This window comes from Cupriavidus sp. 09_S30, from assembly GCF_056930435.1.
The window spans coordinates 2,293,675-2,351,345 of sequence record NZ_JBXOWI010000001.1; the positions used below are offsets into that span (position 1 = coordinate 2,293,675).

General features: G+C 64.1%; 44 protein-coding genes and 3 pseudogenes (2 of these 47 only partly in view). 32 read left to right on the top strand and 15 right to left on the bottom strand.

All coding sequences use genetic code 11. From position 1 onward, the window contains the following. The 3 genes from AC1Z3O_RS10880 to AC1Z3O_RS10890 all read left to right on the top strand — a co-directional run. Nucleotides 1-1,997, top strand: the 3' portion of a protein-coding gene (locus AC1Z3O_RS10880) for a xanthine dehydrogenase family protein molybdopterin-binding subunit (RefSeq protein WP_483515732.1). The gene continues 283 nt to the left of window position 1, outside the view; only the last 1,997 of its 2,280 coding nucleotides appear in the window; the start codon falls outside the window, past its left edge; it ends in the stop codon at nucleotides 1,995-1,997. A gap of 28 nt (nucleotides 1,998-2,025) precedes the next feature. Then, nucleotides 2,026-2,484 carry a (2Fe-2S)-binding protein gene (locus AC1Z3O_RS10885; protein WP_483515733.1) on the top strand — a complete coding sequence of 153 codons (459 nt, stop codon included), beginning with the start codon at nucleotides 2,026-2,028 and terminating at the stop codon, nucleotides 2,482-2,484. A 148-nt stretch (nucleotides 2,485-2,632) separates the two neighbouring features. Then, nucleotides 2,633-2,824 (top strand): YjfB family protein, encoded by a 192-nt coding sequence (locus AC1Z3O_RS10890; protein ID WP_483515734.1) that lies wholly within the window; start codon nucleotides 2,633-2,635, stop codon nucleotides 2,822-2,824. Nucleotides 2,825-2,897: 73 nt separating this feature from the next. On the opposite strand, the gene AC1Z3O_RS10895 is transcribed toward AC1Z3O_RS10890, so the two are convergent. Further along, entirely contained in the window at nucleotides 2,898-4,064 is a 1,167-nt protein-coding gene (locus AC1Z3O_RS10895) for an acyl-CoA dehydrogenase family protein (RefSeq protein ID WP_483517580.1), read from the bottom strand. A 416-nt stretch (nucleotides 4,065-4,480) separates the two neighbouring features. Between AC1Z3O_RS10895 and AC1Z3O_RS10900 the strand changes: the two genes are divergently transcribed. The 4 genes from AC1Z3O_RS10900 to AC1Z3O_RS10915 all read left to right on the top strand — a co-directional run bounded on the left by AC1Z3O_RS10900 (nucleotide 4,481) and on the right by AC1Z3O_RS10915 (nucleotide 7,907). Next, nucleotides 4,481-4,966: a RidA family protein gene (locus tag AC1Z3O_RS10900; RefSeq protein WP_483515735.1), complete on the top strand. Its 486-nt coding sequence runs from the start codon at nucleotides 4,481-4,483 to the stop codon at nucleotides 4,964-4,966. A 163-nt stretch (nucleotides 4,967-5,129) separates the two neighbouring features. Next, nucleotides 5,130-6,332, top strand: coding sequence for a DUF6136 family protein (locus AC1Z3O_RS10905; RefSeq protein ID WP_483515736.1), 1,203 nt, complete (start codon nucleotides 5,130-5,132; stop codon nucleotides 6,330-6,332). A gap of 11 nt (nucleotides 6,333-6,343) precedes the next feature. Next, the gene (locus tag AC1Z3O_RS10910) at nucleotides 6,344-6,982 is read left to right on the top strand and encodes an ABC transporter ATP-binding protein (protein ID WP_483515737.1); all 639 of its coding nucleotides are present in this window, start codon (nucleotides 6,344-6,346) and stop codon (nucleotides 6,980-6,982) included. A 358-nt stretch (nucleotides 6,983-7,340) separates the two neighbouring features. Next, complete coding sequence (locus AC1Z3O_RS10915; protein ID WP_483515738.1) at nucleotides 7,341-7,907, top strand: antibiotic biosynthesis monooxygenase; 567 nt, start codon at nucleotides 7,341-7,343, stop codon at nucleotides 7,905-7,907. A 244-nt stretch (nucleotides 7,908-8,151) separates the two neighbouring features. Here the strand turns inward: AC1Z3O_RS10915 and AC1Z3O_RS10920 are convergent. From AC1Z3O_RS10920 to AC1Z3O_RS10930, 3 genes and pseudogenes are all read right to left on the bottom strand, one after another. Beyond that, a pseudogene (locus tag AC1Z3O_RS10920) lies at nucleotides 8,152-8,238 on the bottom strand (alpha/beta fold hydrolase); the annotation flags it as partial. A 40-nt stretch (nucleotides 8,239-8,278) separates the two neighbouring features. Next, complete coding sequence (locus AC1Z3O_RS10925; protein ID WP_483515739.1) at nucleotides 8,279-8,965, bottom strand: hydrolase; 687 nt, start codon at nucleotides 8,963-8,965, stop codon at nucleotides 8,279-8,281. A gap of 322 nt (nucleotides 8,966-9,287) precedes the next feature. After that, nucleotides 9,288-9,665 (bottom strand): hypothetical protein, encoded by a 378-nt coding sequence (locus AC1Z3O_RS10930; protein ID WP_483515740.1) that lies wholly within the window; start codon nucleotides 9,663-9,665, stop codon nucleotides 9,288-9,290. A gap of 812 nt (nucleotides 9,666-10,477) precedes the next feature. Between AC1Z3O_RS10930 and AC1Z3O_RS10935 the strand changes: the two genes are divergently transcribed. From AC1Z3O_RS10935 to AC1Z3O_RS10970, 8 genes and pseudogenes are all read left to right on the top strand, one after another. Further along, on the top strand, nucleotides 10,478-11,680 hold the full coding sequence (locus AC1Z3O_RS10935; RefSeq protein ID WP_483515741.1) for an MFS transporter: 1,203 nt from the start codon (nucleotides 10,478-10,480) through the stop codon (nucleotides 11,678-11,680). A gap of 44 nt (nucleotides 11,681-11,724) precedes the next feature. Next, nucleotides 11,725-12,858: an alkene reductase gene (locus tag AC1Z3O_RS10940; protein ID WP_483515742.1), complete on the top strand. Its 1,134-nt coding sequence runs from the start codon at nucleotides 11,725-11,727 to the stop codon at nucleotides 12,856-12,858. A gap of 303 nt (nucleotides 12,859-13,161) precedes the next feature. Further along, a pseudogene (locus AC1Z3O_RS10945) lies at nucleotides 13,162-13,476 on the top strand (TetR/AcrR family transcriptional regulator); the annotation flags it as partial. Between the two features lie 7 nt (nucleotides 13,477-13,483). Then, the gene (locus AC1Z3O_RS10950; RefSeq protein ID WP_483515743.1) at nucleotides 13,484-14,398 is read left to right on the top strand and encodes a LysR family transcriptional regulator; all 915 of its coding nucleotides are present in this window, start codon (nucleotides 13,484-13,486) and stop codon (nucleotides 14,396-14,398) included. Nucleotides 14,399-14,908: 510 nt separating this feature from the next. Beyond that, nucleotides 14,909-16,222 carry an acetyl-CoA hydrolase/transferase family protein gene (locus AC1Z3O_RS10955; protein ID WP_483515744.1) on the top strand — a complete coding sequence of 438 codons (1,314 nt, stop codon included), beginning with the start codon at nucleotides 14,909-14,911 and terminating at the stop codon, nucleotides 16,220-16,222. A gap of 38 nt (nucleotides 16,223-16,260) precedes the next feature. Then, the gene (locus AC1Z3O_RS10960) at nucleotides 16,261-17,172 is read left to right on the top strand and encodes an SDR family NAD(P)-dependent oxidoreductase (RefSeq protein WP_483515745.1); all 912 of its coding nucleotides are present in this window, start codon (nucleotides 16,261-16,263) and stop codon (nucleotides 17,170-17,172) included. Nucleotides 17,173-17,304: 132 nt separating this feature from the next. Further along, nucleotides 17,305-18,867 carry an acyl-CoA synthetase gene (locus AC1Z3O_RS10965; RefSeq protein ID WP_483515746.1) on the top strand — a complete coding sequence of 521 codons (1,563 nt, stop codon included), beginning with the start codon at nucleotides 17,305-17,307 and terminating at the stop codon, nucleotides 18,865-18,867. Nucleotides 18,868-18,972: 105 nt separating this feature from the next. Beyond that, the gene (locus tag AC1Z3O_RS10970; RefSeq protein WP_483515747.1) at nucleotides 18,973-19,947 is read left to right on the top strand and encodes a Bug family tripartite tricarboxylate transporter substrate binding protein; all 975 of its coding nucleotides are present in this window, start codon (nucleotides 18,973-18,975) and stop codon (nucleotides 19,945-19,947) included. Between the two features lie 61 nt (nucleotides 19,948-20,008). Here AC1Z3O_RS10970 and AC1Z3O_RS10975 read toward each other — a convergent pair whose 3' ends face one another. Then, complete coding sequence (locus AC1Z3O_RS10975) at nucleotides 20,009-20,473, bottom strand: MaoC family dehydratase (protein WP_483515748.1); 465 nt, start codon at nucleotides 20,471-20,473, stop codon at nucleotides 20,009-20,011. A gap of 206 nt (nucleotides 20,474-20,679) precedes the next feature. Here AC1Z3O_RS10975 and AC1Z3O_RS10980 point away from each other — a divergent pair, with 206 nt between their 5' ends. From AC1Z3O_RS10980 to AC1Z3O_RS11035, 12 genes and pseudogenes are all read left to right on the top strand, one after another. Further along, nucleotides 20,680-22,137, top strand: a complete 1,458-nt coding sequence (locus tag AC1Z3O_RS10980; RefSeq protein ID WP_483515749.1) for a 3-oxoacyl-[acyl-carrier-protein] synthase III C-terminal domain-containing protein — start codon at nucleotides 20,680-20,682, stop codon at nucleotides 22,135-22,137. A gap of 27 nt (nucleotides 22,138-22,164) precedes the next feature. Beyond that, nucleotides 22,165-23,364, top strand: a complete 1,200-nt coding sequence (locus tag AC1Z3O_RS10985) for an acetyl-CoA acetyltransferase (protein ID WP_483515750.1) — start codon at nucleotides 22,165-22,167, stop codon at nucleotides 23,362-23,364. A 28-nt stretch (nucleotides 23,365-23,392) separates the two neighbouring features. Continuing rightward, nucleotides 23,393-24,292 carry an SDR family oxidoreductase gene (locus AC1Z3O_RS10990; protein ID WP_483515751.1) on the top strand — a complete coding sequence of 300 codons (900 nt, stop codon included), beginning with the start codon at nucleotides 23,393-23,395 and terminating at the stop codon, nucleotides 24,290-24,292. A 114-nt stretch (nucleotides 24,293-24,406) separates the two neighbouring features. Continuing rightward, nucleotides 24,407-25,372: a Bug family tripartite tricarboxylate transporter substrate binding protein gene (locus AC1Z3O_RS10995; protein WP_483515752.1), complete on the top strand. Its 966-nt coding sequence runs from the start codon at nucleotides 24,407-24,409 to the stop codon at nucleotides 25,370-25,372. Between the two features lie 33 nt (nucleotides 25,373-25,405). Then, nucleotides 25,406-26,965: a fatty acid--CoA ligase gene (locus AC1Z3O_RS11000; RefSeq protein WP_483517581.1), complete on the top strand. Its 1,560-nt coding sequence runs from the start codon at nucleotides 25,406-25,408 to the stop codon at nucleotides 26,963-26,965. Nucleotides 26,966-27,062: 97 nt separating this feature from the next. Continuing rightward, nucleotides 27,063-28,220: an acyl-CoA dehydrogenase family protein gene (locus tag AC1Z3O_RS11005; protein ID WP_483515753.1), complete on the top strand. Its 1,158-nt coding sequence runs from the start codon at nucleotides 27,063-27,065 to the stop codon at nucleotides 28,218-28,220. 33 nt (nucleotides 28,221-28,253) lie between these two features. Then, nucleotides 28,254-29,306 (top strand): NADP-dependent oxidoreductase, encoded by a 1,053-nt coding sequence (locus tag AC1Z3O_RS11010; RefSeq protein WP_483515754.1) that lies wholly within the window; start codon nucleotides 28,254-28,256, stop codon nucleotides 29,304-29,306. Between the two features lie 11 nt (nucleotides 29,307-29,317). Then, a complete protein-coding gene (locus AC1Z3O_RS11015) occupies nucleotides 29,318-30,175 on the top strand; it encodes a MaoC family dehydratase (RefSeq protein WP_483515755.1) in 858 nt (285 codons plus the stop codon). A 122-nt stretch (nucleotides 30,176-30,297) separates the two neighbouring features. Then, nucleotides 30,298-31,465: pseudogene (locus AC1Z3O_RS11020) on the top strand (acyl-CoA dehydrogenase family protein). 67 nt (nucleotides 31,466-31,532) lie between these two features. Further along, the gene (gene kce / locus AC1Z3O_RS11025; protein ID WP_483515756.1) at nucleotides 31,533-32,465 is read left to right on the top strand and encodes a 3,5-dioxohexanoate:acetyl-CoA acetone transferase; all 933 of its coding nucleotides are present in this window, start codon (nucleotides 31,533-31,535) and stop codon (nucleotides 32,463-32,465) included. 186 nt (nucleotides 32,466-32,651) lie between these two features. After that, nucleotides 32,652-33,290, top strand: coding sequence for a MarR family winged helix-turn-helix transcriptional regulator (locus AC1Z3O_RS11030; protein WP_483515757.1), 639 nt, complete (start codon nucleotides 32,652-32,654; stop codon nucleotides 33,288-33,290). Nucleotides 33,291-33,469: 179 nt separating this feature from the next. Then, nucleotides 33,470-34,690: a CaiB/BaiF CoA transferase family protein gene (locus AC1Z3O_RS11035; RefSeq protein WP_483517582.1), complete on the top strand. Its 1,221-nt coding sequence runs from the start codon at nucleotides 33,470-33,472 to the stop codon at nucleotides 34,688-34,690. 81 nt (nucleotides 34,691-34,771) lie between these two features. Here the strand turns inward: AC1Z3O_RS11035 and AC1Z3O_RS11040 are convergent, their stop codons facing one another. From AC1Z3O_RS11040 to AC1Z3O_RS11080, 9 genes are all read right to left on the bottom strand, one after another. Beyond that, complete coding sequence (locus AC1Z3O_RS11040) at nucleotides 34,772-36,334, bottom strand: AMP-binding protein (protein WP_483515758.1); 1,563 nt, start codon at nucleotides 36,332-36,334, stop codon at nucleotides 34,772-34,774. Next, on the bottom strand, nucleotides 36,334-37,260 hold the full coding sequence (locus tag AC1Z3O_RS11045; RefSeq protein ID WP_483515759.1) for an HpcH/HpaI aldolase/citrate lyase family protein: 927 nt from the start codon (nucleotides 37,258-37,260) through the stop codon (nucleotides 36,334-36,336). The genes AC1Z3O_RS11040 and AC1Z3O_RS11045 overlap by 1 nt, the downstream gene beginning before the upstream one ends. A gap of 117 nt (nucleotides 37,261-37,377) precedes the next feature. Then, nucleotides 37,378-38,361, bottom strand: coding sequence for a Bug family tripartite tricarboxylate transporter substrate binding protein (locus AC1Z3O_RS11050; RefSeq protein ID WP_483515760.1), 984 nt, complete (start codon nucleotides 38,359-38,361; stop codon nucleotides 37,378-37,380). Nucleotides 38,362-39,327: 966 nt separating this feature from the next. Beyond that, nucleotides 39,328-39,729 carry a hypothetical protein gene (locus AC1Z3O_RS11055; protein WP_483515761.1) on the bottom strand — a complete coding sequence of 134 codons (402 nt, stop codon included), beginning with the start codon at nucleotides 39,727-39,729 and terminating at the stop codon, nucleotides 39,328-39,330. Nucleotides 39,730-39,753: 24 nt separating this feature from the next. Then, nucleotides 39,754-40,152, bottom strand: a complete 399-nt coding sequence (locus AC1Z3O_RS11060) for a hypothetical protein (protein WP_483515762.1) — start codon at nucleotides 40,150-40,152, stop codon at nucleotides 39,754-39,756. A gap of 446 nt (nucleotides 40,153-40,598) precedes the next feature. Beyond that, entirely contained in the window at nucleotides 40,599-44,651 is a 4,053-nt protein-coding gene (locus AC1Z3O_RS11065) for a CheR family methyltransferase (protein WP_483515763.1), read from the bottom strand. Nucleotides 44,652-44,725: 74 nt separating this feature from the next. Then, nucleotides 44,726-45,388: a recombinase family protein gene (locus tag AC1Z3O_RS11070; RefSeq protein ID WP_483515764.1), complete on the bottom strand. Its 663-nt coding sequence runs from the start codon at nucleotides 45,386-45,388 to the stop codon at nucleotides 44,726-44,728. 1,320 nt (nucleotides 45,389-46,708) lie between these two features. Further along, entirely contained in the window at nucleotides 46,709-47,041 is a 333-nt protein-coding gene (locus AC1Z3O_RS11075) for an ElaB/YgaM/YqjD family protein (protein ID WP_483515765.1), read from the bottom strand. A gap of 343 nt (nucleotides 47,042-47,384) precedes the next feature. Next, the gene (locus tag AC1Z3O_RS11080; RefSeq protein WP_483515766.1) at nucleotides 47,385-48,398 is read right to left on the bottom strand and encodes an SGNH/GDSL hydrolase family protein; all 1,014 of its coding nucleotides are present in this window, start codon (nucleotides 48,396-48,398) and stop codon (nucleotides 47,385-47,387) included. A gap of 544 nt (nucleotides 48,399-48,942) precedes the next feature. Between AC1Z3O_RS11080 and AC1Z3O_RS11085 the strand changes: the two genes are divergently transcribed. Beyond that, nucleotides 48,943-49,089: a DUF3096 domain-containing protein gene (locus tag AC1Z3O_RS11085; RefSeq protein WP_483515767.1), complete on the top strand. Its 147-nt coding sequence runs from the start codon at nucleotides 48,943-48,945 to the stop codon at nucleotides 49,087-49,089. 252 nt (nucleotides 49,090-49,341) lie between these two features. Here AC1Z3O_RS11085 and AC1Z3O_RS11090 read toward each other — a convergent pair whose 3' ends face one another. Further along, entirely contained in the window at nucleotides 49,342-49,809 is a 468-nt protein-coding gene (locus tag AC1Z3O_RS11090; protein WP_483515768.1) for a BON domain-containing protein, read from the bottom strand. 367 nt (nucleotides 49,810-50,176) lie between these two features. Here AC1Z3O_RS11090 and AC1Z3O_RS11095 point away from each other — a divergent pair, with 367 nt between their 5' ends. The 4 genes from AC1Z3O_RS11095 to glgB all read left to right on the top strand — a co-directional run. Continuing rightward, nucleotides 50,177-50,497 (top strand): hypothetical protein, encoded by a 321-nt coding sequence (locus AC1Z3O_RS11095; protein WP_483515769.1) that lies wholly within the window; start codon nucleotides 50,177-50,179, stop codon nucleotides 50,495-50,497. A 210-nt stretch (nucleotides 50,498-50,707) separates the two neighbouring features. Beyond that, on the top strand, nucleotides 50,708-54,052 hold the full coding sequence (locus AC1Z3O_RS11100; RefSeq protein WP_483515770.1) for an alpha-1,4-glucan--maltose-1-phosphate maltosyltransferase: 3,345 nt from the start codon (nucleotides 50,708-50,710) through the stop codon (nucleotides 54,050-54,052). Nucleotides 54,053-54,109: 57 nt separating this feature from the next. After that, nucleotides 54,110-57,481 (top strand): maltose alpha-D-glucosyltransferase, encoded by a 3,372-nt coding sequence (gene treS, locus AC1Z3O_RS11105; protein WP_483515771.1) that lies wholly within the window; start codon nucleotides 54,110-54,112, stop codon nucleotides 57,479-57,481. Between the two features lie 24 nt (nucleotides 57,482-57,505). Then, a protein-coding gene (gene glgB, locus AC1Z3O_RS11110; RefSeq protein ID WP_483515772.1) for a 1,4-alpha-glucan branching protein GlgB crosses the window boundary here: on the top strand, nucleotides 57,506-57,671 show its beginning. 2,090 nt of this gene lie beyond the right edge of the window; the window shows 166 of its 2,256 coding nt (coding positions 1-166); it begins with the start codon at nucleotides 57,506-57,508; its stop codon lies off the right edge, out of view.

Here is a 57,671-nt window from a genome sequence, read left to right on the forward strand (position 1 = left end):
TCGAGCAGTCGCCGATCGACAAGATCTACAACAACCTCGCGGCGACAGTCGACGGCCTGCCCTTCCACCCCGACAACGACGGCACCCTCAAGCACGTGGCGGGCTGGATGACCGGCAAGCTGATGCGCGAGATCGGCACCATGATGACGGGCGGCTCGTCCAGCATCAAGGACCTGTGGCTGCCCATGCGCGAGGCAGGTGCCTCGGCGCGCGCCATGCTGGTCAGCGCCGCCGCCGCGCAATGGCAGGTGCCCGCGAGCGAGTGCCGCGCCGAGGCGGGCAAGGTGCTGCACGCCTCGGGCCGCAGCGCCAGCTTCGGCGAGCTGGCCGCGCTCGCCGCGCAGCAGCCGCGGCCCGACAAGGTGACGCTCAAGGATCCGTCCCGCTTCAAGCTGATCGGCCAGCCGGTGCACCGCATCGAGGCCGCCGCCAAGCTCGACGGCTCGGCGCGCTTCGGCATCGATGTCACGCCTGACGGCCTGCTCTACGCCAGCGTCGCCATGTGCCCGACGCTGGGCGGCAAGGCAGCCCGCGTGGACAGCGCGGCTGCCGCCGGCCTGCCGGGCGTCGTCAAGGTAGTCGTGTTCGATGCGCACAACGGCGGCAGCGGTGGCGTGGCGGTCATCGCCGACACGCCCTACCATGCCATGCGCGCGCTCAAGCAGGTCAGCGTGCAGTGGGACCATGGCGCGGCCGCCGGCATCTCCAGCGACGCCATCTACCGCCAGCTATCTGAAACCCTGGACAAGGCCCACGGCCACGCCTATTTCAGCCAGGGCGACGTCGACTCTGCGCTCTCCTCCGCCGCGAAGACGGTCAGCGCGGAATACCGCGCGCCCTACCTGGCACATGCCGCGCTCGAGCCCGCCAACTGCACGGTATGGCTCCAGGACGGCGCGGCCACGGTGTGGGCATCCACGCAGGTGCCCCGCATCGCGCGCGACCAGGCCGCCAAGGTGCTGGGCCTTCCGGCGGAAAAGGTCGACCTCAAGGTGCAGTTGCTCGGCGGCGGCTTCGGCCGGCGCCTGGAGGCTGACTACATCGCACAGGCCGCTGCGATCGCACGAGAAGTGCCGGGCCGGCCGGTGCAGACGATCTGGTCGCGCGAGGAAGACATCCGCCACGACTTCTACCGACCCGCCTGCGTTTCCCGCTTCCAGGCCGGGCTGGACAGCGCCGGCGCGCTGGTCGCCTGGCGCAACACCTCGGCCGGCCAGGCCATCATGCCCAATGTGCTGGCGCGCAGCTTCGGCCTGCCAGGCGCCGGGCCCGACAAAACCACGTCCGAGGGCGCCTTCGACCAACCCTATGAATGGCCGAATGCGCGCATCGCCCACGAGATCGTCGACCTGCCCGTGCCGGTCGGCTTCTGGCGCTCGGTCGGCCACTCGCACCAGGCCTTCTTCAAGGAGAGCTTCGTCGACGAAGTGGCGGCGGCCGCCGGCAAGGACCCGGTCGCCTTCCGCGCGAGCCTGCTGGCACACCATCCGCGGCAGCTGGCCGTGCTGCAAAGGGCGGCGGCGCTGGCGGACTGGGGCAAGCCACTCGCGCCCGCGGCCGACGGTGCCAAGCGCGCGCGTGGCGTGGCGCTGCACCAGTCCTTTGGCTCGACCGTCGCCCAGGTGGCCGAGGTATCGATGGCACCGGACAAGCGCATCCGCGTGCATCGCGTGATCTGCGTGATCGACTGCGGTACGCCGGTCAACCCCAACCTGATCCGCCAGCAGATGGAAAGCGCCGTGATCTTCGGCCTGTCGGCGGCACTGTATAGCGAGATCCACGTCGTCAATGGCCAGGTGCAGCAGAGCAACTTCCACGATTACCCCGTGCTGCGCATCCCTGAGTGCCCGCTCATCGAAACCGAGATCATGCCCAGCCAGGCCCACCCCGAAGGCGTGGGCGAGCCGGGCACGCCGCCCATCGCCCCCGCCGTCGCCAACGCCCTGTTCGCCCTCACCGGCCAACGCCTGCGCGCGCTGCCGCTGCGGCTGGCCTGAGCCGCGCCCAACCTGTCCGGAGACTGACATGCCCACACTCAAGATCAACGGCAAGGCCGTGCAAGTGCAGGCCGAGCCCGATACCCCGCTGCTCTGGGTCCTGCGCGGCGAACTCAAGATGACCGGCACCAAGTTCGGCTGCGGCATGGCGCTGTGCGGCGCCTGCACCGTCCACCTGAACGGCAAGCCGGTGCGCTCCTGCGTCACACCGCTCGCCGCCGCCGGCGAGCAGGAGATCACCACCATCGAAGGACTGCGAGGCCCCGAGGCGCAGGCCCTGAGGGCGGCCTGGACCGAACTGGATGTGGTGCAGTGCGGCTATTGCCAGAGCGGACAGCTCATGTCGGCCTGCGCCCTGCTGAAGCAGACGCCCAAGCCCACCGACGCCGATATCGACGCGGCCATGTCAGGCAATCTGTGCCGCTGCGGTACCTATCCGCGCATCCGGGCGGCGATCCATCGGGCGGCTGGCGAGCGGGAGGGTTGAGCGGCCGCGCGGTCCCCCGGCGCTCAAGTTGTGGCGGTCGCGGCCGAAAACACAGAGGCGGGATGCCTGATCGACAGCCCGCTTTCCCGTTCCCCCGTTTAGGCGGGTAAAAGGGCATGCCGCGTCTCTCAACCCTCATGGAAGACTCATGAACACCGCTCTGATCAATTCGCTCAGCGCCACCTCGCCGGGCGACGACCCTGCCGCGCTCCTGATGCTGCGCAAGTCACTCGACCTGCGGGCACAAGGTGTCGCCCAGTTGCTGCAATCCATGCCCGCAGTCGGCGTGAGCGGCAGCAACCCGCCGCATCTCGGCCAGAACATCGACATCAAGGTCTGAGCCAGTCGTACCGCGCGGGCCGCTCCTGCCTGGCCGGAAGCGGCCCGCGCCGTCGATCGTGCAGCAACTGCGCTCAGAACGAGCGCGGCAGGCCCAGGATGTGCTCGGCCACGTACGAGTAGATCAGGTTGGTGGAGATCGGCGCCACCTGGTACAGACGCGTCTCGCGGAACTTGCGCTCGATGTCGTATTCGCACGCGAAGCCGAAGCCGCCGTGGAACTGCAGGCAGGCATTGCCCGCTTCCCAGCTCGCCTTGGCCGCCAGATACTTGGCCATATTGGCCTGGGCGCCCATCGGCTCGTGCGCATCGAACAGTTCGCAGGCCTTCCAGCGCATGAGGTTGGCTGCCTCCAGTTCGATGAAGGACTCCGCGATCGGGAACTGCACCCCCTGGTTCTGCCCGATGGGACGGCCGAAGACCTGGCGTTCCTTGACGTACTTGGTCACGCGGTCCATGAACCAGTAGCCGTCGCCGATGCATTCCGCCGCGATCAGCGTGCGCTCGGCGTTCAGGCCGTCGAGGATGTACTTGAAGCCCTTGCCTTCCTCGCCGATCAGGTTCTCTTCCGGAATCTCCAGGTCCTCGAAGAACAGCTCGTTGGTCTCGTGGTTGACCATATTGGGGATGGGCCGCACGACGAGCCCCTTCTTCTGTGCCTCGTGCAGGTCCACCATGAAAATGGACATCCCCTCGCTCTTCTTCTTCACCTCGGCCAGCGGCGTGGTGCGCGCCAGCAGGATCATGAAGTCGCTATGCTGGATGCGGCTGATCCACACCTTCTGGCCGTTGACGACGTAGCGCCCGTCCTTCTTCTCCGCCTTGGTCTTGATCTTGGTGGTGTCGGTACCCGTGGTCGGCTCGGTCACGCCCATGGATTGCAGGCGCCATTCCCCCGAGGCGATCTTCGGCAGGTACTTCTCCTTCTGCGCCTGGGAGCCATGGCGCAGCAGCGTGCCCATGTTGTACATCTGGCCGTGGCAGGCGCCGGAATTGCCGCCGGAGCGGTTGATCTCTTCCATGATGACCGAGGCCTCGGTCAGCCCCAGGCCCGAGCCGCCGTACTCCTGCGGGATCAGCGCCGCCAGCCAGCCGGCCTTGGTGAGCGCGTTGACGAAGGCCTCGGGATAGGCCCGCTGTTCGTCCACCTTGCGGAAGTACTCGTCGGGGAACTCGGCGCACAGCGCGCGCACGGCGTCGCGGATTTCCTGGTAGTTGTTGGATTGGGTCTGTTCGATCATGGAGGCGTACGACGTATTGGCGATTCGAGACATCGGGGGCTCGCGGTGCAAGCCCTCGCGGTTCAGTTCCTGGGAGATTGCGGCGATCCCGGTTGCACGGAAGCGGATCCGTTCAACCGCGGGCTCAAGCCAGCGAGGCCATGGCCTGCATGGTCACGCCTGGCGGCCCGCAGCACAATCAGCCATTGCGGAAGCGCGTCTTCACGTGTGCTTAAGCCCCCAGCCGAGCCCGCGCCGCGAATGCATGTGGCGCATTCCTGCGTGCGGCCGGCGCCACCGGCCCGACATCCTGCCGCCGGGCCAGCGATTGATTCCCTGGTGTATGCATTGATGTTCCCTGTCGTGGCTTTATCCACCAAGGACGGGCAACTAGAGTGCTCTCCATGAACCACGACCATCGGAACCGAGGAGCCAATATGTCAGTCCAGGAAAGACTTGCAGCGCGTGGCCTGGTGCTGCCCAATCCCCCGCAGCCTCTGGGCAGCTACACCGCGGTGAGCCAGGCAGGCGACCTGTTGTTCGTGTCAGGGCAATTGCCGCTGGCGGACGGGAAAGTGGTCTGGCAGGGCCAGGTCGGCAAGGAGCTGACACTGGAGCAAGGCAAGCGCGCGGCGGAGCTGGCCGCGCTCAACGTGCTGGCGCAGATTCATGCGCATCTGAACGGCTTCGAGCGACTGGATCATATCGTCCGCGTCGAGGGCCACATTACCAGTGCCCCGGGCTGGCTGCAGCAAGCCGCCGTGCTCGACGGCGCGTCCGATTTCTTCGCCGATGTGCTGGGCGAAAAGGCAGGCCATGCCCGCGCGGCCTACTCGCAGTCGCAGCAGCCGGGTAACGCAGCCGTGATCCTCGTCGTGATCGCCCAGGTCAAGCCGCCAGAGCCGATTGCCGCCCAGCGCTGATTCGATCGAAGTGGCTGTCAGTTTCGCACGGAGGTCCTAGTGGCAATGAGTTGGAGAAGCAAGCCGGCTGCTGCTCCACCGCGCCTGAGGCGTGCGGTTGTGAGCGACAGGTGGCGGTGGCAATATAGCGAATTCCCCCGTCAACGTTTGTGAGAATCCGGGAATGCTGCTGTCCTGTCGACTGCGCTGGTACGTCCTGGAGACGTCCCGCGCCCTGCGCAGACACTGGCAGGCGCTGTGCCTGTCCGTCTTCCTGCTGCTGCCGGCCATGCCGGTGTTCGCGCAATCGCGGATACTGGGCGCGCCGGTGCTCGCGGCGTTGGCGCCCACGCACAGTGTCGAGTGGCGCTTTGTCTGGGTCCACCTGCTCGAAGCCGCGGCCGTGCTCTGGGTCTTGATGCAGCGTAGCGCGATTACCGGCGGACCATTCGGCGGCTACCTCAAGTCCTTGCCGACATCCGAGGGACGCCGCCGCGCCGTGGACGTGGCCGTTGTCTCACTCGCAAACACGCCGCTGCTGCTCACGGTTCTGGCCGCGGCGGTTGCCGTCGCCTTCCTGCCGAACAGGAGCGCCAACTACCTCTTCATTCTCGCCCTGACGTTCATTACGCTGGGCTTGCAGCTTGCCGCGCTCGCCCGCAACGCCCGCCACGTCGGGATGTTGTTCCTGGCCAATGGCGTGCTCGTCGGTGCGGCGCAATTCGACCATCCGCTAAAACCGGTGCTGCTGGCGGTGCCCTTGCTGCTGGCGCTATTTGTTCTCGCACGCCCGCCTGCCACCATGCCACCGGCGCATGCGCGCCGGCACCTGCGGCCGCATGTCCCGGCCGGCGTCGCGCGCACGGCCGCTCAGCTCGCACCGCCGCCGCTTGCCTTGCTCGAAGCCGGCATCCTCCGCTATCGCAGTGCGAAAGTGTTAGCGCGTGTCGTGATGATGAGCGCGCTCACGGCGTGCACCGACGCCCTCTTCCACCTGTGGGACTTCGACGTCCGTGCAGTGCCGCTGACGCTGATCTCGCACGCCGCACTGGCCCTGATCGTCGCCACGACCTTCCGCGATTTGCGTGCCGCCCATCTGCGGGCGGCTCACTTCATGCGCTCGCTGCCGCTGTCCCGCGCCACATTGACGGTCGCCGACCTGCTGACCGTTGGCGTCCTGTGGCTGCCGTTTGCCGCCGTCGCACCGTGGCTGCTGAGCGCGCATGGCATCATCTCGGCCTGGACCGCCGTGGCGATCGTGGCTTCCGGTGCGCCGCTGCTGGTACTGCTCTACGCGCCGCAGCGCTTCGCGCCGCGGCAATCGGTGCTGCTGGGCACGATCCTGGCCACGCTCTGGGTCGTCGGCACCTGGCAACTCTTTGTTTGACGGATATCGCAATGCTTCGTTTTGAAAACCTCGGAAAACGCTTCGGCGACCACGTCCTGTTCAGCGATCTGCACCATCAGTTCGAGACGGGATGCGTTGCGCTGTGCGACGAGAACGGAAGCGGCAAGTCCACCCTGCTTGGCATCCTCGCCGGCACGATCGACAGCTTTGACGGGGACGTCTGGCTCGACGGACATTCACTGCGCACGGCGCCACAACAGGCCAAGACCGCACTCGCCTATGTCCCCGACGATTGCATGGCCTACCCGTTCATGACGGGACGCGGCTTGCTCGAACTTGTCGCATCGACGCGCGGGATCAAGGTCGATGCCGCCTCACTCGATCTCGCACACCGCTTCGGGCTTGATCCGTTCATCGACAAGCGCTTTGAAGAAATGTCGCTGGGCACGCGCAGGAAGGTATTTCTGACGGCGACGGCGCTGGGCAGGCCTTCCGTGATCCTTGCCGACGAGCCGGGCAACGGACTCGACTCCTCCGCGCGCGGCGAACTCATCGCGTTGTTCAAGCGGCTCGGTCGCGATCGTCTGGTCCTGTTCTCGACCCATGACCCGGCATTGGCCCGCGCCTGCGAGGCGAAAATCGTCGGCTTCAAGGACCTGGGCGCCGCGCGGGAATCGTTGCCCGCTTGACGGCGCAGGCCGAGTAGAAGCAACGTGTAGGGCGCAAAGGGCAGCATCAAGCAACTCCATCGACAGCACTGACATTACGAGACCGTAACGCGGTCGACCTGGTTTTGTTCACCACGGTCCATGCCGCCGAGGCGCGGTTCCGCACGGCCAAGAACTGCCCCTCGTGGCCGGCGTGGCCATCCGGGACGCGGGAAGACGCACGCGCCGAACGCAGACATCGCGCCCCCACCACGAATTTGCTGTCGCGCGACTGCATCCCGCGTAGCATCGTGATGTCCAGCCACCGTGCCTCCGCCATGCATGCCAAAGCCATTCGCGTGCGCATCGTCGGCGGTCGCCGCCATCAACCGGAAGCGCGATGAACCCGACCACCCTCAACCCGCAGGAAATCGTCACAAGCATCATTGTCCACGAGGTCGAGCCCGACGCCGTCGCGCAGTACGAAGCGTGGCTCGCCGACATCCGCGCCGCATGCTCCAGGTTTCCCGGCTACCTGAGCACCGACGTGATCCGTCCCGTCGGCATGAGCCGCGAATATGCGACCATCATTCGCTTCGACGGCTTCAGCAGTCTCAACGCATGGATGCAATCCGATGTGCGCCGCCAACATATCGAGAAAATGCGGCCGTGGCTGCGGCAAGGCGACCGCTACGAGATCAAGACTGGCCTCGATTTCTGGTTCACGCCGAAGAGCGCGCCGGTCAAGGTGCCGACCGCGTGGAAGCAGTGGCTCATCACATGGAGCGCCATTTTTCCCCTCAGCATCGTCGTCCCATGGGCCGTCGTGCCGACGCTCACGCACCTCGGTCTCGCCCATGATTCATTCATGGCCAAAGCGGTCGTAGCGGCGGCAATCGTGTTTCTGATGGTCTATGTGGTGATGCCGCGCTATACACGGCTCGTTGCACACTGGCTGTTCAAGTGACAATCGCGCGCCACAGACTCCCGCATGGCATGCCCTTCCCCTCCGATTGCCAGGATTCAGCGGACTAGAAGTTGTGCCGCATGCCGAACCAGCCCGAGGTGCTCGAAGAAGGCGTTGGGCAGCATGAACTGCTCGGCGGGCGGGGCCGCCCAGAAGCGGTTGGCCAGGAAAGTGGCGCACCGGCGACCAGTCCGGCATGGCAGGCCGTCCCGGCCCGCCTTGGAGCCATAGGACGGCATGCCGGTCAAGTATTCAGGAACGCCAGCAGGTCGGCATTCACCTTGTCGGCCTCGACCACGCACATGCCGTGCGATCCGCCCGGATAGACCCTTGTCTTCCGGCTGAGAGTGATGGGGTTGGACGAGTGCCGTTCAGCGCGCAGGCACCGGCGCGATGGACTCGTGCGGGGTGGCGGTGCGCTGGGCAGCCTTGTGGACCATGGTGTAGGCGTAGTCGACACCCATGCCGTAGGCGCCCGAATGCTCCTTGACCAGCTTCATCACCGCGTCATACGTGTCACGATGAGCCCAGTCGCGCTGCCATTCGAGCAGCACCTGCTGCCAGGTCACGGGCACGACGCCCGCCTGGATCATGCGCTGCATGGCGTAGTCATGGGCTTCCTTGCTGGTGCCGCCGGAGGCGTCGGCCACCATGTAGATCTCGTAGTCGGTATCGTGCATGGCCGACAGGGCAAAGGTGAGGTTGCAGACCTCGGTCCACAGGCCGGAGACGACAATCTTCTTGCGCCCGTTGGCGGCCAGAGAGTCGCGCACCTTCTGGTCATCCCAGGAATTCATGGAGCTGCGCTCCAGGGTCTTCTGGTTGGGGAAGACGTCGAGCAGCTCGGGGTAGGTGAAGCCCGAGAAGGACTCGCTCTCCACCGTGGTGATGGTGGTCGGGATATTAAAGATCTTGGCCGCCTTGGCCAGTCCAACGACATTGTTCTTCAATGTCTGGCGATCGATCGACTGCACGCCGAAGGCCATTTGCGGCTGCTGGTCGATGAAGATCAGCTGGCTGTTCTGCGGGGTCAACACTTCGAGCTTGGCTTTGGTCATGACGTCTTCCTGAATCACTGAAGTTAGGGGGTGGAACCCGCGCCGCCTTGGCGCCGGACGGCACCTGACGGCCGGCGCGGGCCGGTTGCTGCATGGTCCGGCCGCTGCCGCCATGCGGCGCGCGGCGCGGTGATGCACGTTAGACGCTTGCTCGAGCAACCCGACTGAAGGCTAAACCCGCGGGTCGCTGCGGCCATCGTCCGTTCGTACTACTTGCTTGCCGCCGAAGTGTGGGCGGCGGGTGCCACGCTCGCCGACGCGCCCAGCCGGCGTGGTGCGGCGCGGCAAGCGGCCAGGTGGCGCGCCGCCTGCCAGCATCGGCTCAAGCGTTGGCGCCTTCGCTGAAGGGGTCCAGCTTGCCGCTGCGGGCGCCGTCGCTGTGCGGGTCGAAGCTGCGGGCGGGCGCGGCAGAGACGCCGCTGCGATCCAGGCCTGCGACGCGGGCGCCTTCGGTGAACAGATCGACCTTGCCACGGGTGCCCTCGGTAAAGGTGTCCAACCTGCCGCTGCGGGTGCCCTCGGTGAAGGTATCCAGCTTGCCGCTGCGGGCGCCGTCGGCATAAACGTTGTAGCTGCGGAACGTGTAGCCGTACTTGTCGGCAGCTGTCAGTTCACCGGCGCCGGCGGTTTGCGCCGCGCCGAAGGCGGCCAGCGACAGCAGCAGGGTGGAAGCGATCTTGAAGGTGGTGGCCTTGGTCATGACTCTCTCCAGTTTCTATATTCGTTGAGTTTTGCAGAACATCGCGTTTTCGTTGCGCGCCGTTCATGTGCAGAACTATAGAAGCTGACTCAGTGACGCAATGAAGGCCGTTCAGGATAACTTATTCAATTTTTTTGAATGAAGATTGTGCGCTTTTGGGCAGCGGCCGGGCCAATGGCGGCTATGGCAGGAGCACGCAATTTCCTCGTACGCGATAAAAAAACGTACTAACAGGCAAAGCGCAGCACAAATAGACACAAATAGAGAGAAGGACCGCCGCCGCCGCGAGACCAGCCGCCGCGCGCACGCGCTGCGCAGGCGCTTCGAGACGCTGACGCCGCGCGAGACGGAGGTGATGTCACTGGCGTGCCTGGACAAAGTCGCACGAGATGACTGACCAGCAAGCCTGCCGGGACGGAGGTTGCCCCAGCCTGTCGCTCGCTGCGGATTGCCCCGGCATGCTGACTGACGTACGCGCCAGCCTAGCGCGGCAAGATCCAGCGCGTTGGCAGCCGCCTTCGACGTGCCTGTCGCTGTGTGGGGGCAAGGTATCGACGCGGCATCGCCCAGGATCACGACTCGGCCGGACATCATCTACCCGGACACAGGGTCCCGGATGGCCTGAACCGCTTGCCCGCACCGTGGCGGCCCGTTAATTATCGAAAGACTAGGAAACGCCGACCTTCAGGGCAAGCCGGCAGGACCGAGCCAGCATTGCCGTGCGCGCAATGCTGAGTTGCACTGCGTTGTGATTCAAATGGCGCCTGACGGCTCCTAAGCTTCGGCACATCCCAACCCAACGTCCTGAAGCCATGGAAACCACAACGTCTCCCGTCCTCAACGACTCCCGACATCCAGCTGCGCCGATGTCCGCGGCACTGGTTGCACTGTTTTCCCTGTGCGCCGGCGTGCTGGTGGCCAATCTCTACTACGCGCAGCCGATCATCGAACTGATCGCGCCGGAGGTCGGTCTCTCCGCCCAAGGTGCCAGCGTCATCGTGTCGCTGACGCAGATCGGCTATGCGATCGGCCTGTTCTTCCTGGTGCCGCTGGCCGATCTCCATGAGAACCGCCGGCTACTGATGATCAGCGGCGGTGCCGCCGCGATCAGCCTGGTCGGCGCCGCGCTCGCCTCGCAACCGGGCCCGTTCCTGCTCGTTTCACTGCTGCTCGGGCTGAGCTCCGTCAGCGTACAGATCCTGATTCCGCTGGCTGCGCATCTCGCCCCCGAAGCGATGCGCGGACGCACGGTCGGCACGATCATGGGCGGCCTGCTCTCGGGCATCCTGCTGTCGCGACCGCTGTCGAGCATGCTGGCCCAGTTCCTCGGCTGGCGCACCGTGTTCTTCGTCGCCGCCGGGATGACGCTGGCCACCATGGCCATCATCGCCATGACCCTTCCCCGCCGCGTGCCGCAGCATCGCGCCAGCTACGCGAGCCTGATCGCATCGCTCTGGCATCTGTTCACTCGCTACCCCGTCCTGCGCCAGCGTGCGCTCTTCCAGGGCCTGCTGTTTGCCGCCTTCAGCCTGTTCTGGACCGCCGCCCCGCTGGAACTGGCGGGCCGCCAGGGCCTGTCGCAATCGCAGATCGGCATCTTTGCGCTGGTCGGCGCGCTTGGCGCCGTCGCCGCACCGATCGCCGGCCGGCTGGCAGATGCCGGACACACGCGCATTGCCTCGTACGCAGCGATGGCCGCCGCGGCTGCCAGCTTCCTGCCCGGACTGGTCGAAGGCCGTGCGGCGCTCTATGGACTGGCACTGACCGGCATCGTGCTCGACTTCGCCGTGCAGATGAATATGGTGCTGGGCCAGCGCGCGATCTATGCGCTCGACGCTGCCAGCCGCGCGCGGCTCAACGCGCTCTACATGACGTCGATCTTCGCAGGCGGCGCGCTGGGCTCGGCGATTGCCAGCACGCTGTACACGCAGGTCGGCTGGCATGGTGTCGTCGCTACCGGCAGCGGCCTCGCGCTGCTCTCGCTTGCGGCTCTGGCGCTGGCATCGCGTCGGTGAATTCCCTCCCCTTGGACAGACTCAATCCTGAAGGCATCGCTATCATGGAACCCCGGCTCTTTTCCCCGATTTCGGTCGGCTCGCTCCGGCTTGACCATCGCGTCGTCATGGCCCCGCTGACCCGCTCCCGCGCCGGCCAGCCGGGCAATGTCCCCACCTCGCTGAACGTCGAGTACTACCGCCAACGCGCATCCGCGGCGCTGATCATCTCAGAGGCCACGCAGATCTCCCAGCAGGGCCAGGGCTATGCCTGGACGCCCGGCATTCACACTGACGAACAGGTAGAGGGCTGGCGCGCCGTGGCGGAGTCGGTACACACCGCCGGCGGCAGGATGTTCCTGCAGCTCTGGCACGTGGGGCGCGTTTCCCATCCGCTGTTCCAGCCCGGCGGCGCCCTACCCGTGGCACCGAGCGCACTGCCCGTGCCAGGAAAGACATTCATCGTCGACGAGAACGGCAATGGCATCTGGGGCGAGATTCCGGTGCCGCAGGCGCTCACGGTCGAAGGCATCGCGGCGATTGTCGAGGACTACCGGAAAGCGGCGCGCAATGCCATCTCGGCCGGCATGGACGGCGTCGAGATCCACGCGGGCAATGGCTATCTGCTCGACCAGTTCATCAATTCGGTGAGCAATCGCCGCACCGACGCCTATGGCGGCAGCATCGAGAACCGTGCCCGATTTCTGCTTGAAGTGGTCGCTGCGGTGGCCGCCGAGATCGGCGCGGCGAGAGTGGGCGTGCGGCTGACGCCGATGGGCCGTTTCATGGGCATGGGAGACGCGACGCCCGAGGAGACATTCAACACCATCGCCAGGCACCTGAACCGATGGCCCCTGGCGTATCTGCACCTTGTCGAGCCGGCCATGGTGGGAACGGTCAAGGACGAGGACGTGGATCCACGCTGGAACGTGATGATCCGCTCGATGCGCGAGGCCTACGAAGGGGTGCTGATGCTCGCCGGTGGCTACGATGCCGCCTCTGCCGAGAAGGCGCTATCCGAAAGCCGCGCCGACATCATCGCCTTCGGACGGCCCTTCATCGCCAACCCGGACCTTCCCGTGCGCCTGCGGACGTCCGCGCCGCTCAATGCGCCGGATCCGGCCTCATTCTTCGGCGGCAACGAAGTCGGCTATACCGACTACCCGCCCCTGGAACGATTGCCTTTCGATGGAAGCTGAGCCGTGGAGCGGGCTCCGCGGCAAGCCCGACTCGCCGCGTGCTGGGCAGTTCATGCCCGCAGCGGCGGCAAAGCACCGATCGCGCGCATGCGGCTATCAAGCAGTCGGCGCCGAGGGGGCGAGCCTGACCGTGTTGCACGCTCGCCCCTGGCGGGAGGGCGGGCGTGCTCTGCCCTGCGACGCAATTTATCGCCCGATCAGCAACTTGATAGAATCCCTGGACATCACCCGCACCGCGATAGTCGATAGTCAGGGGGAACCTCATGGGGTCAAGCAGCACACCGGCCAGCGATGATGGCAGTCATCTTCGCCGGGCTGACCCACGAGGGCATCAACAAAAAGTACCTGAGCAAGCTGCGCAGCAAGGTCTTCATGCCCGTGCTGGCCGAGGTGCGCGAGGCTTTCGGCATCGATGCTCCGCGCAATGCCCCCCAAACCGAAGCTGAGATCGAGATGATCTGGGGCCTGCACGCGGCCATCTTTTATCTGGGCGTGCGCAAATGGGTCTACGGGCTGAAGGTGCCGACCGACATGGAAGCGGTGATCCGCCAGAAGGTCGAAATCTTCCTGCAAGGCGCACCCGCAGCTATGCGCAAGATGCGCAGCAACAGGAAATAGCACGACGATGGACAAGCTGCTGGCGTTGAAGATGTTCGTTGAAACCGTGGATGCAAAGGGCTTCTCCGCGGCAGCACGGCGCATGAACCTGGCCACCTCGTCGGTCACGCGGGCACTCGACGCACTCGAGGACTCCCTTGGCGCCGTTCTGCTGAACCGGTCCACGCGGCTCGTCACCGTCACCGAAACCGGCGCGGCCTACTACCAGCAGGTCCGCAAGATCCTCGATGCGATCGAAGAAGCCGATGCACTCGTCGCGGACAGGGGCGAAGTACCCACCGGGCAACTGCGCGTCTCGCTGCCCGCGGCCTTCGGCCGGCGCTGCATCGCGCCATACCTGGGTAACTGGATCGCCAGGTATCCCCAGTTGGAAGTCGAAATCACGCTGACGGATGAAATCGTCGATCTGCTCAGTGAGCGCGTCGACCTTGCCGTGCGGCTCGGTAGTCCCGCAGCCTATGACAATATCGTGGGCCGCGAGATCGGCCGCTTCCGCCGCCACGTGGTTGCCAGCCCTGCCTATCTGGACAGCCAAGGCACGCCAAGCGAGCCGTTCGACCTGGTCAATCACCGTTGCCTGCGTTTCAGCTACGGGGCCCGGGATCAGGTCTGGAACTTCCGCAAGGGAGACAGCGAGATCAGAGTCCCCGTGAACGGCCACTTCCGCAGCAACAACGTCGAAGTGCTGCATGACATCGCGTTGACCGGTGGCGGCATCGGTTTGTTGCCGGACTGGCTGGTCGACGCGGATGTCGCCAGCGGCCGCCTGACGGCGTTGTTCGGCGAGTGGTCGGTCAATCCCGATCAGGCCAGCTCGGCAATCTTTGCGCTGTACCTGCCTAACCAGCGCGGGTCGCGTCGGATTGCCGCATTTCTGGATTTCCTGGCCAGCCTGCCGGGACCGACGCGCCAGAAGGGCTGATTCCGCCCTGATGCCGCCCTGATCCCGCCGGTCATGGTCTAGGCTTTCATACGAAAGGGCAGCCTCGGGAAGCCCCATGCGCGAGCGGTCGTGTCTGCAAGTCCGGATTGTCGGGCTGTATCGTGCGGACGGCGATATCGGCTGCGGCGTTTGATAGTCCCCTGAATCGCTGAAATCGGTCGGTGCCTGCCACGCCATGCGGGCTGATGGCTTCGTTGCAAATGCTCGCAATAGCCGTGCTATTACCGCGCTTTGCCCTTGCTGCGCGCGCACGCGCTGGTCTGGCGTGCCGCGACCTTCGGTATGCCGGAGGTCGCATCGATACCCATTTGGCATTGCTCTCCCCTACGCCGAGGCTTGTGGATCCGCTTTGCTAGCCAGTCGTAGTGCGGCTTGACCTAACTAGAATCCATGTATATCGTATGCGTACATACGTTTTAGCGCGCAGCGAACTTTAGCTGGTCATCGCAGCGCGCTACATCCGCAGACTTCACCATTGAGAAGAGTGCCGTGGATTCCAATGCCGGTCTGATTGAGGACAAGCACGACGTCGGCGTCGCCCCGGCGATCCATTGCGATCGCCAACGCAAGCTCGCCCCGGCTGCGCTTTCCCGCCTTGTTCGGCCAGGCGAAGTGGTCTATCTGCCCGGATCGAGCGGCGAGCCCACCGCATTCATGGAGCAACTTTTCCTCGCGCCAGACGCCACGCGCGACGCCCGCATCTTGACTACTTATGTGCCGGGCATCAACGAACTGTCGGTCGCCAAGCTACATCCGTCGATCGAGATCACGGGATTGTTCAGCCAGCCAGGCCTGACCGAGGCGCAAAGCGACCGGCGCTTCCGAGCACTGCCGATCACCTATGCCGGCTTTGTCCGGCACCTGCAGGATCAGGTCGATATCGATCTGGCCGTCGTGCAGGTCTCGGAACCGGATGCCAGAGGTCTCTGCTCACTTGGGCCGGCCGTCGAGTTCACACCAATCGCGCTGCGCAAGAGTCGGCGGCGCCTCGCGCTGATCAATCGGCAAACCCCTCGGATACCAGGATCCATATCGGTTCCATTAAACGACTTCGACTACTTCTGTGAAGTCGATATGCCGTTGCCCGTCTATCACCCCGGCACAGACGCCGAAACTGAAGCGATCGCCCGGTACATCGCTCCCCTCGTCGAAGACGGTTGCGTGCTTCAGGCGGGGCTGGGCAAAGTGCCGACCGCCCTCATGCACCGATTGCGAGACCGCCGCAAGCTGCGGTTGCATTCCGGCATGCTGTCAGACGGCGCGCTGGCCCTGAGCGACGCCGGGGCTCTGGACATGGATTTCGCGCACACCACCTGTGTGCTCGTTGGCAGCGAAGACTTCTACGACAGGATGCCTGCGTTCGCCCCGCTACGGATTGTGGGCTGCGAGGTGACGCACGACACGCGCACATTGGCCGGGCTGGACCGATTCGTCGCGGTGAACTCGGCCCTGGAAGTCGATCTGTTCGGTCAATGCAACCTCGAACATAGCAATGGCCGCGTGGTCAGCGGCGCCGGCGGCGCACCGGACTTCGCGCGCGCCAGCCGACTCTCCCGTGGAGGCCACAGCATCGTGGCCTTGCACGCGACCCACAGGCATGGGTCGCGCATCGTTCCATTCCTGGAACAAACCGCCGTCACCCTGCCCCGCTTCGACGTGGACTACGTCGTCACTGAGTTCGGCGTGGCCACGCTTCGCGGCGCCAGCGTCCACGAGCGCGCGCATGCATTGATCGAGGTGGCGGCACCCGAGTTCCGCGACGCATTGTCCGAAGCCTGGCGGGCAATCGCCTCTCGCCTCTGAACGGCGTTTCCACACTGACATTTACTGGAGTTTCAAACATGCGACTGCTTGAAGGGAAAGTCATGATTGTGACCGGCGCCGGTGCCGGTGTTGGCAAGGCCATCGCCCTGGAGGCCGCTCGCCAGGGGGCCAAGGTGATCGTCAACGATCTCGGCGTGAATATCGACGGCTCGGGCGGCAGCGTCGGCCCGGCGCAGCAGACAGTTGACGAAATCAAGGCTGCGGGCGGCGAGGCTGCTGCCAATACCGAGAGCGTGGCGGACTGGAATTCCGCGCAGAAGATCGCCCAGCAAGCGCTCGATCTGCATGGACGTATCGACGGCGTGGTCAACAACGCGGGAAATCTGCGCGATATCATCTTCCACAAGATGAGCGAGGAAGAATTCGATGCCGTGGTCCGCGTTCATCTCAAGGGCAGCTGGAATGTTTCGCGGGCGGTCGCACCGCACTTCAAATCCCAGGAAAGCGGTGCCTATGTGCACATGACGTCGACATCCGGCCTGATCGGCAATTTCGGCCAGGCCAACTACTGTGCCGCCAAGATGGGCATCGTCGGCATGTCCAAGGCCATTGCACTCGACATGGAGCGCTTCAAGGTGCGCTCGAACTGCATCGCGCCCTTCGCCTTCACGCGCATGGTAGGCACCATCCCCACGGACACCCCTGAGGGCGCCGAGCGGATGAAGATCAATATGCGCCTGGAGGCCGCGAAGATCGCACCGTTTGCGCTAGCACTGCTCAGCGACGGTAGCCGCCATGTGAGCGGCCAGATCTTCGGTGTGCGCAACAATGAGATTTATCTATTCTCGCAGCCGCGGCCGATTCGTACCGCGCACGCCGGTGACGGATGGACCGTGGAATCGTGCATCGAACGCGCTATCCCGATGCTCCAGGGCTCCTTCTTCCCGCTCGATCGCTCGCGCGACGTCTTTACCTGGGATCCCGTCTGAAGTCTCAGGCGTCGGCCGGCCCTCTTGCCTTATGCCTTGCGGCGGGCCGCCGATGCAGAGCACGGCTTCCCCATCGCGCGCCGCGCGCGCCGCGCGGGCCACGCGGCCAGTCCAGTCCAGAAGGAAACACCAATGAACGCATACTCCTATGTCGGTGCTCAGGCGCGCCGCGCGCCTGACAAGGCGGCGATCATTCACGCGGCCAGCGGCGCCACGCTGAGCTACCGCGATCTGGACGAACGCTCCAACCGCTTCGCGCATTACCTGTACGCGCTCGGCCTGCGCCGCGGTGACCACATCGCGGTGGTGCTGGAAAACAATATCCGCTACTTCGAGATCGTCTGGGCTGCGCTGCGCTCCGGCCTCGTCCTCACCCCGGTCAACCGCTTCCTCACGCCGGACGAGGCCGCGTACATCATTGCTGACTGCGGCGCCCAGGTGGCGATCAGCTCCCACGCCATGCGCGATCTCGCAGGGGGACTGACCCCGCGCACGCCGGGATGCAGGCAGCGTCTCATGATCGATGGCGTGATCGATGGCTGGGACAGCTATGAGGCGGCCTGCGCGGACCTGCCTGGCACGCCGCTAGGCCAGGAAAGCCTTGGCGTGCTGATGATGTACAGCTCCGGCACCACTGGCCGTCCCAAGGGCATCCTGCGCGCCCCATGGACGGAGAATGTCGCAGAGGTGGTCGACCCGAATCGCCGCGAATTGCTTGGCCACTACCAGTTCGGTCAGGATATGGTCTACCTCGCCACTGCGCCGCTGTACCACTCCGCACCACTGACATATGGTGTACAGACCCAGTGCGCCGGCGGCACGCTGGTACTGATGGACAAGTTCGATGCAGCGCAGGCGCTTGCACTGATCGAGCGCTACCGCATCACCCACAGTCAGTGGGTGCCGACCATGTTCGTGCGCATGCTCAAGCTGCCGACTGAACAGCGCCGCACACATGATCTCTCCAGCCTGCGCGTGGCCATCCATGCGGCAGCGCCCTGCCCGATCGACGTCAAGCGGAAGATGATCGATTGGTGGGGACCGATCCTGTATGAATACTACGGCACGACCGAAGGCAATGGGCTGACCACAATCGACAGCCAGGAATGGCTCTCGCACCCCGGCTCGGTGGGCCGCCCGTTCCACGGCATCCTCCACATCTGCGATGACGATGGACGGGAGTTGCCGCCGATGGAGAGCGGGCTGGTCTACTTTGAGCAGAGCCGGCTGCCATTCCACTATCACAACGATCCCGAGAAGACGCGCAGCGCCCAACACCCACATCATCCGAACTGGACGGCCGTGGGCGATGTCGGCTACGTGGACGAAGCAGGCTACCTCTACCTGACCGACCGCAAGAGCTTCATGATCATCTCCGGCGGCGTCAATATCTATCCGCAGGCAATCGAAGACGCTTTGGCCATGCACCCGCACGTGGGCGACGCCGCGGTGATCGGCGTGCCCAACGAGGAGATGGGCGAGGAGGTCAAGGCCATCATCGAACCCGCGGCAGGCGTGGCACCGTCCGAAGCTCTTGCCCGGGAACTGATCGAATACCTACGCGAAAAGGTCGCCAGGTACATGGTGCCCCGCTCAGTGGACTTCATCGACCACATGCCGCGCCTGCCCACCGGGAAGCTCTACAAGCAGGCCCTGCGCGAAAAGTACCGCGCTCCTGCACGGCAGCGGACCTGACACCACGTCCGCCAGGGATTTCGCCTCGCTTGCCGCCGGTTTGGTTGCCTAGCGTACCGTATGTATCTATATTACATCGACACTACAAATACTCAGGAGACACGTATGCACCATCGATTCATCAAGTGGGCTGGCATCGGCCTGATTGCCATCGCCTTAGCGCCATCGGCGGCGGTGGCGCAAACCTGGCCAGCCAAGCCGGTGCGCCTCGTGACGGCGTTCGGAGCAGGCAGCGCCAGCGACATCGTGGCGCGGCTGATCGCGGCGGATCTCCAGAGCGAATTCGGACAGCCGTTCATCGTCGAGAACAAGCCTGGCGCCTCTGGCATACTGGCCGCGGAGACAGTAGCGAAGTCCGCGCCTGACGGCTACACCCTCTTCCTGTCCACCAACACGGCCCATTCTGCCAATCCCTACCTGTTCAAGAAGCTGCCTTACGATCCGATCAAGGACTTTACCGCGATCGCCCGCGTCTGCTATTTCCCCTTTGTGCTGGCGGTCAACGCGGATCTCCCCGTGAAATCGGTCAGCGAGTTCCTGGCCTACACGCACGACAAGGGCCGGATGGTCAATTACGGCTATGGGAACAGCACCGGACAAGTCGCAGGGGCCGCCTTCAATTCGCTGGCAAGACTCAATGCGACAGCGGTCCCCTACAAGAGTTCGCCGCAAGCACTGGTGGATCTCGTCGGTGGGCAAATCACGTACACCTTCAGCGATCTCGCTTCCAGCCAAGCTCAGCTGAAGGCCGGGCGGTTACGCGCGCTGGCAGTCTCCACGGAGCAGCCAAGCGCGCTCGCGCCACAACTACCGACAATTGCCAGTTCCGCCTCACTACCGGGATTCGACCTGGCAGCCTGGGTCGGCGTGCTCGCCCCCGCAGGCCTGCCGGACAGCATCCGTGACAAGCTGAGCAGCCGGATAGGCCAGTTCCTTGCGCGCAAGGAAACCATCGAAAAGCTGGCGAAGATGGGCGCGGAAGCGGCGCCAGCAAATGCGGCGGAGTTCGCGGCATACATGAAACGGCAGTTGGACGTCTGGGGCCGCAAGGTCCACGAGTCAGGGATCCAGCCCGAATAAGGTTGCGCCCCTTCGCCGCCGGCAGAGTGCGGCGGCGCGCCCTGTTGGAGAGAGCGTGCGGTCAGGCTTTCCTGGCCGCCGCCAAACGGTACATCAATCCGCTCCGCTTGCAGCTGGCGACGATCTCACCACGCTGGTTGAACGCCGTATGCTGAAAGACGACGATGCCGTTGTCCGGCCTCGACTTGCTTTCGCGCTTCTCCAGGACCGTTGTCTCGACGTGCAGCGTGTCCCCTGCGAACACCGGTCGCGGAAAGCGCACCTCATCCCAGCCCAGGTTGCCGACCGTGGTGCCCAGAGTGGTATCGGCGACCGAGATCCCCACCATCAGTCCCAGGGTGAACGCGCTGTTCATCAATGGCTTGCCGAACTCCGTTCCCTTCGAGTATTCGGCATCGATATGAATCGCGGCAGGATTGTGCGTCATCGTGCTGAACAGCAGGTTGTCTGTTTCCGTCACGGTGCGCCGAATCTCATGTCGGAACATCTGCCCCACCTGGAACTCCTCAAAATATAAGCCGGCCATCTTTCACCTCCCAATATGGTATGCAACCATACTATATAAACTTTGCGCTCACGACAACTAAAGCCACGTAGGTAGCCCTTTCCGAGCAAACCTGCTGGGCGAGCGGGCATTCAATAGGTCGGAACCCGCTTGACGTCGCTCGCTCCTCCGTATAATGTACGCATGCATACCATATGCATGCACTATTTCAATAAGAGGCGGAGAACGTGTCCAGAACGACTACCTACGGCATCACGGCTTTTGGCGGCTATGTCCCAAGGCTGCGCATGGAGCGGTCCGCCATTGCGGCGGCCCACAAGTGGATGGCTCCCGCCCTCTCTGGCATCGCCAGAGGACAGCGCGCATTCTGCGGTTGGGACGAAGACAGCATCACGATGGGTGTGGAAGCGGCACGCGATGCGCTGTCGCGGCGCTCCCGCGGCGACCTGGCAAGGGTGCTGTTTGCTTCGACCACGATGCCGTTCGCCGACCTGCAGAACGCCACCGTGGTCGCCAACGCCTTAGGACTGCCGGCCCACGCCCGCACGCTGGACATCGGCCACTCGCAGCGCGCCGGCACCAGTGGCCTGCTGACAGCGTTGTCAGATACATCCGGGCCTGCCCTGCTGGTGGCCAGTGACCGGCCGCGCGGCAAGCCTGCCAGCACCCAGGAGATTACCTACGGTGCGGGGGCAGCGGCATTCGCGCTGGGCGGTGAAGACGTTCTCGCCGTGCTCCTGGGGTCCGCCAGCAGTACTGTTCCATTTGTCGACCATTTCCGCCCGGCCGATGGCAAGTACGACTACTTCTGGGAGGAACGCTGGATCCGCGACGAGGGCTACCTGAAACTGGTGCTGCCGGCCATCGAGGCCGCTCTGTCGCAGGCTGGAATCGGCGCGGCGCAGGTACGGCACTTCGTGCTGCCATCCAGCTTCAAGGGCATTGCCGGGTCCGTGGCTGCGCGGGCGGGCATCCCGGCACGGGCTGAGGCCGATGGCCTGTTCGATCGCTGCGGCTACGCGGGCGCCGCGCACGGGCTGTCGATGCTCGCCCATGTCCTGGAAAAGGCGGCTCCCGGCGACCATGTGCTGGTAGTCGGTTTCGGCCAGGGCTGCGACGCGCTGGTGCTGCGCGTCACCGATGCGATCACCGGCTTCCGGCCGCGCCGCGGCGTCAGCGGCGCACTGGACGACGCCCTGTGCGACGACTCCTACCTGCGCATGCTGTCCTATGACGACGGGATAGAACTCGAATGGGGCATGCGGGCCGAGAAAGCAGTGAAGACTGCTTTCTCCGAGCAATACCGCTCCAACGCCCAACTTGGCAGCTTCATGGCCGGAAGATGCCGCGCCTGCGGCACCCTGCAGTTCCCGCAGTTGCCCTTCTGCGTCAGCCCCGGCTGCAATGCCCCGGCTGAGCAGTTCGAGCAGCACTCATTGGTCGACCAGCCAGCGCAGGTGATGACCCACACTGCCGACTGGCTGTCCTACCACCCTTCCCCGCCGCTGTACGTCGGCTTCGTCCAGTTCGAGAACGGCGCGCGTGTGCTGATGGAGACGGTGGACGTCGGCCCGGCCGGCCTCGAGGTGGGAACGCCGCTGAGGGTGGTGTTCCGCATCAAGGACGCGGACAAGGCGCGCCAGTATCCGCGCTATTTCTGGAAGACCACGCCAGTTCAGGCGTGACCAGCACACCCGTTCAGGAAACACATCATGGCAACAGGCATCAAGGACAAGGTCGCCATCCTCGGCATGGGCTGTTCCCGCTTTGGCGAACGCTGGGAAGCTGGAACGCCCCAGTTGCTGGCGGAAGCCTTCGAAGAGGCATTGGCCGACGCGGGCATCGAGCGCAAGCAGATCGAGGCGGCGTGGTATGGCTCCTGCATGGACGCCGTCAATGTCGGCAATTCCGCTATCCCGGCATCGACTGCGCTGCGCCTGGACGGCATCCCCTTCAGCCGCGTGGAAAACATGTGCGCGACAGGCACCGAAGCCTTGCGCGGTGCGGTCTATGCCGTGGCGGCGGGCGCGGTGGACATCGCGCTGGCCATTGGCGCGGAGAAGCTCAAGGACACCGGCTACGGCGGCCTGCCGCCCGGCTTCAAGGGCACCTTCAATGATCTTTGGATGCCGCTGGGGTCGGCTCCCGCCGGCTTTGCCCAGCTCGCCGCCGGCTATCGCACCAAGCACGGCATTTCCAAGGACAGGCTCAAGAAGGCGCTGGCACATGTGTCCTGGAAGAGCCACGAGAACGGCGTGCTGAGCCCCAAGGCGCATCTGCGCAAGCGGCTGAGCATGGACCAGATCCTCAACGCACCGATGATCGCGGAGCCGCTTGGTCTGTTCGACTGCTGCGGGGTGAGCGACGGTGCGGCCGCCGCCATCGTGACCACACCGGAGATCGCCCGTGCCCTGGGAAAGAAAGACAGGGTAACGATCAAGGCAATCCAGCTTTCCATCGGCTCCGGCGTCGAGTCGTCCACTACGCAGTGGGACGGTGCCAGCGTGCGCACCACACGTGCCGCGGCCACACGCGCATACGCCGAGGCCGGCATCACCAACCCGCGGGAACAGCTCGACCTGATGGAAGTGCATGACTGCTTTTCCATCACCGAGCTGGTCACCATGGAGGACCTCTTCGTTTCCCCGGAAGGCCGGGCCGTCAATGACGTGCTCGACGGCTTCTACGACCGCAGCGGCCGCGTCCCATGTCAGGTCGATGGTGGCCTGAAGTGCTTCGGCCATCCGATCGGCGCGTCCGGCCTGCGGATGGCTTACGAAGTCTACAACCAGTTGCTGGGGCGGGCCGGTGAACGGCAATTGCCGAATCCGTCGATCGGACTCACCCACAACCTTGGCGGCGTGCCCTATCTGGGCATCGCGGCGATCTCGATCTTCGGCCTGCAAGGCTGAGCCATTTCTCATTCAAGAAGGATGAAGCATGAAACTCTGCGAAGGCCGCATTGCAGTGGTGACCGGCGCCGGACGCGGGCTTGGCCGCGCCCATGCTCTGATGCTCGCAAGGCACGGCGCCAAGGTCGTGGTCAATGACCTGGGCTCATCGGCGGACGGCATTGGCCGCGATGCCACGCCAGCCGAGGAGGTCGTGTCAGCCATCCGGGCCGCCGGCGGAGAAGCCGTGATGGATGCCTCGAACGTCGCCACCTGGGAAGGGGCGAAGGCGGTCATCGACAAGGCCGTCGAGACCTTTGGCGGGCTGGATATCCTGATCAACAACGCGGGCATCCTGCGCGACCGCATGCTGGTCAACATGACAGAGCAGGAATGGGATTCCGTAATCAACGTGCACTTGAAGGGCACGTTCGCGCCCACTCACCACGCCGCCAACTACTGGCGCCAACTGAACAAGATTGGCAAGGAAGTCGACGCGCGGGTCATCAATACCACCTCGCATTCCGGCTTGTTCTGCAACGTCGGGCAGGCCAACTATGCGGCTGCCAAGGCCGGCATTGCCAGCTTCTCGCTGGTGGCAGCCCGCGAGCTGCAGCGCTACGGTGTCACTGTGAACGCCATCGCGCCCCGCGCCACCACCCGCATGACCGACGGCTTGAGGGATTGGACGCCGGAGGAACTCGAGCGGCGCGATCCCGAGTGGATCGCGGCACTGGTGACCTGGCTGGCAAGCCCGCAATCGCGGCACATCAGCGGGCGCGTCTTCGAGGCCTGGGGCTTCGGCTATACGGTCGCGGAAAGTTGGCAGCACGGCGCCATGGCGCCGGCGTCGAAGGACCCGACCGGACTCGCCGGGCCGATCACGGAGATCGCGCAGGCGTCGAAGAAGAACGCCGGCATCGATCGCGATACCTGGCTCGACGTATAGGAAGGAGAGCCTTCGCAGAAGGATCTGCCCGCCCCTTCCCCGCGGCGGGCCGACGACACGTCCAGGCGCGGCAGCCGCTCCAGTGCCAGCGCTTACGAAAGAAAGGAGACAGCCATGTGGAAGTGCCGCTCTCACTTCCTGCTCCTGTGCGCGCTAGCTATTGCGACGGGCAGCGCGCCCGCGCAGGATTTCCCCACGAAGCCGATACGGATCATCGCCCCTTACCCGCCGGGCGGGTCCTCCGACATCACGCTGCGCACGCTCGCCGACAGGATGCGCACCGAGCTCGGCCAGCCGATCATCATCGAGAACAAGCCTGGCGCCGGCACCGGGATCGCCTCGGACTATGTGTCGAAGACGCCTGCGGATGGCTATACGCTGCTGTTCGCTGGCTCCTCCTTCACCATGCTGCCCGCGATCGCAAAGGTCAACTACGACCCGGTCAAGGACTTTGCGCCGATCTCGCAGGTGCTGGACCTGGCCATCTTCCTGGTGGTCCGTGCCGACCTGCCGGTGCACTCCGTAGCAGAGCTGGTTGCCTACCTGAAGGCAAAGCCGGGCAAGATCAACTACGGCTCGGTGGGAACCGGCAGCATCACCCATTTCCAGATGGAGCAGTTCAAGGCGATGACGCACACCGAGCCGGTCCACGTTCCTTACAAGGGCTCCGCGCAAGCGCTCACCGATATGGTCGGCGGCCGCCTGCAGATCAACTTCGATGGTTATCCCACCGCGGGGCCTTACATCAGAAACGGCACTTTCCGCGCGCTCGCGGTCGCCATGCCGCGACGGGCATCGATCCTCCCGGACGTGCCGACGATGGCCGAAGCGGGCCTGCCCGGCTATGACGCCATCGCGTGGAGCGGACTGATGGCACCCGCCGGCACGCCCAGAACCGTCATCAACCGCCTAAACAGTGCGGTGGCGGCTGCGCTGCGCGACCCCATAGTGCTGGCCAAGCTGCGCGGGATCGGCGCAGAGCCTGCCAGTTCCACGCCCGAGGAGCTGGCGGCGCGGGTGCGGCGTGAAACCACGAAGTGGGCCGAGACGGCGCGCGCCCTTGGCATACAACCGGAATAAGCGAAGGCGGCAACCATGACAGACACGGAGCACATGTTGACGCTTGCGGATGCCGTCGCGCACCACGCCCGCACGCGACCTGAGGCGAGCGCCTTCGTTTGCGGCGCCTCGACGCTCACATTTGCCGAACTGGACGAGCGCGCCCGCCGCGTAGCGGCCGGCCTTACTGCAATAGGCATCACACCTGGCGCCCGGGTGGCCTATCTCGGCAAGAACAGCAACACGGTCTTGGAGGCCGCCGTCGGCACCATACGGGCTGGCGCGATCTTCACGCCGCTCAACTGGCGCCTGGCCCCGCCCGAGATCGCGTTCATGCTGCGGGATTGCGCCACGACCATCATCCTTGCCGACGCGGAATACATCGGTCTGGTCCAGTCCTTCGCGGATCAGGTGCCGTCCCTGCACGCACGCTTGTGCCTGGACGGCGATGCACCCGCCGGTTGGGTGGACTACGTCGCATGGCGCAACGGCCAGCCGGCGGACGCTCCGCCGCGCGCGGCCCGTGCCTCGGACGTTGCACTGCAGATCTACACGTCGGGCACCACCGGCCGCCCCAAAGGCGTCATGCTGACGCACCGCAATCTGCGCAGCCTTCCCGGGCTGGAGGCAGCCGACTGGCCAGCGTGGAACCGCTGGTCGCGAGACGACGTCTCCCTGATCACCACCCCGCTTTTCCATATCGGCGGCATGGGGCAGGCCGTGCGCGGACTGTTCCCGGGGTGCAAGCAGGTCGTGCTGCGGGAGTTCTCCCCGGCCGAGGCGATCGAAGCCATCCAGGCGCACGGCGTTTCGCGCACCGCGCTGGTGCCGTCGGCTCTGCGGATGATGCTGCAAGACCCGTTCGCCACCAGCGCGGATTTCAGCACACTTGCCTACGTCTACTATGGCGCCTCGCCGATCCCATCCGATCTGCTGCGCCAAGCCATGCAGACGCTGCGCTGCGGCTTCATCCAGTCCTACGGCCAGACCGAGACGACCAGCGCGATCGTCGCCCTGCCGCCGCATGACCACGTGCTCGATGAGGTACCGCACATGAAATCAGCCGGCAAGCCCCTGCCGGGCGTGGAACTCATCATTCTCGACGCAAGCGGCCAGCGTGCTCCGGCTGGCGTGGTAGGCGAGATCGTCACGCGCTCAAGCTCCAACATGGCCGGTTACGCGAACCTGCCCGATGAGACCGCCGCGGTGCTGGACACCGACGGCTGGCTGCGCACGGGCGACGCCGGCCATCTGGACGAGAACGGCTATCTCTATGTGCACGACCGGCTCAAGGAAATGATCATCACCGGAGGCGAGAACGTCTATCCAGCCGAGGTAGAAAACGCCCTCTACGGCCATCCCGCCGTCTCCGATGTGGCGGTGATCGGCGTTCCCTCAGAGAAGTGGGGTCAGGCCGTCAAGGCCATTGTCGAACTTCGCCCGGGGCAGCAAGCCACCGAGGTCGAGCTGATCGGCTGGGCCCGCCAGCGCATCGGTGGCTACAAGCTACCCAAATCGATCGACTTCGTCGATGCCTTACCGCGCAACTCCACCGGCAAGGTCGTCAAGGGCGAGCTGCGGCGTCGCTACGCAAACCCGGGTCGGCGGGAATGAGCGACACGGTAGCAAAAGATGGATGCGCGCGCCGCGCACATCCATCCCTTCCAACACTAATTGAGTTGCGGCCGCGCTGGCCGCACCAGGAGACAAGATGGCCATTCCACGCACCCTCTTTTCGGCAGAACATGCGCTGTTTCGCGATTCAGTCCGGCGCTTCGTCGAAACCGAACTCAAGCCCCACCACGCCGAGTGGGAAGAAACCGGCCTGGTCCCACGGAACGTGTGGCGCAAGGCCGGGGACGCCGGCCTACTGTGCTGCAACGTCGCCGAAGCCTACGGCGGGTCCGGGTCCGACTTCCTGTTCAACTGCGTGGTGATCGAGGAGATGGCGCGCGCCGGCATCACCGGCCCTGGCTTCAACATCCACTCGGATATGGTTGCAACCTACATCGAGCGCTTCGCCAGCGAGGAATTGAAGCGCAAGTGGTTGCCGAAGATGATCACCGGGGAGGTGATCGGCTCGCTGGGTATCACGGAACCCGGCGCCGGCAGCGACGTGCGCGGCATCCGCACGAGCGCTCGGCGCGAGAACGACGAATACGTCATCAATGGCCAGAAGACTTACATCTCAAACGGCCAGACCAGCGACATCGTCGTGTTGGCGGTGAAAAGCGATCCGCAGCGCCCGCGCGAGGCGCTGAGCTTGATCCTGGTCGAGACCGACCGCCCCGGCTTCAAGCGCGGACGCAATCTGAAGAAGCTGGGACTGCACGCGCAGGATACCTCCGAGCTCTTCCTCGATGACGTACGGGTGCCGGTGTCCAACCGGATCGGCGAAGAACATGCCGCGTTCCAGTACCTCACCGCCAACCTGGCGCATGAGCGCCTGGTGCAGGCGGTGCGCAGCTGCGTGGTGGCGGAAGTCACCATCGCGCAAACCGTCGAGTACACCGCCGGCCGCCGGGCCTTCGGCAAGACGCTTGCTGACTTTCAGAACACGCAGTTCAAGCTGGCGGAACTGCACGCGGCCACTCTCGCCGCACGCGTCTTCGTCGACCGCTGCATCGAACTGCAGGTGCGTGGTGAACTGGATCCTGTAACCGCGGCGGCGGCCAAGATGCAGCTCTCCGAACTGCACTGCCGCGTTGTCGACGAATGCCTGCAACTTTACGGTGGCTGGGGCTATATGTGGGAGTTCCCGGTATGCCGCGCCTACGCGGATGCCCGCATCGTCAAGATTGCGGGCGGCGCCATGGAGATCATGAAGCAGATCATCGCGCGCGACCTGTTCAGGAACACACGCGCCTGAAGCCGACATGCAGCGAAGCGGAGCCCACACACCATGTTCCAATCCCCTCTCGTCAATCGGCAGGTCTTGCTGAAATCCCGGCCGCACGGCATCCCACAGGCCGAGCATTTCGAAATCGTCGAGTGCCCCGTACCCGAATTGGCACCTGGCGATCTCCTGGTACGGAATGCGTACCTCTCAGTGGAACCCGCCATGCGCGGCTGGGCCAATGCCGCAGCCAATTATTCCGACGCCGTGAAGATCGGCGAGGTCATGCGTGCCTTTGCCGCCGGCGAGGTTGTCGTGTCGCGCCACCCCGGCTACGCCGTCGGCGACAAGGTGATGGGGATGCTGGGATGGCAGGAATACAGCGTGACCACTGCCGCCGCCATCCGCCGCAAGGTGGTGGAGAAGGACCTGCCGCTCTCCCTTTCGCTCGGCGTCCTCGGCATCAATGGCGTCACCGCCTACTTCGCCCTGACCGAGATCGGCCGGCCCCGCCCCGGCGACACCGTGGTGGTGTCCACCGCCGCCGGCGCGGTCGGCTCGGCTGTGGGGCAAATCGCAAGACTTGCCGGATGCAGGACCGTCGGCATTGCCGGCGGTGCCGGGAAGGTCAGGACCTGCCTGGATACATTCGGCTTCGATGCCGCCGTCGACTACAAGGCGCCGGACTTTACGGCGCAACTGGCTGCGGCGTGCCCGCGCGGGGTCGATATCTACCATGACAACACGGCCGGCCCCATCACCGATGCAGTGCTTGCGCTCGTCAACAAGGGAGCGCGCATCGTGGTGTGCGGCACCGCCTCGGTCAGCAGCTGGGACCCCTGGCCCGTCGGCCCCAGGGCGGAGCGGCACCTGCTTAACAAGGCGGCGAGCATGCAGGGCTTCCTGGTATGGGACTACGAACATCGCTATGAGGAGGCGGTGGCGCGCCTTGCCGGCTGGGTGCGCGACGGCAGCCTGCGCTACCGCGAGGAAATCATCGACGGTATCGAGCATGCGCCCGGCTCCATTGCGGACCTCTATCGCGGACAGAACAGCGGCAAGCGCCTGATCCGCTTGCCTGGCGCATCGTCCACCGAATCGACACCCACCACTGCTTGAAGGGCAATACCGTGAACCTAGAAAAATTGCTGGCGCACAAGTTCGCGCCGATCGAGCACACGCTTACCCCGCGCGACTGCATCCTCTACGCGCTCGGCATCGGTGCGGGCAGCCGGCCCCAGGACCCGCGCGAGCTGCAGTACCTCTATGAACAGGGCCTCAAGGTCTTTCCCGCCTTCGCCAATGTCATCGCCCATCCGGGCGGCTGGATCCAGGACCGCGAGCTGGAGGTGGACTGGGTCAGGTTGCTGCACGGCGAGCAGTGCTTCGAGATGCATGCGCAACTCGAAGCGAACAAGACCTACATCGGCACGTTCCAGATCATCGATGTGGTCGACAAGGGACCGGGCAAGGGCGCGCTGCTGTTCCTGCGCAAAGAGTTGCGCGAGCGAGGCAAAGCCGAGCTCGTCAGCGTGGTCACGTCCACCTATTTCCTAAGGGGCGATGGCGGCTGCGGCGGCACCACCACTGCAGCACCTGTGCCGCATGCGCTGCCGGAGCGCGCACCGGACGGTCAATGCGTGCTGCCCACGCTGCCCCAGGCGGCCCTGATCTACCGGCTGTCAGGCGACTACAACCCCATTCACGCAGACCCTGCCATGGCGCGCAAGGCCGGCTTCGAGGGACCGATCCTGCATGGCTTGTGCTCGCTGGGCGTCGCCACGCGCGCCGTACTGCAGGCCGCCTGCGATGACCAGCCGGAGCGGCTGAAATCCCTGCGCCTGCGCTTTTCCTCACCGGTCTACCCCGGCGAGACCATCGCGACCGACTACTGGCGCGACGGCAATGTCGTGAGCTTCCGCGCCCGGGTGGTCGAACGGGATGTGATCGTCCTGAACAACGGCTGCGCCGAGATCACTGCTTCCTGAAACTCCGTACGGCGCAGTGCGCGGCGCGCGACTGTACCGCGGCTCGCGGCTCGCGCCAGCTGACGGCCGGAACCGCTTCCATCGGTGCGTAGCGCGCATCGAGCTCCCATGCAAGGCGAACCATGAACTTTTCTCTCACCGATGATCAAGCTGGCCATCCGCTCGGCAGTCGAAGAAATCTGCAGACCGTACGACGATGAATACTGGCTAAGGAAGGACCGCGAAGGCGGCTTCCCGGAGGACTTCTATTCCGCCATGGCAAAGGCCGGATGGCTGGGCGTGGCTATGCCGCCCGAGTACGGCGGTGCCGGCCTGGGCATCAGCGAAGCCGCACTGATGATGGAGACGGTTTCCGCATGCGGAGCTGGCCTGTCCGGCGCCTCGGCCATCCATATGAATGTCTTCGGGCTGCACCCGGTAGTCGTGCACGGCACCGATGAACAGAGGAAGCGCTGGCTGCCGCCCATCATCGAAGGCCGGACCAAGGCCTGTTTCGGCGTGACCGAGCCCAATACGGGGCTGAACACGCTCAAGCTCAAGACCATGGCCGTGCGCAAGGGCGACCGCTATGTGGTGAACGGCCAGAAGGTATGGATATCCACCGCCCAGGTGGCGCACAAGATCATGCTGCTGGCGCGGACCACCCCCATTGAGGAGGTCAAATCACCCTCCCAGGGACTCAGCCTCTTTTACACCGATCTCGATCGCAGCAAGGTCGAAGTGCGCGAAATCGAGAAGCTGGGGCGCAAGGCAGTGGACTCCAACCAATTGTTCATCGATGGCCTCGAGATTCCGGTGGAGGACCGCATTGGCGAGGAAGGGCGCGGATTCGAATACATCCTGCATGGACTCAACCCCGAACGGGTACTGCTGGCGGCGGAAGCCACCGGCCTGGGACGGGCTGCCTTGCGGCGAGCAACTACCTATGCCTCCGAGCGAGTGGTATTCGACCGGGCGATCGGCCAGAACCAGGGGGTGCAGCATCCGCTCGCACAGCGCTGGGTCGAACTGGAGGCGGGCACCCTGCTCTACCAGCGCGCAGCCTGGCTCTACGACGAGGGCAAATCCTGCGGGGCCGAGGCCAATGCCGCCAAATTCTTCTGCGCGGAAGCCGGCTTCCGCGCCTGCGAGACGGCCGTGCTGACCCACGGCGGCATGGGCTATGCAAAGGAATATCACGTTGAGCGCTATCTGCGCGAGGCAATGCTGCCGCGCATTGCGCCGATCTCGCCGCAGCTGATCCTGTGCTTCATCGCCGAAAAAGTGCTTGGCTTGCCCAAGTCCTATTGAGGATCGAGCGAAATGCCGCCGGACGCTTGACAGACGCAACCCTTCCCGACTCATCCAGGAGACCAGCATGCCGCATCAACAGAAGGTCATCATCAGTTGCGCCGTGACCGGCGCCATCCACACGCCGTCGATGTCGCCCCATCTGCCGATCACGCCGGAGGAGATCGCGCAGTCCTCGATTGCCGCCGCGAACGCTGGCGCCGCCATCATCCACCTGCATGCACGGGACCCGGCAACGGGCAAGCCGGACCAGCGCCCGGAGGCCTTCCAGCCCTTCCTGTCACGCATCAAGCAAGGCTGCGACGCCGTGATCAACCTGACCACCGGTGGATCGCCCTACATGCCCGTGCAGGAGCGCATCCAGCCTGCGCTCGTGTTCCAGCCGGAGGTGGCGTCCATGAACATGGGCTCGATGAACTTCGGCCTGTTCCCGATGCTTGAACGCTACCAGTCATTCAAGCACGATTGGGAGCGCCCCTATCTGGAAGGCAGCAAGGACCTGATCTTCCGCAACACCTACGGCGACATCGAGACCGCGTTGCATGACCTGTCGGCCAGTGGCACGCGATACGAGTTCGAGTGCTACGACACTTCGCACCTGTACAACCTGGCGCACTTCATCGACCGCGGCCTGGTGAAGCCACCGTTCTTCGTACAGACAGTATTCGGCATCCTGGGGGGAATCGGGGCGCATCCGGAAGACGTGATGCACATGAAGCGGACCGCCGACCGCCTCTTCGGCAAAGACTACCGATGGTCCGTCCTGGGCGCAGGGCGCAATCAGATGAAGGTCGCGGCAATGGCTGCATCGATGGGTGGCCACGTCCGCGTGGGCCTGGAGGACAGCCTCTGGATCGCTGCCGGACAGTTGGCGAAGACCAATGCCGAGCAGGTGCAGAAAGTGCGGGAGATCCTCGAAGGACTCGGGCTGCAGATCGCGACCCCCAATGAAGCGCGGGAAATCCTGGCGTTGAAGGGGGCTCGCGAAGTCGCCTTCTAAATGCCTGTGGTCTCTTGTCGACAGCCAACAGGGGGCCACGACCGGGATCCCAGTTCCAAGATGGTGAGGGCCGCCATGCGCCCGAATACATATGATATGCTTGCACATCATATCAACGCTCGCAAAGCGTCAACGAACGGCTTGCCACCGACCGGGCGCGGGGCGACGCCAGATTGGAGCATCGCTGTGAAGACGACACCGGGCAAGACCGCCCTCCAAACCGCCACCAGGCCTGCCAGCCGTGCGCGCAAGACCGCCCCCGCAGCCTCCTCGCCGCACGGCAGCGAGGACCATGCCAAAGAGGCAGCAGTCGTCAGGAACGACACTGCGCGGACAGCCCGATCCAAGGAAGCCAACAACTGGGACCAGCGCCTAGGCTTCCTGATGCACGATGTCTCGCGGCTGCGGCGCCACGTCTTCGATGAGTTCATGAAGCCGCTTGGCGTGACGCGGTCCCAGTGGTGGGTGCTGGCCCACCTTTCCCGCCATGACGGCATGATCCAGAGCGACCTGGCCAATGTCCTGGAACTTGGCAAGGCTGCCCTTGGCGGCCTGGTGGACCGTCTCGAGAACTCGGGCCTCATCGAGCGGCGGCCTGATGAGATCGACCGGCGGGCCAAGCGCGTCTATCTTTCCGCGAAGGGCACTCGGCTCATCACGGAAATGCGCGTAAAGAGCAATGAAATGAGCGAGCGCATGCTCGACGGCCTCAGCCACAAGGAGCGGCATGCGCTGGCGGACATGCTCATGCTGGTCAAGCGCAATCTTCTGACGATCAAGAGGGAAGAGGGATTCGACGGCGACGGACCGTCCGAATCCGTCTAGTAGACCGCAGCGGATCTAGTAGACCGCTGCGGAACCAGCACCTGCGGACTCCGCACGCATGACCATTTGGTATTGATACATATTTTATACTTCATTATCGAACACAAGAATAGCGGTTGCGGGCGGTAGCAGCTTTGCGGCACGCCTCGGCAACCATAGCGAAAACGGAGACGGCCCCAATGAGTGTGACACCCCTGCAAGGATTGAAGGTCTTGGACTTGTCCAAGGTATTGGCAGGCCCATTGTGTGCCCAATACCTGGGCGATATGGGCGCGGATGTCATCAAGGTGGAGACGCACGACGGCGACGAGACGCGGGGCTGGCCGCCATTCCGCTGCAGCAGTGACGGCGACGACGCCACTGGCACCGTCTTTCTCAGTGCGAACCGTAACAAGCGCAGCATCTCGCTGGACCTGCGCCGCCCCGAGGGCCGAGCCATCGTGTACAAGCTCGCCAGCGACGCGGACGTGGCCATCTGCAGCTTCGGCCCCGGCGTGGCGGAGCGCCTGGGTGTCGATGCCGCCGCCCTGCGCGCGATCAATCCGCGCCTCATCTACTGCAATATTTCCGGATATGGCACCGTCGGCCCGATGCGCGAAGGCAAGGGTTATGACGTCATCCTGCAGGCCTTCTGCGGCATGCTGTCGCTGACAGGCGAGCCCGGCGGCCCGCCGGTACGCAGCCCCTTTTCACCCGTCGACCAAGCCACCGGGCTGCATGCGCTCATCGGCATCCAGGCGGCGTTGCTGGAGCGGGTGCGCACTGGCGCGGGCATGGTCGTAGAGGCCTCGCTGTTCGACTCCGCCACGGCCTTTCTGGGCTACTTCCTGCAGGGGTACTGGGAACGCGGAACCGAGCCGCAAAAGCCCGGCTCCGGGCATGAGTCGCTCTGCCCCTACGAGGCATTCGACACCGCGGACCGCCCCTTGATCCTCGGCGTCGCCAACGATGCGCTGTGGCAAGCATTCTGCCGGGTGACGGGCCTAGGCGCGCTGGCTGATGACCCGCGCTTCCGAACCAACGCGGACCGTGTGGCACATCGTGCCGAAACCGTCGCTGTGGTCAGGGAAGTCCTCGCCAGACGCGGCCGCGATGCCTGGCTGCACGACCTGGGCGCAGAGGGCATTCCCTGCTCTGCGCTGCATACGCTGGGGGAATTGTCGGAACATCCGCATACGATGGCCAGCCAGATGGTGTACCAATATCGCCATCCGCAACTCGGAGAGCTGAAGGCCGTGGCGCAGCCGCTGCGCTTCGCCGGCGAGCGTGCGACGCTGCGCCGCCCGCCGCCGCTGCAAGGCCAGCACGGAAGGGAAATCCTGCAGGAGGCCGGTTACAGTGCGCTGGAGATCGACACGATGGCTGCGTCGGGAACCGTCAAGTTCCGGGATGCCGGATAGGCTCCGCGGAAGGACCGCCGTCCCGGCGTGGACCGGGACGGTGGCGATGTCCGGCCGGAAGTTGCCGGCCGCCCTCAGCCTTCAGCCACCAGACGGCTGCGCATTCATGGCCGCGTAGCCGTCGCGAAGCACGCGTTTAAGCAGCTTCCCATTCTCATTGCGCGGCAGCGCCACGACGAAGTCGACGCTGCGCGGGCACTTGATGTGGGACAAGTGCCTGCGGCACAGCTTGATCAGTTCATCGGCCAGCGCGGGCCCGGCGCGCTCTGGCTGCCTCAACTGGATCACGGCCCTGACCTCCTGTCCGAACTCCGCATGGGGAACGCCGACAACGGCCGATTCGGCAACCGCCGGATGGGTCGCCAGCACGTCCTCGACCTCGCGTGGATAGATGTTGACGCCGCCCGATATGATCAGGTCCGTACGCCGATCGCTGATGTACAGATAGCCGTCCTGATCGACGTGACCAAGATCGCCGTAAGTACCCCAGCCTTGCCCATTGAAGGCCGAGCGGGTCTTGCCGTCATCATTGTGGTACGCGAAGCCGACGCCGCCCTCGAAGAAGATCAGCCCGATCTCGCCCGGCGGCAACTCGGCGTCCGGATCCGCCTCCGACATGATGTGCACCTCCCCGCAGATCGGACGGCCCACCGAGCCGGGATGGGTCAGCCAATCCCGGGTGCCGATATGCGTGACGCCGACGTTCTCGGATCCGCCGTAGTACTCCTCGATGACCGGCCCCCACCAGTCGATCATCGCGCGCTTGACGTGTGCCGGGCATGGCGCCGCGGCGTGGATTGCGCACTCCATGGTCGACACATCGTAGCGTTGCCGGACCGCCTCCGGCAGTGCCAGCATGCGTACCAGCATGGTCGGTACCCAGTGCGAGTGCGTGACGCCGTAGCGCTCGATGGCCGCCAGTACCTGCTCCGGATCGAACTTGCCGACGATGACACAGGTGCCGCCACATTCCAGCGCACGGATGTTGAAGCGCCCCACCGCATGGTAGAGCGGCGACACCGAGAGGTAGACCGAGCGCTGGTCGAAGTGAAAGATGGTGCGCAGTTGCACTTCCAGCGGCGGCAGGTCGAAGCGCTTGTCGAACGGCGTCAGCGGTCGGCGGATACCCTTGGGAAAGCCCGTGGTGCCCGACGAGTACATGAACTCCCTGCCGCAGGGGCGCTGCGGGAGCGACGACACGCATTGAGGGGCATCGAGCCCTTGCTCGTATGAGGCAAAGCCCGCGCCCTCCCCGTCCACCAGCAAGCGGTGCGGCACCTCGGTTGCCGATAGCATTCCGGCAGCCTGAAGCGCGAGCCAATGCGTCTGCATGCTGGCCACCAGGACCTTGGCGCCGCTGTCGCGCAGGATATAGGCGACCTCCGGCGCGGTAAGATGGACGCTGATCGGGACGTAGTAGAGTCCGGTGCGCCGGACCGCCCACCAAAGTTCGAAACTGCGGACATGGTTCTCCAGCAGCAGCGCCACCGTGTCGCCAGGCTCCAGCCCCAGGGATAGCAGCCACTGTGCAGCGCGATCGGCCCGTTCGTCGAGTTCGCGGTAGCTCACGGCGGCACTGCCGTCGGCCATCTGGATCGCCGTCTTCCCGGGCTGGCGCTGCGCCCATTCGTGCAGTCTTGGCATCACCGGCTCCCAAGGCGCGCGGCCAATTCCAGTACGCGCTGGGCTTGTTTCAAGTGCGGCATGTCCAGCATCTTTCCGTCGAGCCCGACCGTGCCCAGTCCCGGGTTCGATGCAAACAGCTCCACCACGCGACGGGACCAGGCAAGCTCCTGCTCGCTCGGGAAGAAGGCACGGTTGATGGTCTCCACCTGTCCGGGATGGATCGCGATCTTTCCGGTGAAGCCGGCCCTGCGCGATTGCCGGGCTTCGGCCTCGAGGCCGCTATCGTCGGCATAGTTCGCCCAGATGGTGTCAACAGGCTGGACATTGGCCGCTGCGGCCCCCGCGAGGCACAGCGTCTTGGCCAGCGCGTAAGCCGTGTCGTACTCACCGTGCTCGCCGCGATTGGCACTGGCACCCAGTGCCGCGGCAAGGTCCTCTGCGCCCCACGTCAGGCCGTGGAGCCTGGCACTACAGCCGGCATAGCCCCCCAGAGCAAACAGCGACTGCGGCGTCTCGGTGGCCACCGGCATGATCCTGATCGAACCGGGTTCCAGCCCTTCGCGCGCCTCCAGCGCATCCAGGCAGTACGACAGCCGCGCGACATCGGCCGGGCCCACGACCTTGGGCAGCAGGATGCCGTCAGGCGCACCGCCAACCACCTTTAGATCCGCCATCGCAGCGGCGCTTTCAAGCGGGTTGATCCGCACCCACAACTTCTGGCGCGAACGGTCACGGCGGCTCTTCAGGTATTCCAGTACCATGCCGCGCGCCACCTCCGTACGAGAGGGCGCCACCGCGTCCTCGAGGTCCAGGATCAGTGCATCAGCGGGGGAATCGGCAGCCTTGGCCAGCTTGCGCTCGCTGTCTCCAGGCACGAAGAGCAGCGAGCGCAGCGGCGCATTGATCGGGGACGGTTGGGCAGAGGAAGGATGCGAATGGGACATGGGCTTGGCTTGCTCTTGGCGAAGGGAGGAAATGGAAGGCGCGCATGGCTTGGCCCGCGCACCAGCATGGATGCCCGCAGCCCTGGCAGGACAGCGGTACGAATGTGAGCCCACCGTTCAGTCGAACTTGATGTCCGGCAGGTCAGCGACGATCTTCTGCCAGTGCGACAGCTCCTCACGCAGGATGGCATCGGCAGCCCCGCCAGAAAGGCCGGTTGGCTCCCCGCCAAAGCTGGTCATCCGGGCAGCGAAATCAGGAGACTTGACGATCCTGCTTACCTCCGCCGCCAGCCTTTCGACAATCGGCGCGGGAGTGCCATGGGGAGCAAACATGCCCCACCAAGCCGTAAACGGCTCCATGCCAGCGATACCCTGCTCGGCGAATGTCGGCACCTCTGGCAGCACCGCCGAACGCCTGGCGCCCGCCACGGCCACGGCACGCAGCTTGCCGGCCTTGACGAAGGGCGCCGGCACGCCAATGTCAGCGACGCCGAGGTTGACCTGTCCCCCGACGAGGTCGGCGATCTCTGGCGCTACGCCCTTGTAAGGGACGTGGACCAGCCTGAGGCCCGCCTGCCGGCTGAAGTACTCACCCAATAGATGCGCGGCCGACCCGTTGCCATAGGATCCATAGCTGATCGCATCGGGTTGCGCCTTGGCAAGCCTGATCACGTCTTTGATCGACCTTGCGCCGGTTGCGGCATTCGCATACAGCACAAGCGGCGTGGTACCCACATGAGATATCACCACTAGGTCGCGAGTAGAGTCATATGGCAGCTTCTTGGTGGTGAAAGGCGCCATCACGATCGGCGTGCTGGAGGTAAAAAGCAGGGTGTAGCCATCAGGCTTAGCCTTGGCGACGAATGCCGTGCCCAGGGTCTGCGACGCTCCCGGCTTGTTCTCGACGATCACCGGCTGCCCGAGAGACCGCGAGAGCCTATCCGCGATCAGGCGCCCTATTACGTCGTTGGGACCACCGGGCGGGGTGGGAATGACGAAATGGATCGGCCTGGTGGGATAGGAAGCCGGATCCTGCTGCCCGTGGGCTAAGCCAGCCATGCCAAACAGCATGGCAAGTGCCACCAATGATCGACGATGCATTGTGTTGTCTCCCGCCCATTTGATATTGATGCATATGATATGCTATCGAATCTATATATCAAGTCTTCTTGTGAAGACTGGCTGCTGGGGCCCGCGGTCGACGGGCGCGCCGGCTCTTGACGTCGTTGAACTGGCACCGCAACCTGAAGGGCGAGGTCGCCTCCCTCGAAAACCCGCCTCTGACGTGTCGCACGCGCGTGAGATGGCCTAGCCGGGGACCCAGTACTTGACGAGCTCGGTGTCCCTGTACTTCGCCGTTGCGGCGACGATGGACTGTATCTGCTCAGGCGAGAACGGTTGCCGCAGTCCAATGGCAGGGAACGAAGCGCACCGCTCTGGGGGAAACGCGCACCACGCTAGCGCTTCTGCTTTTTGCGCCTATGCTTAAGCAAGCTGTTGCACGCTGACCGCGATGAGCGCCACGTCGTAGCTATCCCAAACATCCATTGCACGGCACACGCAGGACTTCGCGCTTGTGGATGGCCTTCCCCTTCTCATTCCCGGCATCCTGCACTTTGCCATTCCAGCGCAACGAGTTCGACGCATTGAAGTCAACGCGCACGTAACAAGCCGTCCACGACTGTTGCCGTGAACGTTTCAATCTTTTTTCAGCTCGCGGAAAGCTCAGTGGGGGTGAAAAATGCTATCAGTGTTTGCCAGAGGCTATACCCAGCGGCCAGTCGTGGTCGAAACCAGAGAGTGCGATGACGACACAAGCCTTGAAGTCGGGGACTCAGTCACCGTTTTTGCGCTTGGTCAGGACGTGACTTTTAGTATCCGCTTGACTGGTCCTGGGGCCACGCCGGGGAGCTGGCGCGGAACGATTTTCTATATCGCACGCGGCGAGGAATCGGTTCCCTATGCCGAAGGCTTGGAGGTGGACGATATAGTCGAAGTAGCCCGCTCGGAAGTCGTTGCAGCGCCATTGGAAAGCGCCACCTGGATGTTGCAACCTAGATAAGATCGCTATCCTTTCAAGCTCAAGAGCCATTGTTGGTAGTATTTCTTCTGCTCCACCACCGACGTCGGGCAGACGTCAGGGCCAGTGGCAAAGGTCTCCACTGTGTCGACCAGGGTGACTTGCTGTCCCATGGTGAGTTGGTACACATACAAGCCCTTGCCGAGCTCCGCGGCGCCATGAGGATAATACACATCCAAGCTCGCTCCGTAGCACACGGGGCTGAACCCGGATAACGCCATGATTTCGCGGACTCGGCACAGAGCATCAAAGTAATTCGCAGCCATCACGTCAATGACCTGATCGCGATAGGTCGCGCACAGCCGAAAGACCTCGGGTTCCTCGCTCGCTTCAAACCGTATCAGTTCCGCCTCCTCGCCTCCACTCAATGGCACCGTCAGGTAGGTCATTGCAAATCCCCTTGATTGGCCGCATCACCCGGTGGACTGGAGCCATTGGGCATAGTAGTCGCGTTGCTCTGCCACCGTTGAAAGCTTTATCGCAGTCTCGCAGCCAAACGTTTCCACGACATCGAACTCCGACACTGGCTGGCCCATAGAGAGGCGGTAGGCCAGCAATCCGCTATTCAGTTTGTGTGGATGGCCGATCGGATGCACGTCGAGACTCGCGCCATGGCAGAGCGGACACAGCCCCTCTGATGTCAGTCTGTCCCGGATTTGACACAGTGCATCAAAGAAGTCTATTGCGGTCGCCTCGAGGACTTGACCACGGTAATAGGCACGCAAGCGGCACTGAGCGTACTTGCCGCTTGCCTCAAAGCGTATTGTCTCGCCGGCCTTGCCTCCGACAAGCATGGTGTGAAAGGTAAGCATGGGAGAAAGCGAAATGCGGGCGCCTGCCCCAAGACCAGTTTAGGGCGACAATTCGGACGCAACTTTGTCAGTTTGGTGTGCGCAACCCTAGCTTTATGGACACCCCAGATACGCTGCGATGGCAGGAGAACAGTGCCATCACGCACGTGCGCCACCAGCTCGAGGCTTCCCGTGAATGGCAGAATCAGGCCGCGCAAGAATCGCGAGATGTTCGTCGCGACCGGCTTGGCCGCCAGGTCGCGAACCCAGACAAAGCGGCGGCTCTCATTTCGTAGTTACGGAGACGATACCTCGTTGCGTGCCGGCTTTCCGGGCTGTTTAACCGCTTCACTCTCAATCGCGGAAAACCGAACGCCCAGACCAGCCGCCGCGCTTAACAGTACAGGCTCGGGCACTGCAGAAGAGGTCTCTCCGACAGTCCACAATCATCCAGCGCTATGGCGAGCTCAAGTATTCGTTGCCGTGCGAACGTGGGCAATCGCAGCCAGCAATTCGTCCAGCACCACCGGTTTGGTCAGATACGCCGAGTATCCGGCCTGCAACGCGCGCTGCTCGTCACCGTGCCGTACGACCCCGCTGAGCGCGATGACCGGCAGACGCGCATTGCCTGAACTCGCGCGCAGGGCTGAGAGGAATTCGTCATGCTCATTTCCACTCAGGTTCAGTCCGGACAGTACAACGTCAACGGTGCCGCTCTCGACCGCCTGGGCCGCATCCTTGCCGCTATCGGCGCAAGCCACCGTCGCGCCTTCGGCTTCGAGCAAGACCTGAAATGCTTCGTTCTCCGGCGCGTCCTCGCCCGCCAGGAGGATATGCAGCCCCTGAAGCGGTGAGGCCTTTCCCTGCGCGTCGGCGGCCTCTCCGGTCATGTCACGGCGCAGCGGCAAGGCCACGGTGTACCGGGCGCCGGATGCGATGCCGGCCGACTCCGCCTTGATCGTCCCACCGTGCAGGCTCACCAGTTCCTTGACCAGGAAGAGCCCAATGCCAAGCCCCTCGTCGCGCCCCGTTGAGGGGCGTTCGCGCTCGGCCACGTCGAAGACATGCGGCAACAGAGCTGCATCAATGCCGCGGCCGTCATGGTCGATCAGCAGGGTCGCGTCATTTCCCCCCTCGGCCAGGCTCACGCTTACCTGACCTGCTCCTGGCGACTTGAGCGCATTGCCGACCAGATTCCACACCACCTGTTCCATGCGTGCCAGGTCGGCCTGGATGATGATCGGGTTCTCCGGCAGGTTCCGCTCGAGTGTGACACCCTTGTCGCGCGCCTCCTCATCCAGGGCATCGCAGATTCGATTGACAATCTCGCCCCAGTCCACTGCCGTGCAATTGATCGTCAACTCGCCGGTGCGAAGACGCGACATATCCAGCAGGTCATCGATCATCCTTGCCTGGCTCATGGCGCTGCGCCGGATCGTGTCGGACGCCCGCGAAACCTGCAGGCTCCTGCGCGCCTCGGGCGAGCGCGCCAGCAACTCCGCGTTGGCGTAGATGAGATTGAGCGGGCTCTTCAGCTTGTGCGACACTGCGGCGAGGAACTCGTCGCGCTTGCGCTCGGCCTCCCCCACGTCGACCTCACGCGCGATGATGGCGAACCCGCGCAGGCCATCGTCGTCCAGACGCATCAGCACACGGCTGCAATGCACGCGCGAATCGTCCTTGCGTACGTACCAGCAATCCTCCTCGACTCGCCCTTCCTCCCGGGCGCTCTGCATGACTTGTTGCGGCACGCCCTGCTCGCGCTCCTCCCGGGAATAGAGCGAATCGAAGCGCTGCCCGATGGCCTCGCTCTCCTCGAAGCCGAACATGCGCAATGCGCCTGCGTTCCAGGTCACGATCAGCCCGGCGTCGTCGATGGTGACGATGGCGTACTCCCTCGTGCTCTCCGCCACGAGGCGCAGGCGTCTTTCGCCCTCGTGCAGGCGCTCTTCGGCTTCGCGTCGCGCGGTGATGTCGATAAATGTCAGAACGGCGCCGTCGATGCGATCCTCCGCGGTCCGGTAGGGCATGAAGCGTGCGATGTACCAGTGTCCGTGGGTACTCCTCACTTCCCGCTCGATCATGCGAAGGGAACTGAATGCCTCCGCGGTATCGGTAGCAAGCCCGTCGTATTCGAGGCGGTGAGTGATATCGAATAATGATCGGCCCACGTCCGACGCAATGATGCTGAACACATCGGCCGCGCGTGGGGTGAAGCGCTTGATGCGCATGGCGCGGTCAACGAAGATGGTGCCGATATCATTGGCCGTGATCAGGTTCTGCAGGTCATCGTTGATCTTCGCGGTCTCGTCAACCTTGGCTTTCAGCTCGGCATTGACCGTGACCAGCTCTTCATTGATGGACTGGAGTTCCTCCTTGCTCGTCTCGAGTTCTTCCGTGGCCGAGCGCAGCTCTTCGTTGATGGCCTGCAGTTCCTCGTTCGAGGCAGTCAGCTCTTCGGTGGACGTCTCCGATTGCTCGATGGTGGCCTGCAACTGGTCGCGCGTACGCTGCAGTTCCCGCTCGAGCTGGGCCGTCACTGGATCCTTCCTGCCCTCGCGCCGCGCGCCGCCTTCGCCATCCATGGTGTCTTCGACTTCGTCAAAGAGCACCAGCACAAAATCGTCGGCGGCATCGGGGTCATGCACCGGGCGCGCCGTCATCTTGACGTAATAGGGACGGCCGTCCCGTATCAGGCGAACGCGCCGCGACTCGACGCTGCCATTGCCCTGCAAGGCCTGGAAGATCGCCGTGCGCAGTTCAAGCCTGAGCTCGGGATGCACCACCGAAACGATATTGTGCGAAGGCTCGCCGCCTGCATAGTGCAGGAATCGGCCCGCCCGGTCCGACAGGTGAACGATTTCCGATTCGCGACTGATCAGCACGCTGGGTGGCGCGAACTGCTCGAGCAGGCGCTGATGAACATCGCCGTAGGAGAACTTTCGCTTGCCGCCCGGCTCGACGGTGGTGGCAATCGGCCGCGGACCCGGCAACTCGGCGGTATGGAGCGCAGGTATGCCGCCGATGCGAGGCGTCGTGCTGGTCCGATAGATGCGATGCTTCTTGTCGACGACGGTGAAGAACTTGCCCACCATGTCGGCGGATTCCGAACTCCCCAGGAAGAGGTAGCCGCCCGGGCGCAGCGCAAAATGAAAGGTGCGCAGGGCCTCCGCCTGCGCTTCCCGGTCCAGATAGATCATCAGGTTGCGGCAACACACCAGATCAAGCTTGGAGAACGGCGGATCGCTCAGGACATTTTGCAGGGCGAACAGCACTCTTTCGCGCAGCTTCTTCTTGACGCGGAAGTGCGCCTGGTCCCTGTTGAAGAACTGCCTGATCCGCTCCGGCGATACATCGGAAACAATGGTTTCCGGGTAGATCCCGGCTCTGGCCACAGCAATTGCCTTTTCGTCGATGTCGGTAGCAAACAGTTGGAACGGCGTCTGGGCCGGGCTTGCTGCGGAGGCCTCATCCAGGATCATCGCCAGTGAGTAAGCTTCTTCGCCAGTGGCCACCCCGGGCGCCCAGACCCGGATGTGTTCCCCCTCTTCCCGCCGATCGGCGAACAAGGCGGGCATCACCTCGCGCTGCAGCGCCTCGAAGGCTTCCTTGTCACGGAAAAAATGCGTGACGCTGATCAGCATGTCCTCCAGCAACAAGCGCGTTTCCTCAGGATGCAGCTGCAGGAATTCACGGTAGGCCGCCAGGTCCGGGATGCCATTGACCTGCAGCCGCCGCTCAAGCCGCCTGAGGACCGTCGCCCGCTTGTAGCGCCGGAAATCATGCGAAGTGCGCGTGCGCAGCATGATCATGATGTCCTGCAGGGCCTTCTCGCCGTCGTGCAGACTGGGGGGTGGGGACCCGACACCGACCGGACTTTCAAGCTCGGGCTCCGTGGCCAACGGCAGACGGATCGCGCGCGCGTTGTCACGCAGCTCAAGCAGGCGCTGCGGCATTTCAGCCGCGGGCAGCACGATGTCAACCTTGCCGGTTGCAATCGCGCTGGTCGGCATGCCATCGAACTTGGCGTCTTCCGGATTCTGCGCGAGCGTCACCCCGCCCATCTCCTTGACGTGCGCCAGCCCGATGGAGCCGTCGCTGCCGACCCCGGACAGAATGATGCTGATCGCGCGTTCGCGATGCGATTCCGCGAGGGAGCGGAAGAACAGATCGATCGCGACCTGCGGTCCAATGCGCTTTGCCGGCTTGGTTACGCACAGATAGTCGTCGACCACTTGCAGCTCTGACGACGGTGCGATGACATAGACGTGATTCTTTTCAAGCGCTGTCGCCGCCGTGACTTGCTGTACCGGCATCGATGTCACATTCTGCAGAATGCCGGCAAGGTGGCTGCTCTCTTCCGGTGCGAGGTGCAGCACGATGACAAAGGCCATGCCATTGTCGGCAGGCATCTCCTGGAAGAAGCTGAGCAGCGCCTCGGTACCGCCTGCGGACGCACCGAGGCCGATCACTGGAAAATCGAGGCTGCTGGACAGCCCTTTACTGATGGACGTTGACATGTGGATTCTTGCAGAGAAGCGTGTTCGATGGCACGGTCGCTTGCCGCCGTCGCAGGAGCCTGGCTGAGGCGCGGCTATGTCCGGCCCTGCCGCTCAGGAGGCGTCAAGGCTACCGCAACGAGCTCCCCCGGCGCATTGCTGACTGGCTCGGACGGGTTGCCGGCGTGGGCCGTGCGTATGCGCAGCACGGTCTGGCGGGAAGTCCCGAAGCGCCGGGCCGTTTCGCTCACCGAGGCCCCGTCCGCCAACGTTTGCAGGATTCTTTGCTGCTCCGGCTGCGCCAGCGCAGGACGCCGCCCCAGCTGCTTGCCCCTCGCCTTGGCTTGCGCGGCGCTTTCGCGCATACGCTCGCTGCGGGTCGCTTCGTCAAGCGCTGCAATGGCACGCAACAGCCCCACAGCGGCCGGCGGGGACTTCCGGGCGAGGTTCGCGCGGCCCACCTGCACGCAGTACAGCGCAACCCTGAGCTTGCGGAATTTCATGATGGTCGAAAGGATATCCTGAACGCTCCGCCCCAGGCAGGACAGGTACATGGCGACAACTGCATCTCCGGGTGCCATGCGCTGCACCAGTGCACCCAATTGCGGGCGCTCGAGCGCGCAAACCAAAGGCGGCACACATTCCCAGACCGCGCGCCGCAGGTCAACCGTGTAACCCGCACGGTCGGCGACTCGCAACTGGCGCTCGAGTGTGTCCATGTCCGGCGCGCTATTCGAATAGATAAACGTCGACGGCATGAAGAACCTTCCCGGCTCAGGGTCTGTGTCCGAAATTTTACACTTCTGGGCGGCCTCCCGTCACTTGGCACCCCGAGCGCGACGCAATTCCCGAGGCCACGCTCACGCGGCGGTTACGGCACAAAGATGACCAACGGATTCACCCTGCTCCCCCGCGCCGATCCAAGGCCGAGCCCGGGTCGGTCCAAGCGGCGGGAACTGCGGATTGCCCCCTTAATGCATCAGGGGCGGAATGATCAAACGGCCCACAGCCGGGTGCATTCCGCTTTGGGTCTTCGGCGATCGGAAATTCAAGCCTGTCGCGCCTGTCCAGAAGCCCGACCCAGGCATCTCACACCTGCGGGCTTGCCCCCATTCCGGGCGCTCCGCTTGGTGCCTGGTGCGCCCGACAGGCGCGAGCGTGGCGTGAGCTGTCGCTGAACAGCTTCGCCCGGCCCCACGCTCACCAACGTCAAGCACCTCAGCCTGCGGACCGCCAGTGCAGATTGCAGACCGCAACGGACATCGCTCCGCATAAAGGTAGCGCTGCTGCATCAGATGGCTTCGATCGAGTTGGTCTACCGCGCGTGATGGAAAGAACAAAAACGCCGCCCGATGGCGGCAAGCAATCTTCAATTTTTGACGCTACGTCGGCCTCGACGCGCCGCTCAGGATGCGAGCGTTGACCAAGATGTGCAGAGCGTCGACGTCCAGTTCGCGCGTTTGCATTGGCAGGCAGAAGAGCCGCAATCCAGGAAAGATCGTGCTCGCCACCTCAATGCACCGACCAAGCGAGTCGAATGGACCGAATTCCCACATGGCGACTCCAAACACTTCTACCAAGTGGTTCTCGCCGGACAAGAGTGGATACGTTGCAATAAAATGATCATACGATTGCCTCATCTATCCTCCTGAAACTTCGCATTCGGAATTCCCCAGCAATCCAATGAGTAATTTCCAATGAGTAGTTCCACGATAGCAATGGAGCGCTAGAAGAGCCTTCGAGCTTTACACTATGTTGCTCACCGAGCTTGTATTTCCCGATGTTGCGGCACCTCCACCCCGAACCGTTGCGGATGGACTGCATTGTGGCCGCGCATTGCCAAACGTCGAGCGACAACCCGATGCCGAAACACGGGCCTATAACAGATCAAACTTCATTGCATGACGATGGCATGGCACCAGGTCAATGATCTGGTGACTCGAATGACATACGTGAAGGAACGCCTGGCTGCAGCTTTCCCTTAGCAGTAGGATCGGCGGCAAGCGTGACCGGATCCATGCTGGCTTATCATGCCGCTGCCAACCGTGTTTCACCTTCTGGCGGGAAAGCCGCACCGACTACCGCCGTTGGAGCGCCAGCGCTACGATTGCACCGGTGGCCGCCGCAATGGCGGCAACGGTGCCCATGGATTGCCACGGATGCTCATGGACGTAGTCATCGGTAGTGTCAGCCCATCGATAAACGCGCTCCAGGCCCGTCTGACGTAGTGAGTCCAGCCGCGCCTGCAGTTCGCGTAGCCGGGCGCTGACTTCCGTGCCCGCTTGCACGGCCTCCGTGCCGGCTTCATTCGCGACGTCCCGCAGCAGCGCCTGCAAGTCCGCGAGCAGTGCATTGACGTCGCGCGCCAATGCTTCCCTATGCTTCAAATAATCGGACTGAATGTCGTTCATCTTGCCCTCCTGCTTACGAAATCACCACAGCACACCGAATAGCACGGTTGACTCTATCCACTATAGAGTTGCATGGGCTCTCCAACAGGATAGGGCTCAACTCTCTACGAAGTGCTAGCCCCGCAGGCGACGGCAAAGCAATGGCCGGGCCGGAAGCGACGGCATTGAGGTGAGCACTCGGCGGCTCCCGTACTTGCGCCGAAGCAGCCCAGGAAAACGTGATTTGCACGCATCAAGCCGGCCACAAAGAGGCGAATGATGGAGGCGCCCGGTGGCAAGGCGAGATCAGACCAAACGTGTGAGAAGTCGACGATTCTGCTTATGAGCCAATCTATTCGCGGGCTCAGTGACCGAGACCGCTACTTGCAATCTGCTGCTCCACGAACTGGGCGAACAGGGCATGCAGACGCGTTGTCGGATGAAGGTCATCGGCAAACATGTATGTCTGATCGGCATTGGCTGTCACGTAGGTAGCCGGCGAGCAAAACAAGGCCGTGTCCTTAGGCGTCTTCGCAGGGTCGCAGGCAACGCCGGTGTTTGACACCGCGAAGCCATTGGCCTGAAAGTTCGCAATGATCCCGTTCTCCCATGTATAGGAATCGACCTGGATGACCTTGCCCTGCAGGCCATCGGCCTGCAGGGCGGCGTTCAAGCTATCGTTGAACATTTGCGATAGCTGCGTGAGATTTGCCCCACCGTCGGGCGAAGCGATGCCTTTGGGCGATACCCCGATATTCGGGACATTGACCACTACGACATGCGCAGCGCCATTCTGGACGATCTGCGCGACCACCTGAGCCAGGGTGGTTGCCGCCGTCTGCACGGTCTGCGCTGCGGCCGGCAACGCCCCGGCGCGAAGTACGTCGTTCGAGCCAGCGAAGACCAGCACCAGTTGATTGGCGTTGAAGCTCCCATGCGTGGTCAGATAGGACGAAACCTGTTGATTGACTGGCATTTCGACATTGCCGATCACATCGGTAAGAAAATCGTACAGGTTTGCCGGCGTCGCCACTGTGGCTCCGCCTTCCGCATAGCCGAGGCCGCCTTGTGCACTCAACTGATGAGTCACGTCGATCGTAAACGCTGCAGTGAGCGTATCGCCATAGTATTGGGCAACATCCTGAGTCCAAACTTGCCCCGGATTGGTCGTGAAACGCCCTCCGCCGACCGCGCTGGCGATCGGCGCATAGGTCCCGACGTCTGACAGACTGTCACCGAACGAGACTATTTGCAGATGAATGCCACCCGATGGGGAAGTCGTGCCGCTCGAGCCGCCTCCGCCCCCTCCGCATGCGGTAAGCAGTGAAATCACGACGGCAAGAACTGCAGCACGTACCTTGTCATTGCTTCTTTTCATCGCTCCTCCACCGCGAATTGGCCGGGGAGATGCCCTCGTGCGGCGAGCTTGTCGCCAGCCTGCCTATCGATCTTGCGATAAGCAGCCTTCGTCAAGCAAAAAACATGCGCTATGGTCCTGGGTTCACCATCCGCGCGGGCATTGAAGTGGCGACAGATTTGCAAAAAATGATCAAAAATGCCCTGCGCCAGGGCCGAGTCAAATGGCAGCGCGGTCGACCGACAATAGAAGCCAGCCGGCCACGACCGTCAAACCGGTATCGCCCGGTGCGCACCTCCCCTTCGGTAGGCAGGCGGCAGAGTTGAGATCGAATTCGGGACGCTCGCCGAACTTCATTGTAGGGCAGCGAATTGCCGACCCAGCAACTTTGGCTGGCTATTGGTGACGCAGCCCGGCGAGCATCAACGCGCCCCCTTCCCCGCCTTCCATCCGCTGTCGTATTGCAATCCCCACATACGTTGGCGTACGGTGGATAATCAGCAAGCAGGCGACTATAGCCATCGGCATTGTTACCACCCGAGCACGCCAATTCCAGGGAGTCATCGTGACCATCATCACCAGCGTTGGCCCTCTCATTTCGCTGATCGCTGGGATCCTGATTCTTCTCATACCGCGGCTGCTTAACTACATTGTCGCCATTTATCTTATCGTCATCGGCTTGCTAGGACTGTTTGGCGGACATCTGCACTGAGTGTAAGCGGACGCAGTCTCCCACTTCGTTTCAGACGCCCTTTGGAAGATTTTTGCGTCTTCAACTCCATATGCTGCGCCGTTTTGCGATGACACGAACCCTTGCACGCGCTGCGTAGCCCGTCGGCTTGAATCGGCGTGGCGGCCGTGCAGGTCGTGCTGCCGCCGGATGGAGCAAGCTGAAAGAAGCGCCTCATGCCGGCATCGCTGCCTCACTCAAAACGCCTGTTCAGGCAACATCGCGACGGCCAACTTACTTGCTGACGTGCATCTCGTCTTCCACTCCGCTGACTCCCTGCACGGCTCTGGCGGCGTTAAGCGCAGACAGACGCTCGCTGTCGTTTTTCACATGGCCGCCAAGATGCACCACGCCGTTCTTGGTGGTGACCTTGATGCCAGTGGCATTGAGGTCCTTCGTCACGAGTAGCTGGGCTTCCACCTTCTTGGTAATCGCGCCGTCAGTTGTTATTGTTATTCCCTTGCTTGATTCGGCTGCGGGCGTACCCGGAGCCGCCGGCATGGCCGGCGAAGTAGCGCTCCTTTCCTCCTTCTGCATCGCCTTGCCGCTGTCATAGACGGACGTGCCTGGCCCGCCAGTCGCAGGCGGTACATCACCCGCGGCCGCAATCAGCGTGCCATTACCAGACAAAGACTTGGCACCCCCTGTCAAGGCAACCAAACCGACGAACGTTGCTACGCATAGCTTTTCGACGGATTTCATCACAGCCTCCTTATCGTATGGGCTAACGAATCGCGAATGCGCAGTCACTCCACATCCACGCCCCTTGACCCCCACTAACAAACAGACCGCCCTCACGCATCGAGTTCCAGCCAAGCCGTGTTTCGGTTGCAGATGGATACGGGTGTTACGTTCCAACACGTCTGCCCGCTACACCAACACTTGACGCACTCTTCCCTTTGCGGCGACGCAATCAGTGAGCAGGAACGCACTGGTGGACGTGGCAGGCGCAAGCGAGGGCTGACGGCACGCCAGGTCGCCCGGCTTTGCGTCACCCGATGCGACGTCATCGACCTCAGCCTGCGGCCCGTCAGTGCGGATTGCAGACCGCGTACGGTCAACGGTCCACATGAAGGTCGTGAACATAGAGGGCGTCCGCCTCAATCACATGCGCCTGGATATCGTGCGCCTGAATCTCGCCCGACCTCACAACTGGCGCATGGATGTCTTCGCCATTCGAGCCGACTGGCTCGCCCTCCACGCGGTAAACATTGCGCGTGAACACCATCTCGGCATGGACGTCATGCGCGCGGCCGCAGGTGCCAGTAATTCGCAGTCCACCTCGCAGCAGCTGACGCCTCGGCGAGCAGGCCGCGCACCAAGCACTTCCCTACCTGCCGTGCTTCTTTGCGCGCTTCGCCTTTCGCGATTCGCGAAAGTAGGACGCTAGCCGATAGCACAATCCCGCAGCACACCCTAAAAATCAAGACATACGATAGACGCCGCCCATCACCGGTCCTTTCGGCAGAGTGCAATCCGTCATGGCAGTCGCAAGGCCTGCCGCATTCGTCCAATGGCGAAGGGATCTCTGTACGCCTATTCGGTGCAGATGACTGCATGGCACCGCCGTCCGTCAAGAAGGAATAGGAGAACGACTCTCTTGCGGATCTGCCAACTCAATCTACCTCCCGTCACCGCGCCGGAAACACTGAATGAGACGCTCGAGCGTATTGCAGCGCTCGGCTTCGACCATGTTCTGCTCAGCGCTTGGGCAGCGCAGGCGCCGGGTGACCATCAGGCGCTGGCCGCTCTTGCTGAAATTTGTGCCATCAGCGAGCGAAACGGCCTGGCCTCCTTGCTGGACGTTTCGCTGGACCGCTACCCGGCGCATGGCGTGAACATGGATCCCGGCTGGATCGACCATTCTGCGACGGCACTTGCCCCGCATGAGACCGACAGCCATCTCCCGGGTGTCCGCCTGCGGTGGCACGACCCGGATATCGCCGCGGCGTTGGCGGCGTGGTGGGCGACCCGACTCGATGCTGTGGTGGCAGCCGGTGCGGCGGGGTTCTGCCTGCGCGCGCCGGGCCGGGTGCCCGGCCGCCACTGGGCACAGCTGACTACCGCGCTGCGCGGCGATTCATCCTCTGCACAGGTCCCGCTGCTTCTCGCCTGGACCCCAGGCATGTCGCCGGCGCAGCTTGAAGACCTGGCGCAAGGGCATTTCGATGGGGCATTCTGTTCTCTTCCATGGTGGGACTTCCGCAGTACCTGGCTGATGGAGGAGATGGCACGGTTGCGCAGCTTCGGCCGCGTACTTGCCGCGCCATCGCTTGGGCCCACCTGCCAGGACGCGCTATCGGCCCGGCGTGCACTATGGGCGGCGGCGGCCATCGGCGACGGCCTTCTGGTGCCGGCCGGGTTCGAGACAGGGGGCCTCGGGGACAGCGATGCATTGGGACAGGACAGTGGATCGTACGGCGGCGCGCCCTATGACATCACCCATGAAGTCATGGAAGCGAACCATTGGCTGGAGGCGCGCGGCGCCGCCGCGCCAGCCTTGTCGCTGCGGCTGCTGACGGGGTACGACGCACCGCTCACTGTGTTGGCGCGCCTGCCCCAGCCATGCGTCAGCGAGGCTGCGGCCGCGCCCGAGGACACACTCGCGGTGGTGGTCAACCCAAGCACGATCGACCGGGGGGTCCTGGGTGCCGACCACGTCCTGGCCAGCCTCCCATGTCCGGCTGCACGCTTGGAGCTGTCTCCCGGCGGACCGGGAGGCGAACTCGCCGCTGTCCAGCTGGATGCCCAGGCCAGCATCACTCTGGCTCCGGCAGACCTTCGCCTGTACCGCGTAGTGCCTGCGCCGATACACGGTCCTGCGGTCCGCACAGCGCACCCGGGCGAAGCCATCAGCGCCTCGGGCCTGGGCAGCGTGGTGGCTGCGCTGGAAGCGCCAAGAGTCGCCATCGAGCAGCTGGAGCCGTCCTGCGATGCTGGACGATTTGCCGTACGCCGCCTGGTGGGCGAACGCGTCGAGGTCAGTGCCGATATCTGGATGGACGGGCACGACAAGCTTGCCGCGGCCGTCCTGTGGCGCGGCCCCGATGAGGAGGACTGGCACGAGGCGCCGATGCATCATGTGGTCAACGACCGCTGGCAGGGCAGCTTTCCGCTGGCGGCGCTCGGCCGCCACGAGTTCACGGTGGAAGCCTGGCGGGACCCGTTTGCCAGCTGGCTCGACGAAGTTGGCAAGAAGCTCGCCGTCGGGGTGGACATTTCGCTCGAGATCGAAGAAGGCGCGCGCCTGGTGGCCGATGCCCTGTTGCCAGCCGACTGCGAAGCGCTGCCAGCGGACGGCGGCCTCGACAGCATCGTCGATGAACTGACCGCCTGCGCCGGCAATGACGCCCGGAGGCTTGAAATCCTGCTCGAGCCACGTACCGCGGCAGCGATGCACGAGGCCATGCAGATTCCCTCGGGGCGGCCTTTCGCCAGCCGCTACCCGACGCCCATGCCGGTCGAAGCCGAGCGACTGGCCACCCGCTTCGCCAGCTGGTATGAGCTGTTCCCGCGCTCGGAGAGCGGAGACGCCCGGCGCCACGGCACCTTCGACGATGTCATCGCGCGCCTGCCCGCCATTCGCGCCATGGGCTTCGACGTGCTTTACTTCCCACCCATCCATCCCATCGGCAGGACACATCGCAAGGGGCGTAACAACAGCCTGCGGTGCGGGCCGGGCGACCCCGGCAGCCCCTATGCGATCGGTGCCGAGGACGGCGGCCACGATGCCCTGCATCGGGAACTCGGCACCTTTGAGGACTTTCGCCGCCTGCGCGACGCCGCAGCCGCGGCGGGGCTGGAACTGGCGCTGGATTTCGCTATCCAGTGCTCGCTGGATCATCCCTGGCTGAAAGCGCATCCGGAATGGTTCACGCGGCGCCCGGACGGCTCGCTTCGCTATGCGGAAAACCCGCCCAAGAAGTATGAGGATATCGTGAACGTGGATTTCTACGCCGCGGCACCCGCGGCGGCCGCGTTGTGGCAGGCCCTGCGCGATGTCGTGATGTTCTGGGTGGAACAAGGCGTGCGCATCTTCCGCGTGGACAACCCCCACACCAAGCCGCTGCCGTTCTGGGAGTGGATGATCGCGGATATCCGCACCCGCCACCCAGACGCGATTTTCCTCGCCGAGGCCTTCACGCGGCCAAAGATGATGGCGCGCCTTGCCAAGCTGGGCTTCAGCCAGTCCTACACCTACTTTACCTGGCGCAACACCAAGGCCGAGTTCGAGGCATACTTGACCGAGTTGACGCAAAGTCCGCTGCGTGAGTTCTTCCGTCCGCACTTCTTCGTCAATACACCGGACATCAACCCCTATTTCCTGCACGACGGCGGCCGGCCCGCTTTCCTGATCCGTGCCGCACTGGCCTCGCTACTGTCCGGCCTTTGGGGCATGTACAGCGGTTTTGAACTGTGTGAGTCCGCGCCGCTTGTGCTGGATGGCCAGGTGCGGGAGGAATATCTGGATTCCGAGAAGTATCAGTTGCGCCCCCGTAATTGGCACCAGCCCGGCAACATTGTCGCGGAGATCGCGCGGTTGAACCGGATACGCCTGGATCACCCTGCCCTGCAGAACCACCTGGGGCTGCGCTTCTACCGTGCCGACAATGACGCCATCCTGTATTTCGCGCGCTTCCTGCGCGACCAGGAAAACGGCTTCGGTGATGACGTATTGCTGATTGCCGTCAACGTCGATCCGCGGCATGCACAGGCAGCCCACATAGAAATCCCTCTGTGGGAATGGGGCCTGCCCGACCACGGCGGCATCGCTGCACAAGACCTGATGGACGGCCACCGCTTCGAACTGCACGGCAAGCATCAGCACATCCGCCTGGATCCGGCGCAACTGCCGTTCTCGGTCTGGCACGTCGTGCCAATCGGTGGCAACCGCCGCGCTGCCTCGCCTCGTGCAGGCGCGTTCGCGGAACACCATGGAGCGTGACGGGAGAACGAGGGGCCAGCACGCGACCGGCACAAGGACAGGGACAAGGAGACAGGAATGAAGCGACTCGGCGAACACGCGAACGTCGCCTTACTGAATGCCGACCCGCTCTGGTACAAGGACGCGGTCATCTACCAGTTGCATATCAAGTCGTTCTACGACGCCAACGGCGACGGTGTGGGCGACTTTGCAGGCCTGCTGGACAAGCTGGACTACCTGGCCGACCTCGGCGTCGACACGATCTGGCTGCTGCCCTTCTACCCTTCGCCACGCCTCGATGACGGCTATGACATTGCCGATTATCGAAACGTGCATCCCGACTACGGATCCCTCGCCGACGCGCGGCGCTTCATCAGTGCCGCCCATGCCCGAGGCATGCGCGTCATCACCGAACTGGTCATCAACCATACGTCGGACCAGCATCCCTGGTTCCAGCGGGCGCGCAGAGCCAAGCCCGGCTCGGCCGCGCGCAACTACTATGTGTGGTCCGACCACGACCAGGCCTACGCAGGCACGCGCATCATCTTCTGCGATACCGAGAAATCAAACTGGAGCTGGGACCCGCAGGCCGGCGCGTACTTCTGGCACAGATTCTATTCCCACCAGCCGGATCTCAACTTCGACAATCCGCACGTGCTCGACTCGGTACTGTCCGTTATGCGATTCTGGCTGGACATGGGCGTGGATGGGCTGCGGCTGGACGCGGTACCTTATCTCGTGGAGCGCGAAGGCACCAGCAACGAGAACCTGCCGGAGACGCATGCCATCATTCGCCGGATCCGTGCCCACCTGGACTCGCGCTACCAAGGGCGGATGCTGCTGGCCGAAGCCAATATGTGGCCCGAGGACGCGCAGCAGTACTTCGGACTCGGAACCGACCCGGCGGACGATCGCGGCGACGAATGCCACATGGCCTTCCACTTCCCGCTGATGCCGCGCATGTACATGGCCATCGCGCGCGAAGACCGCTTTCCCATCACCGACATCATGCGTCAGACCCCGGAGGCGCCCGATGGCTGCCAGTGGGCAATCTTCCTGCGCAACCACGACGAGCTCACCCTCGAGATGGTCACCAGCAGCGAGCGCGACTACCTGTGGGAAGTCTATGCTTCGGAGCGCCGCGCCCGCATCAATCTCGGCATCCGACGCCGCCTCGCGCCGCTGATGGAGCGGGACCGCCGACGCATCGAACTGATGAACAGCCTGCTGTTTTCCATGCCAGGCACGCCGGTGATCTACTACGGGGACGAGATCGGCATGGGCGACAACATTCACCTGGGGGATCGGGACGGCGTGCGCACGCCCATGCAATGGTCTCCGGACCGTAACGGCGGCTTCTCGCGCGCCGACCCCGAGCGCCTGGTCCTGCCCCCCTTGCAGGGACCGCTGTACGGCTATGAAGCGGTCAACGTGGAGGCGCAGACGCGCGACCCGCATTCGCTTCTGAACTGGATGCGTCGGATGCTGGCATTGCGCCGCAAGCACCGCGCCTTCGGCCGCGGCACACTGCGCTTCATCTTCCCCGGCAACCGCAAGATCCTGGCCTACCTGCGCGAGTATGACGACGAGCACATCCTGTGCGTGGCCAACCTCGCGCGTGCGCCACAGGCGGTGGAGCTGGATCTGTCCGCCTTCAATGGCCGGGTGCCGGTGGAGATGATGGGGGCGACGCCATTTCCCGCCATTGGCACGCTGACCTACCTGCTCACCCTGCCGCCCTTCGGCTTCTACTGGTTCTTGCTGAGCGAAGATGCACAGCCGCCCTCCTGGCATGTGGAAGCACCCGAGCAGATGCCGGACCAGATCACACTGGTGCTGCAGTACAAGGGGCACGCCGAGCTGACCGAAGCCTCGCGCCGCCTGTTCAACGACGAGGTGCTCCCTCCCTACATCGGCCGCCGCCGCTGGTTCGGCGCCAAGGATGAAGGCATCCGCCGTGCGTCGCTGGCCTACATGCTCCCCCTTGCGCGAGGCGATTCCGGCGAGGATATCTACCTGGGCGAGATTGAAGTGCAGCTTGCCAGCGGGCGCACGGAGCACTACCAGCTACCTGTCGGCCTGTTGTGGGACCGCGAGAACCCCGACGGCATATCGCAACTTGCCCACGGCCTGTCGATGGCGCGCGTGCGGCAGGGCAGCCGGATCGGACTGGCAACCGACGGCTTCGCGCTGGAACTGTTTGCGCGCGAAGTGGTTCGAGCCCTGCGAGCCGGCACCGAGCTGCGCGGCCCGCGGGAAACCATCCGCTTCCTGGCAGAGCCTGGCCTGGCGGCTGTCATGCCGGAGCAGGAGAAGATCCAGTGGATGTCTGCCGAGCAGTCCAACAGCTCGCTCGCCTTCGATAACGCAGCCGTGCTCAAACTGGTGCGCCGCCTGTCGGGCGGCCTCCATCCCGAGGCGGAAATGACCCGGTACCTGACCAGCCAGGGCTACCCCCATTGCGCCCCGCTGCTCGGCGAGGTCGTGCGCACCGACGCCGACGGCGAGCCACGCACCCTGATGCTGCTGCAGGGCTATATCCCCAACCAGGGCAATGGCTGGGACTGGACCCTGGACTACCTGGGCCGCGCCATCGACGACGCTCTGCCTGCGGAGGAGAGTGAGGACGAGTTCGACGAGGCCATGTCCGGCTACGCCACCATGGTCGGCACGCTGGGCCGGCGGCTGGCGGAACTCCACGCGGTGCTCGCACGGCCTACCGAGGACGCCGCCTTCGCGCCCGAGCCTGCCACCGCGGCCGAGACCGGGCTTTGGGCTGAGCAAGCCATGGTCTGGCTGAAGCGCGCACTGGATCTGCTGGAAACGTTCCCGATCGATGCATCCGACCCCGCGCAAGCCCGTTTTGGCGACGACGTGCGGGTACTGCTGGAGGCCCGCCCGGCCTTGACCGGGCTGGTAGCCCAACTCGCCAGCGCGGCGCCCGGCTGCCTGCAAACCCGTTTTCACGGCGACTTCCATCTCGGCCAGGTGCTGATCGCCCAGAATGACACCTACCTGGTGGACTTCGAAGGCGAACCCGGCCAGCCGCTGACATGGCGACGGCGCAAGACGTCGCCGTTGCGCGACGTTGCCGGCCTGCTGCGCTCGCTCGACTACGCCGCAGCCACCGTCGGCACCGACCGGCAGGAGCGGACCCACGCCGAGCTTTCCCCGGCGATGGCGCAGCGCCGCGAAGCGTTGCTGGAGCGCTTCCGCACCACCGCCGCAGCAGCCTTCCTCGGCGCCTACCAGCAGCAGCTGGAAGCCTGCACCACGCCATGGGTCCAACCCGACCAGCTACAACCGCTGCTGGATCTGTTCCTGCTGGAGCGGGCAGCCTACGAAGTGGCGTACGAGGCCGCCAATCGCGTGGCGTGGATCGACCTGCCCACCAGCGGACTGGCACGCCTGGTGAGCAAGCTGCTGGCGGCCGATCCGGAGCCGGAATGAGGAAGGCGCAATGAAGGAGGCGCAATGAAGCCCGCCGAAGACAGGACCGATGGACGCCGCGGAGCCACGCTTCCGGAAGGCGAGCTGCGGGCGCTGCTGTCTGCGCGCCATCCCGATCCCTTCGCCGTACTCGGACCGCATCCCGATGGCGGCGAGGGGCTGGTGGTGCGGGCCTGCCTGCCGGGCGCGG

What these genes read in the sequence shown, in the direction of transcription:
- AC1Z3O_RS10885 (WP_483515733.1), top strand. Translation starts at nt 2,026, where the DNA reads ATGCCCACACTCAAGATCAACGGCAAGGCCGTGCAAGTGCAGGCCGAG.
- AC1Z3O_RS10890 (WP_483515734.1), top strand. Translation starts at nt 2,633, where the DNA reads ATGAACACCGCTCTGATCAATTCGCTCAGCGCCACCTCGCCGGGCGAC.
- AC1Z3O_RS10895 (WP_483517580.1), bottom strand. Translation starts at nt 4,064, where the DNA reads ATGATCGAACAGACCCAATCCAACAACTACCAGGAAATCCGCGACGCC.
- AC1Z3O_RS10900 (WP_483515735.1), top strand. Translation starts at nt 4,481, where the DNA reads ATGTCAGTCCAGGAAAGACTTGCAGCGCGTGGCCTGGTGCTGCCCAAT.
- AC1Z3O_RS10905 (WP_483515736.1), top strand. Translation starts at nt 5,130, where the DNA reads ATGCTGCTGTCCTGTCGACTGCGCTGGTACGTCCTGGAGACGTCCCGC.
- AC1Z3O_RS10910 (WP_483515737.1), top strand. Translation starts at nt 6,344, where the DNA reads ATGCTTCGTTTTGAAAACCTCGGAAAACGCTTCGGCGACCACGTCCTG.
- AC1Z3O_RS10915 (WP_483515738.1), top strand. Translation starts at nt 7,341, where the DNA reads ATGAACCCGACCACCCTCAACCCGCAGGAAATCGTCACAAGCATCATT.
- AC1Z3O_RS10925 (WP_483515739.1), bottom strand. Translation starts at nt 8,965, where the DNA reads ATGACCAAAGCCAAGCTCGAAGTGTTGACCCCGCAGAACAGCCAGCTG.
- AC1Z3O_RS10930 (WP_483515740.1), bottom strand. Translation starts at nt 9,665, where the DNA reads ATGACCAAGGCCACCACCTTCAAGATCGCTTCCACCCTGCTGCTGTCG.
- AC1Z3O_RS10935 (WP_483515741.1), top strand. Translation starts at nt 10,478, where the DNA reads ATGGAAACCACAACGTCTCCCGTCCTCAACGACTCCCGACATCCAGCT.
- AC1Z3O_RS10940 (WP_483515742.1), top strand. Translation starts at nt 11,725, where the DNA reads ATGGAACCCCGGCTCTTTTCCCCGATTTCGGTCGGCTCGCTCCGGCTT.
- AC1Z3O_RS10950 (WP_483515743.1), top strand. Translation starts at nt 13,484, where the DNA reads ATGGACAAGCTGCTGGCGTTGAAGATGTTCGTTGAAACCGTGGATGCA.
- AC1Z3O_RS10960 (WP_483515745.1), top strand. Translation starts at nt 16,261, where the DNA reads ATGCGACTGCTTGAAGGGAAAGTCATGATTGTGACCGGCGCCGGTGCC.
- AC1Z3O_RS10965 (WP_483515746.1), top strand. Translation starts at nt 17,305, where the DNA reads ATGAACGCATACTCCTATGTCGGTGCTCAGGCGCGCCGCGCGCCTGAC.
- AC1Z3O_RS10970 (WP_483515747.1), top strand. Translation starts at nt 18,973, where the DNA reads ATGCACCATCGATTCATCAAGTGGGCTGGCATCGGCCTGATTGCCATC.
- AC1Z3O_RS10975 (WP_483515748.1), bottom strand. Translation starts at nt 20,473, where the DNA reads ATGGCCGGCTTATATTTTGAGGAGTTCCAGGTGGGGCAGATGTTCCGA.
- AC1Z3O_RS10985 (WP_483515750.1), top strand. Translation starts at nt 22,165, where the DNA reads ATGGCAACAGGCATCAAGGACAAGGTCGCCATCCTCGGCATGGGCTGT.
- AC1Z3O_RS10990 (WP_483515751.1), top strand. Translation starts at nt 23,393, where the DNA reads ATGAAACTCTGCGAAGGCCGCATTGCAGTGGTGACCGGCGCCGGACGC.
- AC1Z3O_RS10995 (WP_483515752.1), top strand. Translation starts at nt 24,407, where the DNA reads ATGTGGAAGTGCCGCTCTCACTTCCTGCTCCTGTGCGCGCTAGCTATT.
- AC1Z3O_RS11000 (WP_483517581.1), top strand. Translation starts at nt 25,406, where the DNA reads ATGTTGACGCTTGCGGATGCCGTCGCGCACCACGCCCGCACGCGACCT.
- AC1Z3O_RS11005 (WP_483515753.1), top strand. Translation starts at nt 27,063, where the DNA reads ATGGCCATTCCACGCACCCTCTTTTCGGCAGAACATGCGCTGTTTCGC.
- AC1Z3O_RS11010 (WP_483515754.1), top strand. Translation starts at nt 28,254, where the DNA reads ATGTTCCAATCCCCTCTCGTCAATCGGCAGGTCTTGCTGAAATCCCGG.
- kce (WP_483515756.1), top strand. Translation starts at nt 31,533, where the DNA reads ATGCCGCATCAACAGAAGGTCATCATCAGTTGCGCCGTGACCGGCGCC.
- AC1Z3O_RS11035 (WP_483517582.1), top strand. Translation starts at nt 33,470, where the DNA reads ATGAGTGTGACACCCCTGCAAGGATTGAAGGTCTTGGACTTGTCCAAG.
- AC1Z3O_RS11040 (WP_483515758.1), bottom strand. Translation starts at nt 36,334, where the DNA reads ATGCCAAGACTGCACGAATGGGCGCAGCGCCAGCCCGGGAAGACGGCG.
- AC1Z3O_RS11045 (WP_483515759.1), bottom strand. Translation starts at nt 37,260, where the DNA reads ATGTCCCATTCGCATCCTTCCTCTGCCCAACCGTCCCCGATCAATGCG.
- AC1Z3O_RS11050 (WP_483515760.1), bottom strand. Translation starts at nt 38,361, where the DNA reads ATGCATCGTCGATCATTGGTGGCACTTGCCATGCTGTTTGGCATGGCT.
- AC1Z3O_RS11055 (WP_483515761.1), bottom strand. Translation starts at nt 39,729, where the DNA reads ATGACCTACCTGACGGTGCCATTGAGTGGAGGCGAGGAGGCGGAACTG.
- AC1Z3O_RS11060 (WP_483515762.1), bottom strand. Translation starts at nt 40,152, where the DNA reads ATGCTTACCTTTCACACCATGCTTGTCGGAGGCAAGGCCGGCGAGACA.
- AC1Z3O_RS11065 (WP_483515763.1), bottom strand. Translation starts at nt 44,651, where the DNA reads ATGTCAACGTCCATCAGTAAAGGGCTGTCCAGCAGCCTCGATTTTCCA.
- AC1Z3O_RS11070 (WP_483515764.1), bottom strand. Translation starts at nt 45,388, where the DNA reads ATGCCGTCGACGTTTATCTATTCGAATAGCGCGCCGGACATGGACACA.
- AC1Z3O_RS11075 (WP_483515765.1), bottom strand. Translation starts at nt 47,041, where the DNA reads ATGAACGACATTCAGTCCGATTATTTGAAGCATAGGGAAGCATTGGCG.
- AC1Z3O_RS11080 (WP_483515766.1), bottom strand. Translation starts at nt 48,398, where the DNA reads ATGAAAAGAAGCAATGACAAGGTACGTGCTGCAGTTCTTGCCGTCGTG.
- AC1Z3O_RS11090 (WP_483515768.1), bottom strand. Translation starts at nt 49,809, where the DNA reads ATGAAATCCGTCGAAAAGCTATGCGTAGCAACGTTCGTCGGTTTGGTT.
- AC1Z3O_RS11095 (WP_483515769.1), top strand. Translation starts at nt 50,177, where the DNA reads ATGAAGGTCGTGAACATAGAGGGCGTCCGCCTCAATCACATGCGCCTG.
- treS (WP_483515771.1), top strand. Translation starts at nt 54,110, where the DNA reads ATGAAGCGACTCGGCGAACACGCGAACGTCGCCTTACTGAATGCCGAC.